The 55,565-nt window shown below is 62.6% G+C and carries 54 protein-coding genes and 1 tRNA gene (1 of these 55 running past the window's edge); 20 read left to right on the top strand and 35 right to left on the bottom strand.

Features of this window, described 5'->3' with window-relative positions; all coding sequences use genetic code 11:
* A protein-coding gene (locus ACQ5BM_RS10190) for a DUF47 domain-containing protein (RefSeq protein WP_429810635.1) crosses the window boundary here: on the bottom strand, nucleotides 1–82 show its start. The gene continues 563 nt to the left of window position 1, outside the view; the window shows 82 of its 645 coding nt (coding positions 1–82); the start codon lies at nucleotides 80–82; the stop codon falls past the left edge of the window.
* A 204-nt stretch (nucleotides 83–286) separates the two neighbouring features.
* Between ACQ5BM_RS10190 and recF the strand changes: the two genes are divergently transcribed.
* From recF to ACQ5BM_RS10175, 3 genes are all read left to right on the top strand, one after another.
* A complete protein-coding gene (gene recF, locus ACQ5BM_RS10185) occupies nucleotides 287–1,411 on the top strand; it encodes a DNA replication/repair protein RecF (RefSeq protein ID WP_429810634.1) in 1,125 nt (374 codons plus the stop codon).
* Between the two features lie 136 nt (nucleotides 1,412–1,547).
* Nucleotides 1,548–2,309: a molybdopterin-synthase adenylyltransferase MoeB gene (locus ACQ5BM_RS10180; protein ID WP_429810633.1), complete on the top strand. Its 762-nt coding sequence runs from the start codon at nucleotides 1,548–1,550 to the stop codon at nucleotides 2,307–2,309.
* Nucleotides 2,310–2,316: 7 nt separating this feature from the next.
* On the top strand, nucleotides 2,317–2,787 hold the full coding sequence (locus tag ACQ5BM_RS10175; RefSeq protein WP_429810631.1) for a GNAT family N-acetyltransferase: 471 nt from the start codon (nucleotides 2,317–2,319) through the stop codon (nucleotides 2,785–2,787).
* A 51-nt stretch (nucleotides 2,788–2,838) separates the two neighbouring features.
* Here ACQ5BM_RS10175 and ACQ5BM_RS10170 read toward each other — a convergent pair whose 3' ends face one another.
* Nucleotides 2,839–3,843 carry a 2-hydroxyacid dehydrogenase gene (locus ACQ5BM_RS10170; RefSeq protein WP_077962855.1) on the bottom strand — a complete coding sequence of 335 codons (1,005 nt, stop codon included), beginning with the start codon at nucleotides 3,841–3,843 and terminating at the stop codon, nucleotides 2,839–2,841.
* Nucleotides 3,844–4,025: 182 nt separating this feature from the next.
* Here ACQ5BM_RS10170 and ACQ5BM_RS10165 point away from each other — a divergent pair, with 182 nt between their 5' ends.
* Nucleotides 4,026–4,577: an SH3 domain-containing protein gene (locus tag ACQ5BM_RS10165; protein ID WP_429810629.1), complete on the top strand. Its 552-nt coding sequence runs from the start codon at nucleotides 4,026–4,028 to the stop codon at nucleotides 4,575–4,577.
* 39 nt (nucleotides 4,578–4,616) lie between these two features.
* On the opposite strand, the gene ACQ5BM_RS10160 is transcribed toward ACQ5BM_RS10165, so the two are convergent.
* Entirely contained in the window at nucleotides 4,617–5,609 is a 993-nt protein-coding gene (locus tag ACQ5BM_RS10160; RefSeq protein ID WP_429810627.1) for an adenosine kinase, read from the bottom strand.
* Between the two features lie 86 nt (nucleotides 5,610–5,695).
* Nucleotides 5,696–6,124, bottom strand: coding sequence for a VOC family protein (locus tag ACQ5BM_RS10155; protein ID WP_429810625.1), 429 nt, complete (start codon nucleotides 6,122–6,124; stop codon nucleotides 5,696–5,698).
* Between the two features lie 66 nt (nucleotides 6,125–6,190).
* Here ACQ5BM_RS10155 and ACQ5BM_RS10150 point away from each other — a divergent pair, with 66 nt between their 5' ends.
* Entirely contained in the window at nucleotides 6,191–6,784 is a 594-nt protein-coding gene (locus ACQ5BM_RS10150) for a TetR/AcrR family transcriptional regulator (protein ID WP_429810623.1), read from the top strand.
* Nucleotides 6,785–6,809: 25 nt separating this feature from the next.
* On the opposite strand, the gene nth is transcribed toward ACQ5BM_RS10150, so the two are convergent.
* Nucleotides 6,810–7,586, bottom strand: coding sequence for an endonuclease III (nth, locus tag ACQ5BM_RS10145; RefSeq protein WP_429810621.1), 777 nt, complete (start codon nucleotides 7,584–7,586; stop codon nucleotides 6,810–6,812).
* A gap of 22 nt (nucleotides 7,587–7,608) precedes the next feature.
* Here nth and ACQ5BM_RS10140 point away from each other — a divergent pair, with 22 nt between their 5' ends.
* Nucleotides 7,609–8,106: a DUF2244 domain-containing protein gene (locus ACQ5BM_RS10140; RefSeq protein ID WP_429810619.1), complete on the top strand. Its 498-nt coding sequence runs from the start codon at nucleotides 7,609–7,611 to the stop codon at nucleotides 8,104–8,106.
* 105 nt (nucleotides 8,107–8,211) lie between these two features.
* Nucleotides 8,212–9,099, top strand: a complete 888-nt coding sequence (locus tag ACQ5BM_RS10135) for a methylated-DNA--[protein]-cysteine S-methyltransferase (protein ID WP_429810617.1) — start codon at nucleotides 8,212–8,214, stop codon at nucleotides 9,097–9,099.
* 110 nt (nucleotides 9,100–9,209) lie between these two features.
* On the opposite strand, the gene ACQ5BM_RS10130 is transcribed toward ACQ5BM_RS10135, so the two are convergent.
* From ACQ5BM_RS10130 to mepA, 6 genes are all read right to left on the bottom strand, one after another.
* The gene (locus ACQ5BM_RS10130) at nucleotides 9,210–9,845 is read right to left on the bottom strand and encodes a 2,3-bisphosphoglycerate-dependent phosphoglycerate mutase (protein ID WP_429810615.1); all 636 of its coding nucleotides are present in this window, start codon (nucleotides 9,843–9,845) and stop codon (nucleotides 9,210–9,212) included.
* A 34-nt stretch (nucleotides 9,846–9,879) separates the two neighbouring features.
* A complete protein-coding gene (gene dapB / locus ACQ5BM_RS10125) occupies nucleotides 9,880–10,698 on the bottom strand; it encodes a 4-hydroxy-tetrahydrodipicolinate reductase (RefSeq protein ID WP_429810613.1) in 819 nt (272 codons plus the stop codon).
* Nucleotides 10,699–10,722: 24 nt separating this feature from the next.
* On the bottom strand, nucleotides 10,723–12,540 hold the full coding sequence (locus ACQ5BM_RS10120; protein WP_429810611.1) for an ABC transporter ATP-binding protein: 1,818 nt from the start codon (nucleotides 12,538–12,540) through the stop codon (nucleotides 10,723–10,725).
* Nucleotides 12,541–12,652: 112 nt separating this feature from the next.
* Nucleotides 12,653–13,672: a glucokinase gene (locus ACQ5BM_RS10115; RefSeq protein WP_429810609.1), complete on the bottom strand. Its 1,020-nt coding sequence runs from the start codon at nucleotides 13,670–13,672 to the stop codon at nucleotides 12,653–12,655.
* 121 nt (nucleotides 13,673–13,793) lie between these two features.
* A complete protein-coding gene (locus ACQ5BM_RS10110; RefSeq protein WP_429810607.1) occupies nucleotides 13,794–14,177 on the bottom strand; it encodes a methylglyoxal synthase in 384 nt (127 codons plus the stop codon).
* Between the two features lie 104 nt (nucleotides 14,178–14,281).
* Nucleotides 14,282–15,337 (bottom strand): penicillin-insensitive murein endopeptidase, encoded by a 1,056-nt coding sequence (mepA, locus tag ACQ5BM_RS10105; RefSeq protein ID WP_429810605.1) that lies wholly within the window; start codon nucleotides 15,335–15,337, stop codon nucleotides 14,282–14,284.
* 233 nt (nucleotides 15,338–15,570) lie between these two features.
* On the opposite strand from mepA, the gene ACQ5BM_RS10100 reads away from it, so the two are divergent.
* The 5 genes from ACQ5BM_RS10100 (at nucleotide 15,571) to ACQ5BM_RS10080 (ending at nucleotide 22,442) form a co-directional block, all read left to right on the top strand.
* Complete coding sequence (locus ACQ5BM_RS10100) at nucleotides 15,571–17,424, top strand: extracellular solute-binding protein (RefSeq protein ID WP_429810603.1); 1,854 nt, start codon at nucleotides 15,571–15,573, stop codon at nucleotides 17,422–17,424.
* Between the two features lie 183 nt (nucleotides 17,425–17,607).
* A complete protein-coding gene (locus tag ACQ5BM_RS10095) occupies nucleotides 17,608–18,690 on the top strand; it encodes a microcin C ABC transporter permease YejB (RefSeq protein WP_429810601.1) in 1,083 nt (360 codons plus the stop codon).
* Entirely contained in the window at nucleotides 18,690–19,835 is a 1,146-nt protein-coding gene (locus ACQ5BM_RS10090) for an ABC transporter permease (RefSeq protein ID WP_429810599.1), read from the top strand. The genes ACQ5BM_RS10095 and ACQ5BM_RS10090 overlap by 1 nt, the downstream gene beginning before the upstream one ends.
* Nucleotides 19,836–19,843: 8 nt before the next feature.
* Nucleotides 19,844–21,472 carry an ABC transporter ATP-binding protein gene (locus ACQ5BM_RS10085; protein ID WP_429810597.1) on the top strand — a complete coding sequence of 543 codons (1,629 nt, stop codon included), beginning with the start codon at nucleotides 19,844–19,846 and terminating at the stop codon, nucleotides 21,470–21,472.
* Between the two features lie 10 nt (nucleotides 21,473–21,482).
* Nucleotides 21,483–22,442 carry a 2-hydroxyacid dehydrogenase gene (locus ACQ5BM_RS10080; RefSeq protein WP_429810595.1) on the top strand — a complete coding sequence of 320 codons (960 nt, stop codon included), beginning with the start codon at nucleotides 21,483–21,485 and terminating at the stop codon, nucleotides 22,440–22,442.
* Nucleotides 22,443–22,595: 153 nt separating this feature from the next.
* On the opposite strand, the gene ACQ5BM_RS10075 is transcribed toward ACQ5BM_RS10080, so the two are convergent.
* From ACQ5BM_RS10075 to ACQ5BM_RS10065, 3 genes are all read right to left on the bottom strand, one after another.
* Nucleotides 22,596–23,450, bottom strand: coding sequence for an NlpC/P60 family protein (locus tag ACQ5BM_RS10075; RefSeq protein ID WP_429810593.1), 855 nt, complete (start codon nucleotides 23,448–23,450; stop codon nucleotides 22,596–22,598).
* 6 nt (nucleotides 23,451–23,456) lie between these two features.
* On the bottom strand, nucleotides 23,457–23,807 hold the full coding sequence (locus ACQ5BM_RS10070) for a MarR family transcriptional regulator (RefSeq protein ID WP_429810591.1): 351 nt from the start codon (nucleotides 23,805–23,807) through the stop codon (nucleotides 23,457–23,459).
* 88 nt (nucleotides 23,808–23,895) lie between these two features.
* Nucleotides 23,896–25,287: a leucyl aminopeptidase family protein gene (locus tag ACQ5BM_RS10065; RefSeq protein ID WP_429810589.1), complete on the bottom strand. Its 1,392-nt coding sequence runs from the start codon at nucleotides 25,285–25,287 to the stop codon at nucleotides 23,896–23,898.
* Nucleotides 25,288–25,418: 131 nt separating this feature from the next.
* Here ACQ5BM_RS10065 and ACQ5BM_RS10060 point away from each other — a divergent pair, with 131 nt between their 5' ends.
* Nucleotides 25,419–26,243 carry a tetratricopeptide repeat protein gene (locus ACQ5BM_RS10060; RefSeq protein WP_429810587.1) on the top strand — a complete coding sequence of 275 codons (825 nt, stop codon included), beginning with the start codon at nucleotides 25,419–25,421 and terminating at the stop codon, nucleotides 26,241–26,243.
* Nucleotides 26,244–26,352: 109 nt separating this feature from the next.
* Here the strand turns inward: ACQ5BM_RS10060 and ACQ5BM_RS10055 are convergent, their stop codons facing one another.
* The 10 genes from ACQ5BM_RS10055 to ACQ5BM_RS10010 all read right to left on the bottom strand — a co-directional run bounded on the left by ACQ5BM_RS10055 (nucleotide 26,353) and on the right by ACQ5BM_RS10010 (nucleotide 36,393).
* Nucleotides 26,353–27,285, bottom strand: a complete 933-nt coding sequence (locus ACQ5BM_RS10055) for a ribose-phosphate pyrophosphokinase (RefSeq protein ID WP_429810585.1) — start codon at nucleotides 27,283–27,285, stop codon at nucleotides 26,353–26,355.
* Nucleotides 27,286–27,487: 202 nt separating this feature from the next.
* Nucleotides 27,488–28,471, bottom strand: coding sequence for a type II secretion system F family protein (locus ACQ5BM_RS10050; RefSeq protein ID WP_429810583.1), 984 nt, complete (start codon nucleotides 28,469–28,471; stop codon nucleotides 27,488–27,490).
* 9 nt (nucleotides 28,472–28,480) lie between these two features.
* Entirely contained in the window at nucleotides 28,481–29,491 is a 1,011-nt protein-coding gene (locus ACQ5BM_RS10045; RefSeq protein ID WP_429810581.1) for a type II secretion system F family protein, read from the bottom strand.
* 8 nt (nucleotides 29,492–29,499) lie between these two features.
* A complete protein-coding gene (locus ACQ5BM_RS10040; RefSeq protein WP_429810579.1) occupies nucleotides 29,500–30,969 on the bottom strand; it encodes a CpaF family protein in 1,470 nt (489 codons plus the stop codon).
* Between the two features lie 21 nt (nucleotides 30,970–30,990).
* A complete protein-coding gene (locus tag ACQ5BM_RS10035) occupies nucleotides 30,991–32,280 on the bottom strand; it encodes an AAA family ATPase (protein WP_429810577.1) in 1,290 nt (429 codons plus the stop codon).
* 18 nt (nucleotides 32,281–32,298) lie between these two features.
* Nucleotides 32,299–32,994 carry a CpaD family pilus assembly protein gene (locus tag ACQ5BM_RS10030; RefSeq protein ID WP_429810575.1) on the bottom strand — a complete coding sequence of 232 codons (696 nt, stop codon included), beginning with the start codon at nucleotides 32,992–32,994 and terminating at the stop codon, nucleotides 32,299–32,301.
* A 56-nt stretch (nucleotides 32,995–33,050) separates the two neighbouring features.
* Nucleotides 33,051–34,586: a type II and III secretion system protein family protein gene (locus ACQ5BM_RS10025; protein ID WP_429810573.1), complete on the bottom strand. Its 1,536-nt coding sequence runs from the start codon at nucleotides 34,584–34,586 to the stop codon at nucleotides 33,051–33,053.
* Nucleotides 34,587–34,608: 22 nt separating this feature from the next.
* A complete protein-coding gene (gene cpaB, locus ACQ5BM_RS10020; protein ID WP_429810571.1) occupies nucleotides 34,609–35,418 on the bottom strand; it encodes a Flp pilus assembly protein CpaB in 810 nt (269 codons plus the stop codon).
* A 122-nt stretch (nucleotides 35,419–35,540) separates the two neighbouring features.
* Nucleotides 35,541–36,053 carry an A24 family peptidase gene (locus ACQ5BM_RS10015; protein WP_429810569.1) on the bottom strand — a complete coding sequence of 171 codons (513 nt, stop codon included), beginning with the start codon at nucleotides 36,051–36,053 and terminating at the stop codon, nucleotides 35,541–35,543.
* Between the two features lie 157 nt (nucleotides 36,054–36,210).
* A complete protein-coding gene (locus tag ACQ5BM_RS10010; protein ID WP_065371977.1) occupies nucleotides 36,211–36,393 on the bottom strand; it encodes a Flp family type IVb pilin in 183 nt (60 codons plus the stop codon).
* 257 nt (nucleotides 36,394–36,650) lie between these two features.
* Between ACQ5BM_RS10010 and ACQ5BM_RS10005 the strand changes: the two genes are divergently transcribed.
* From ACQ5BM_RS10005 to ACQ5BM_RS09975, 7 genes are all read left to right on the top strand, one after another.
* Nucleotides 36,651–37,064, top strand: a complete 414-nt coding sequence (locus ACQ5BM_RS10005; RefSeq protein ID WP_173515071.1) for a pilus assembly protein N-terminal domain-containing protein — start codon at nucleotides 36,651–36,653, stop codon at nucleotides 37,062–37,064.
* 115 nt (nucleotides 37,065–37,179) lie between these two features.
* A complete protein-coding gene (locus ACQ5BM_RS10000) occupies nucleotides 37,180–37,803 on the top strand; it encodes a TadE/TadG family type IV pilus assembly protein (RefSeq protein WP_429810567.1) in 624 nt (207 codons plus the stop codon).
* 8 nt (nucleotides 37,804–37,811) lie between these two features.
* Nucleotides 37,812–38,402 carry a TadE/TadG family type IV pilus assembly protein gene (locus tag ACQ5BM_RS09995; RefSeq protein WP_429810565.1) on the top strand — a complete coding sequence of 197 codons (591 nt, stop codon included), beginning with the start codon at nucleotides 37,812–37,814 and terminating at the stop codon, nucleotides 38,400–38,402.
* Nucleotides 38,403–38,543: 141 nt separating this feature from the next.
* Complete coding sequence (locus ACQ5BM_RS09990; RefSeq protein WP_429810563.1) at nucleotides 38,544–39,764, top strand: phosphopentomutase; 1,221 nt, start codon at nucleotides 38,544–38,546, stop codon at nucleotides 39,762–39,764.
* Entirely contained in the window at nucleotides 39,761–40,729 is a 969-nt protein-coding gene (locus ACQ5BM_RS09985; protein WP_429810561.1) for an adenosine deaminase, read from the top strand. Before ACQ5BM_RS09990 ends, ACQ5BM_RS09985 begins: the two co-directional genes overlap by 4 nt.
* Before the next feature lie 213 nt (nucleotides 40,730–40,942).
* Nucleotides 40,943–41,572: a uracil phosphoribosyltransferase gene (gene upp / locus ACQ5BM_RS09980; protein WP_429810559.1), complete on the top strand. Its 630-nt coding sequence runs from the start codon at nucleotides 40,943–40,945 to the stop codon at nucleotides 41,570–41,572.
* 175 nt (nucleotides 41,573–41,747) lie between these two features.
* Nucleotides 41,748–42,269 (top strand): TIGR02281 family clan AA aspartic protease, encoded by a 522-nt coding sequence (locus ACQ5BM_RS09975; RefSeq protein ID WP_429810557.1) that lies wholly within the window; start codon nucleotides 41,748–41,750, stop codon nucleotides 42,267–42,269.
* Here ACQ5BM_RS09975 and deoA read toward each other — a convergent pair.
* From deoA to ACQ5BM_RS09920, 11 genes are all read right to left on the bottom strand, one after another.
* Nucleotides 42,262–43,578, bottom strand: a complete 1,317-nt coding sequence (gene deoA, locus ACQ5BM_RS09970) for a thymidine phosphorylase (RefSeq protein ID WP_429810555.1) — start codon at nucleotides 43,576–43,578, stop codon at nucleotides 42,262–42,264. The two genes, ACQ5BM_RS09975 and deoA, sit on opposite strands and share 8 nt — an antisense overlap.
* Complete coding sequence (locus ACQ5BM_RS09965; protein ID WP_429810553.1) at nucleotides 43,575–44,381, bottom strand: purine-nucleoside phosphorylase; 807 nt, start codon at nucleotides 44,379–44,381, stop codon at nucleotides 43,575–43,577. The genes deoA and ACQ5BM_RS09965 overlap by 4 nt, the downstream gene beginning before the upstream one ends.
* Entirely contained in the window at nucleotides 44,378–44,770 is a 393-nt protein-coding gene (locus tag ACQ5BM_RS09960) for a cytidine deaminase (protein ID WP_429810551.1), read from the bottom strand. Before ACQ5BM_RS09960 ends, ACQ5BM_RS09965 begins: the two co-directional genes overlap by 4 nt.
* Before the next feature lie 4 nt (nucleotides 44,771–44,774).
* Nucleotides 44,775–45,746, bottom strand: coding sequence for an ABC transporter permease (locus tag ACQ5BM_RS09955; RefSeq protein ID WP_057247715.1), 972 nt, complete (start codon nucleotides 45,744–45,746; stop codon nucleotides 44,775–44,777).
* A 4-nt stretch (nucleotides 45,747–45,750) separates the two neighbouring features.
* A complete protein-coding gene (locus ACQ5BM_RS09950) occupies nucleotides 45,751–46,884 on the bottom strand; it encodes an ABC transporter permease (protein WP_429810549.1) in 1,134 nt (377 codons plus the stop codon).
* Nucleotides 46,881–48,416 (bottom strand): ABC transporter ATP-binding protein, encoded by a 1,536-nt coding sequence (locus tag ACQ5BM_RS09945; protein ID WP_429810547.1) that lies wholly within the window; start codon nucleotides 48,414–48,416, stop codon nucleotides 46,881–46,883. The genes ACQ5BM_RS09950 and ACQ5BM_RS09945 overlap by 4 nt, the downstream gene beginning before the upstream one ends.
* 301 nt (nucleotides 48,417–48,717) lie before the next feature.
* Nucleotides 48,718–51,018: a heavy metal translocating P-type ATPase gene (locus ACQ5BM_RS09940; RefSeq protein ID WP_429810545.1), complete on the bottom strand. Its 2,301-nt coding sequence runs from the start codon at nucleotides 51,016–51,018 to the stop codon at nucleotides 48,718–48,720.
* Between the two features lie 94 nt (nucleotides 51,019–51,112).
* Nucleotides 51,113–52,519, bottom strand: coding sequence for a coniferyl aldehyde dehydrogenase (locus ACQ5BM_RS09935; RefSeq protein ID WP_429811145.1), 1,407 nt, complete (start codon nucleotides 52,517–52,519; stop codon nucleotides 51,113–51,115).
* A 2-nt stretch (nucleotides 52,520–52,521) separates the two neighbouring features.
* Nucleotides 52,522–53,223 (bottom strand): lysoplasmalogenase, encoded by a 702-nt coding sequence (locus ACQ5BM_RS09930; protein ID WP_429810543.1) that lies wholly within the window; start codon nucleotides 53,221–53,223, stop codon nucleotides 52,522–52,524.
* A 288-nt stretch (nucleotides 53,224–53,511) separates the two neighbouring features.
* Complete coding sequence (locus tag ACQ5BM_RS09925) at nucleotides 53,512–54,837, bottom strand: MFS transporter (RefSeq protein WP_429810541.1); 1,326 nt, start codon at nucleotides 54,835–54,837, stop codon at nucleotides 53,512–53,514.
* Nucleotides 54,838–55,161: 324 nt separating this feature from the next.
* A tRNA-Met gene (locus tag ACQ5BM_RS09920) sits at nucleotides 55,162–55,238 on the bottom strand.
* Nucleotides 55,239–55,565: the final 327 nt, after the last annotated feature.

The raw sequence follows: 55,565 nt of genomic DNA, 5'->3' as shown, positions 1-55,565 counted from the left end.
CGACGACGGTGAGCGAGTGTTTTGCGAAAAGCTCGAAAAAGCGATCCTCGCGGGGAAGTAGTTTGCGGAACCAAGCCAGCATCACAAATATGTCCATTCGTGGATTGTCATGAAACTGTCATATTGGACCGGAGCGCCCAAGAAAAGCACCTGATCCAAGGGGTTTGTCGCCTTTCCCCCGCCGAAATCGGCCAAGTTGCACCGATATGGACAGGTATGCCGTTTCACCTTGCCTTGGCGCCTGCTTTCGTCCTAGCTGGCGCCCAACCTCGAATCCGGACTGCCGATGCCACACAAGGTCTTTCTCAACCGCCTGAAGCTCACGGAGTTCCGCAACTATGCGGCCCTCTCGCTGGAGCTCGACCAGCGCCACGTGGTGCTGACGGGAGAGAACGGCGCCGGCAAGACCAACCTGATGGAGGCAGTCTCGTTCCTCTCTCCCGGTCGGGGCTTACGGCGTGCGGCCTATGCCGATGTCACACGTGTCGGCGCCGGTGACGGCTTCTCTGTCTTTGCCGCTGTCGAGGGCATGGACGGGCCGGTCGAAATCGGTACCGGCACCGCCGGCGTGACCGAGGGGCAGTCCCGACGACTGCGGCTCAACGGAACGGCAGCGGCGAGCGTCGACGAGCTGACCGATCACCTGCGCGTCCTCTGGCTGACCCCGTCGATGGACGGCCTCTTCACCGGGCCCTCTTCCGATCGGCGGCGCTTTCTCGATCGGCTGGTGCTTTCGCTTGATCCGGAACATGGCCGCCGCGCCAGCGAGTTCGACCGTGCGATGCGCAGCCGCAACCGCCTGCTGACCGAGTTTCGCCCGGACCCGGCCTGGCTGACCGCGATCGAACGCGAGATGGCTGGCCTCGGCGTTTCCATGGCGCTGGCGCGGCAGGAAATGCTCGGCCTGCTCACCGCGCTCGTCGAACGGAACGTGGACGGCGATGTTTTTCCGTCGGCGCGGCTGGCGCTATCCGGATTTCTCGACGACGAAGGTCATCGCCCGGCCTATGATCTCGAAGAGCAATATCTGACGATGCTGCGGGATGGACGGCCGCGCGACGCAGCGGCAGGCCGCACGCTCGACGGGCCGCATCGGAGCGACCTGCTCGTTCGCCACCGCGAGAAGGATATGGAGGCGGCACGCTGCTCGACCGGTGAGCAGAAGGCGCTGCTCGTCGGCCTGGTGCTGGCGCATGCACGTCTCGTCGGCGACATGACCGGCCACGCGCCGATACTTCTGCTCGACGAGATCGCAGCGCATCTCGACATCAACCGGCGCGCGGCCCTGTTCGACCTCGTCGACGGCCTCGGCGGCCAGGCCTTCATGACCGGCACGGACCAGGCGATGTTCGAGGCACTTGGCGATCGCGGCCGCTTCCTGACCGTTTCGCACGGCAGCGTTACGGGATAAGCAGGAGCCGGATGAGGAAAGTGTTTGCGGTTTTTCGCACGGAACCCGCTCTCCCTCATGGGCGTCGATCACGTTTATGATTTGGCCGAGCCGACCCAAGATCTAGAGATCGGCCGCCGCCGAGGAGGATGTTGCCATGACCGGTGAGAACAAGCTCGACCAATCGGAGATCTCGCGCTACGCCCGCCATATCGTGCTTCCGGAAATCGGCGGCGCCGGCCAGCAGAAGCTGAAGGCGGCGAACGTGTTGGTCATCGGCGCCGGTGGTCTCGGCGCGCCGGTGCTGCACTACCTCGCGGCCGCCGGCATCGGTCGCATCGGTATCGTCGACGACGACACCGTTTCGCTCTCCAACCTGCAGCGACAGGTCATCCATCGCACCGAGGACATCGGCCGCGCCAAGGTCGAGCGGGCGGCGGAAGCAATTGTCTCGCTCAATCCGCATGTCGTCGTCGAAGGCCACCAGATCAGGCTTAACCCCGACAATGCCGAGGCGCTGTTCCGGCAATATCACCTGGTGATCGACGGCTCGGACAATTTCGACACGCGCTACCTCGCAGCCGATACGGCGGCCAAGGTGGGCATTCCGCTGGTGACCGGCGCCGTCGGTCGCTTCGACGGATCGCTGACGGTGCTGATGCCGTACAAGGCCGGCGCGGACGGCCGGCCGAACCCCTCCTATCGCGATCTCTTTCCCGAAGCGCCGCCGGCGGGCGTCGTGCCCTCCTGCGCCGAAGCGGGCATCGTCGGCGCCTTGACCGGCGTCATCGGCACGCTCCAGGCGATGGAAGCGATCAAGGTGATTGCCGGTTTCGGCGAGCCGCTCGTCGGGCGGCTGTTGATGTATGACGCGCTGACGGCGCAGTTCAACACCATCCGCTATCGTCGCAGAGCATAGGCCGACCATGGTACAGATCTTTCGCATCGACGAAACATTCGACCGGCACGAGGCGTTGCTGGCGCTTATCCTCGGTGCCTTCTCCTACATGGACGGGCAGATCGACCCGCCCTCGTCGGCGCATGCATTGAACATCGAATCGCTCCGGCAAAAGATCGCTGACGAGATCGCCTTCGGCGTCAGCGACGGCGAAAGGCTCGTCGGCTGCATCTTCTGCAAACCCGAGGCCGATTGTCTCTATATCGGCAAGCTCGCCGTTGCTCCGCAGACACAAGGAAAGGGCATCGGCCGACTGCTGCTCGCGGAAGCGGAAATGACGGCGCGATCCCTCGGCCTTCCCGCACTGCGGCTGCTGACCCGCATTGAACTCGTCGACAACCACCGCGCCTTTGCCGCCTGGGGATTCGTCCAGAGCGGCACGATGTGCCATCCCGGCTTTACCCGGCCGACGGCAATCGAGATGCGCAAGACGCTCTAGCTTTCAATCCGGACGGACAGCGGCATGTCGGAGCCGCGCGCTGTTTCGCGATCAATCGCGGCCCGGAAGCACGCGGTCCGGCGGGCGGTGACCGTCGAAGAAGGTGCGGATGTTGATCACCACCTTGTCGCCCATGTCGATCCGGCCCTCCAGCGTCGCCGAGCTCATGTGCGGCAGCAGCACGACCTTGCCTTCGCCGGCGAGCTTGATCAGCTTCGGATTGACGGCCGGCTCGTTCTCGAAGACGTCGAGACCGGCGCCGGCGATCTTGCCTTCGCGCAGGCACTTGATCAGCGCCGTCTCGTCGATGATGCCGCCACGGGCGGTGTTGACGATGTAGCTGTCAGGTCGCATCAGCGCCAGGCGGCGGGCCGAGAGCAAATGATAGGTCGCCGGCGTCGACGGGCAGTTGACCGAAACGATATCGACGCGGGCAAGCATCTGGTCGAGGCTGTCCCAGTAGGTCGCCTCCAGCATCTCTTCGGTCTCCGCCTTTACCCGGTGGCGGTTGTGGTAGTGGATCGAGAGGCCGAAGGCCTTGGCACGGCGGGCAACGGCGGTGCCGATCCGGCCCATGCCGACGATGCCGATGCGCTTTCCCGCAATGCGCCGGCCAAGCATCCAGGTCGGCGACCAGCCGGCCCATTCGCCCTTGCGGTCGGTCAGGATCTGCGCACCTTCGGCGAGCCGTCGCGGAACCGCGAGAATCAGAGCCATCGCCATGTCGGCCGTGTCTTCGGTCAGCACGTTCGGCGTGTTGGTGACGGTGATGCCCTTGCGCGCGGCGGCATCGACATCGATGTTGTCGACGCCGTTCGAGAAGCTGGCGATCAGCTTCAGTTGCGGGCCGGCCTGCTCGATCAGCGCCGCATCGATGCGATCGGTCACCGTCGGCACCAGCACGTCGGCGCGCTTCACCGCCGCGACAAGCTCCGGCTGGCTGCGCGGCGTGTCGTCGATGTTCAACTCCGCGTCGAAGAGTTCGCGCATGCGCGTCTCGACGATATCCGGCAATTTGCGGGTGATGTAGACCGTGGGCTTCTTCTTGCTTGTCATTGCTGCGACGGGCCTTGTTGACGGGTCTTTAACCAAGTTGGGCGATACTTTCTCCCTGTAGCCGCATTTTCTACCAGACCCCACCGGGAAGACAAACAAAACTCGCGTCGTCGTCCCCGCGATTTCAGCCCGCGGACTGGGCCTCGAATAAACTGCGCCTGCATGAGCTATTGCCACGGATAATGAGCTTCGTCATGCGTCATGTCATTTCCAGATTCTCGTTCTCGTTGATCGCCGCCTGCCTTGGCGCCGGGATCATGACGTCGGCGGCTTACGCTCAAGCCGCCAAGGGCGCCAGCGGACTGCCGCTGCCGCGATTCGTCAGCCTCAAGTCCAAGAGCGTCAATCTCAGGATCGGCCCGAGCGTCGATTACGCGGTCGCGTTCCGCTACATGAAGCCCGGCGTGCCGGTGGAGATCATCCAGGAATACGATAACTGGCGCCGTATCCGCGATGCCGACGGCACCGAAGGCTGGGTGAACCAGGCGCTGCTTTCCGGCGACCGCACGGCGGTGGCAGCGCCCTGGATGCGCGGCAAGGGCGAAGGCGTCTTCGTCAACATGCGCCGCGACCCGCAGGGAACGGCCCCGATCACCGCCCGCATGGAACCTGGCGTCATCGTGCGTGTCGGCGAGTGCAATGGCGACTGGTGCCATGTCGAGACGCAGGGCGTCGAAGGCTGGATCGCCCAGAGCGAGCTCTGGGGTGCCTATCCGGGCGAGGCCTTCAAGTAAGGCCGCACCCGCTTTTCGCAAGATTCAAATCAGGGCGAATCAGTCGAGAGCGGCCTGCTTGGCGGCGGTTGCCAGCGACACCATCGGCCGTGGTCCGATCTGACCGATGACGATGCCAGCGGCGAGGTTGCCAAGCTTGCTGCAATCTTCGAGCGAGCGTCCGGTCGTGTAGCCGTACAGGAAGCCCGCAGCATAGAGATCGCCGGCGCCGGTGGTATCGACGACTTGGGCGATCGGCTTTGCGCCGACGCGGACCCGCTCTTCTCCACGCACGACCACGGACCCTTCCTCGCTGAGCGTCACGGCGGCGAGCTTGCAATCGTTCGAGAGTTTTTCCAGCGCCAGATCGAAATCCTCGGTCTCGTAGAGCGCCAGCGCTTCCTGCTTGTTGGCGAAGACGATATCGACCGTGCCGGAACGCATGAGCTCGAGGAACTCGTCGCGGTAGCGGTGGACGCAAAAGCTGTCCGAGAGCGTGATCGCGGTTTCGCGGCCGTTTTCGTGGGCGATCCGGGCGGTTTCGCGGATCGCGTCCTTGGCCCGCGGCGGGTCCCATAGATAGCCTTCGAAATAGGTCACCTTGGACTGGGCGACGACGTCAGCCTCAACGTCCTCGGGGCCAAGCTCGACGCAGGCGCCGAGGTAGGTGTTCATCGAACGCTCGCCGTCCTCGGTGACGAAGATCATCGAGCGCGCGGTCGGCGGCACGCTTTCGAGCGGCTTCGTCTCGAAGTAAACGCCCTGGGCGCGGATGTCGTGCGCGAAGATCTCGCCGAGCTGGTCGCTCGCGGTCTTGCCGAAATAGGCGGCACGGCCGCCGAGGCTGGCGACACCGGCTGCCGTATTGCCGGCGCTGCCGCCGGACGCTTCGACCGCCGGGCCCATGCGCGAGTACAACAACTCGGCGCGTTCGGCATCGATGAGGTTCATGGCGCCCTTTATGATGCCGTTTTCATTGAGAAAGGCGTCGTCGCAGCGCGCGATGATATCCACGATGGCATTGCCGATCGTCAGCACGTCGTATTTTGTCATGAACCTCGTCCGGTCTCCGTGATGGCCGGTGTTCGTTAATACCGGTTTTCCGGCCATTTGGAAGACAAAAGACGCGTGCCGGCTCCTCACGCCGTAGGAAGCGCGCTTTCATCATATGCGGCGGCGAAATCGGCGCTCGGCGGAATGGGCTTGATGACATCGATCAGCACGCCGTTCGGGTCGGCGGTGATGAAATGACGCTGGCCGAAGTCCTCGTCGCGCAACGTCTTGAGGATCGGCAAGCCGGCGGCAAGCGCCTCAGCATAGATGCGGTCCGGATCCTCGACCTCGAAATTCAAGAGAAGACCGCGGGTCGGAGCGCGCGCCTCCTCCGGGATTGTCTCGTGACGGTAGTCGAGCACGGCCAGCGCCACGTGGTCGTCTTCGACCGACTGCAGATGCACATACCAGTCGCTGGTGAAGAGCGCCTGGAAGCGAAAATGCTCGATGTAGAAGGCGGCGGTTCCGGCAACATCTGATGTCATGATGACCGGATAGTAGCTCGTCGATTTCATGGCTTTCCCTCGCTCGCGCAATATCATACAATCTGTATGTATCCAATTAACATACAGGCTGAATGTATGCAACAGGAGAACTCCCGCCGCTCCAACCGTGAGCGATCCGACACGACGCGCGCCGCGATCCTTGATGCCGCCCGTGGCCTCTTCGTCACCAGGGGTTATGCCGATACCTCCACGCCCGACATCGTCGCCGCCGCCGGATTGACCCGCGGCGCGCTCTATCACCACTTCGAAGACAAGAAGGCGCTGTTCCGCGCCGTGGCGGAGCGCGAAGCAGGCGCCGTGGCGGCATCGATCGAGCAGGCGACGGCCGATGGCCTGACGCCGCGCGAGGCGCTGAAGGTCGGTGCCCGCGCCTATTTCGACGCAATGCGCGAGCCGGGCCGGATCCGCCTGCTGCTGCTCGACGGCCCGGCGGTGCTCGGCAGGCAGGACATGGTGGCGATCGACGCGGCCAATGCGCAGAGAACCCTGGCGGAAGGCCTTGCCGAAGCGATGGCGCCGGCAGCTCCCAAACGCGAGAAACTATCCGCCATGGCATCGCTGCTCTCGGCGGCATTCGATCGCGCAGCCCTCGACATCGCCGACGGCGCGTCGCGCGAGATCTATGCGGAGACGATCGGCACGCTGATCGATCGGATGGTGTCGGCCTGACGCCAATCCCGCCGAGGTCGTAGTCTCAGCTTGCGGCGGAGATGGTCTGCGGCGGCAGTTCGACGAGCGGCGCCGGGATATCGCAGGTCTTTTCCGGCGACTTGCAGAGATCGGCGATGACGCAGCGTTCGCATTCGGGCTTGCGCGCCTTGCAGCAATAGCGCCCGTGCAGGATCAGCCAGTGGTGCGCGTGGTAGAGATACTCGTCCGGGATGATCTTGATCAGCTTGTCTTCCACCTCGTCCGGCGTCTTGCCCGGCGCCAGACAGAGCCGGTTGGCGATGCGGAAGATGTGGGTGTCGACGGCAATCGTCGACTGGCCGAAAGCCATGGAGAGCACCACATTGGCGGTCTTGCGGCCGACGCCGGGCAAGGTCACCAGCTCTTCGCGCGTGCGGGGCACCTCTCCGCCGAAATCGCGGATCAGCTTTTCGCTGAGCGCGATGACGTTCTTCGCCTTGTTGCGGTAGAGACCGATGGTCTTGATGTAGTCCCGGAGCTTCTCCTCCCCGAGCGCCAGCATCTTCTCCGGCGTATCGGCGACGGCGAAGAGCGCCCGCGTCGCCTTGTTGACGCCGGCATCGGTCGCCTGCGCCGAAAGCGCCACGGCGACGACCAGCGTGAACGGATTGACGTGCTCCAGCTCTCCCTTCGGCTCCGGCCGCTGGATCGAGAAGCGGCGGAAGATCTCCTTGAGCTCGTCCCGGCTATAGAGGCTCTTCACGCGCGGAGTCGCGCGGCGAGCGGTCGCCGACTTCGGTTTTGCGGCGCCAACGGGCAATTTCAGCTTCACGTTTTTCATGATGCATCTATAGTCAAAGGTCATGACCAATGGCAACGTCACCACCCCGCCCGAAGATGCGCCGGTCTTCACCGCCGAGCTCACGCCCTATCGCTCGCTCGGGCGCCGCGGCTTCAAGATCTTCTTTCTGATCGCCGGGCTTTTGAGCCTCGTGCACGCCTTCGTCTTCTTCGTCATCGGCGCCTGGCCGGTCGTGTTCTTCTTCGGCCTCGACTATCTGCTGCTCTTCGGCGCCTTCTGGCTGAACAATCGCTCGTCACTCAGCCGCGAGGAGGTCAGCGTTTCCAGGACCGATGTTTCCGTGCGTAAGTTCACCCCCTCCGGAAAGATCACCGAACACCGGTTCAATCCTTTCTGGGCGCGCTTCAACGTCGCCCGGCACCAGGAGATCGGCATCGTCTCGATGACGATCAGTGGCGGTGGCCGGCGGACCGATATCGGTTCGTTTCTCAATCGCGACGACCGCGAGACCTTCGCGGTCGCGCTTTCGGGCGCGCTTGCGACCGTTCGCCGCCGCTGACGCCCGCCGACCGACAAAAGGGATCCAAATCCGCGCATTCGCTCAAGTTTCGGGTGGTTGCCGGGACCGCCAAATGGTTACCTGTGGCACGACAGGAGAAGAGCCATGAACATTGCGACATCCGTACCTACAGACATCACGCCGAAAGGCACCGACTACGATACGGTCAGCCGCGTGATCGAAATGCTGACCGAGGACTATCGCGACCAGCCGTCGCTCGAAACCGTGGCGCAGCGCCTGAAACAATCGCCGACGCAGCTTCAGAAGGTCTTCACCCGCTGGGCGGGGCTTTCGCCGAAAGCCTTCATTCAGGCCGTGACGCTCGACCATGCCAAACGTCTGCTGCGCAAGGAAGACATGCCGCTGCTCGAAACCAGCATCGAGGTGGGGCTATCAGGACCGAGCCGCCTGCACGACCTGTTCGTGACCCACGAGGCGATGTCACCCGGCGAATGGAAGGCGCGCGGCGAAGGTCTGACGATCCGCTACGGCTACCACCCCTCCCCCTTCGGCACCGCGCTCGTGATGATCACCGAGCGGGGACTTGCCGGCCTTGCCTTCAACGATGCCGGCGGCGAACAGGCGAGCTTCGACGACATGGCGCAGCGCTGGCCGAACGCCAGCTACATCGAGGACAGCGCGGCGACCGCCTACTATGCTGCGCGCATCTTCGATCCGTCGCGCTGGCGCCCGGACGAGCCGCTGCGCATCTTCCTGATCGGCTCCGATTTCCAGATCCGGGTGTGGCAGGCGCTGTTGAGGATCCCGCTCGGCTGCGCCACCACCTATTCGAACATCGCCGGAAACATCGGCCAGCCGACGGCGTCGCGCGCGGTCGGTGCTGCCGTCGGCCGCAACCCGATCTCCTTCGTGGTCCCCTGCCATCGCGCGCTCGGCAAGAGCGGGGACCTCACCGGCTATCACTGGGGTCTGACGCGCAAGCGCGCGATCCTCGGATGGGAGGCCGGAAAGGCGGCGGAGGGCACGATCTGATAGGTCACACAGTTCCGGACGGACCGTTTCACACGTTTCCTGGAACTGCTTGGCAAAACAAAAAGGGCGCCCGCGCGGCGCCCCTTCTTCATTCTGCATTCCGGGAGCGCTCAGTGGGCGCCGGACATGTCGCCCAGCACTTCCTTGGAAGCGACGGTCGAGTCGGCATTGAGCTTGTAGACCATCGGCACGCCCGTCGCGAGGTTGAGCTTCAGGATCTGCTCCTTGGTCAGGCGGTCGAGCACCATGACCAGCGAGCGCAGCGAGTTGCCGTGGGCGGCAACCAGGACCTTCTGGCCGGACAGCACGCGCGGCAGAATCTCGGTCAGGTAATAGGGCCAGACGCGGGCGCCGGTGTCGCGCAGGCTTTCGCCGCCCGGAGGCGGAACGTCGTAGGAGCGGCGCCAGACATGCACCTGCTCCTCGCCCCACTTCTCACGTGCGTCGTCCTTGTTGAGGCCCGCGAGATCGCCGTAGTCGCGCTCATTCAGCGCCTGGTCGCGGATCGTTTCGAGCGAGGACTGGCCGACGGCGTCGAGCACGAACTGGCAGGTGCGCTGGGCGCGGACGAGGGCCGAGGTGAAGGCGATGTCGAATTTGATGCCGTAGTCGGCAAGCGCCTTGCCGCCGGCCTTGGCTTCCTCGACGCCGAGTTCCGTCAGGTCCGGATCGCGCCAGCCGGTGAACAGGTTCTTGAGGTTCCAGTCGCTCTGGCCATGCCGGACGAGGACGAGAGTACCGCTCATGTCGAATTCCCCTTGAGACTTGAGAGTGAAAAGGTCAGTTGAGCCCGAGAACATCGAGCATGGAGTAAAAGCCGGGCTTCTGGTCGCGGGCCCAAAGCGCGGCGGTGACGGCGCCACGCGCGAAGATGGAACGATCCGTAGCGCTGTGCGACAGCGTCACCTGCTCGCCTTCGCCGGCGAGAATGACCGAATGCTCGCCAACGACCGAGCCGCCCCGCAGCGTCGCAAAACCGATCGTGCCGGCCGGACGCGGGCCGGTATGGCCGTCACGCACGCGCACCGAATTGTCGGCAAGGCTGATGCCGCGGCCCCTTGCCGCCGCTTCGCCAAGAAGCAGCGCCGTGCCCGAGGGCGCATCCACCTTGTGCTTGTGATGCATTTCGAGGATTTCGATGTCCCAGTTGGCGGGGTCGAGGGCCCGCGCCGCCTTCTCCGTGAGCACGCCGAGCAGGTTCACGCCGAGGCTCATGTTGCCCGACTTGACGATGCGGGCGTGGCGCGCGGCGGCGCGAATCTTCGCCTCGTCGTCGGCCGAGCAGCCGGTGGTCCCAATGATATGAACGATACGGGCCTGGGCCGCGAGGCCGGCGAACTCGACTGTGCCCGCCGGCGCCGTGAAATCAAGCACGCCTTCGGCCTCGACGAAAGCCTCGAGCGGCTGGTCGGTGACCGGCACGCCGATCGGTCCGAGACCGGCCAGTTCGCCGGCGTCACGGCCGATGAAGGGGGAACCCGGGCGTTCGATGGCGGCGTGCAGGCTGACGCCACCCATCGCGTGAACCGTGCGAATCAGCGTCTGGCCCATGCGGCCAGCGGCACCCACCACCACGAGCTTCATATCGGTTTCGCCCATCGGTGATTTCCTTCTCGTCCGTTTTTAGATTTCGGCGCCGGCCGGCGCTTCGGGAGCCTTGGCCTCAGGCGACTGACCCTGGAGATTGTGCAGCCGAGCGTAGAGACCCTCCGGTCGCCGTGCAAGGTCGGCATGCGTCCCCTCCTCGACAACGGAACCATCCTTCATGACGATGATCTTGTCGGCATTGACGACGGTCGAGAGGCGATGCGCGATGACGATCACCGTGCGGCCGTTCATGGCGTGATCGAGTGCCTTCTGCACGGCGGCTTCCGATTCGGTATCGAGCGCCGAGGTGGCCTCGTCGAGCAGCAGGATCGGGGCGTTGCGCACGAGCGCGCGGGCGATCGACAGGCGCTGACGCTGACCACCGGAAAGCGTCATGCCGTTCTCGCCGACGGGAGTGTCGTAACCCTGCGGCTGCGCCAAAATGAAATCATGCGCATAGGCAAGCCGTGCGGCTTCCTCGATCTCCGCGTCGGTCGCGTCGATGCGGCCGTAGCGGATGTTGTCGCGGATCGATCCTTCGAAGAGATAGGGTTGCTGCGAGACATAGGCGATGCCCTGGCGCAGCGACTGCTTGGTGACGTCGGCGATGTCCTGTCCATCGATCAGGATCTGGCCGGAAGCCGGATCATAGAACCGCGGGATGAGGCTGATGACCGTCGATTTGCCGGCGCCGGAGGGACCGACGAGCGCCGTCGTCTTGCCGCCTTCGGCGACGAAGCTGACGCCTTTCAGAACCTCGTCGCCATTGGCGTATTGGAAGCGGACATCGCGTAGCTCCACGGCGGCGCCGGTGAAGGCCAGCTCCTTGGCATCGGGCTTGTCGCGCTGGTGCGGCACGGTGTCGAGGATTTCATAGACCATGCGGGCATTGACGGCGGCCCGTTCCAGCGAGACCTGCAGCCGCGCCAGCCGGCGGGCCGGATCGTAAGCCATCAGCAGGGCCACCACGAAGGCGAAGAAGGCGCCGGGCGGCACGTCGGCATAGATCGAGCGGAAGGCGGAATAGGCGAGAACGGCGGAAATCGCGAGGCCGGCGAAGGTCTCGGTCATCGGTGCCGTGCGCTCGCTTAAGCGCGCGATGCGGTTCGCCCGGTTCTCGGCCCGATCGATGATGGCCTCGACCTTGCCGCGCAGTTCGCCTTCCATGGTGAAGGCCTTGACGATGGTGATGCCCTGGATCGTTTCCTGCATCGCGCCGAGAACGCGGCTGTTGACTTCGATCGATTCGCGCGTCGCCGAACGCAGGCGCCTGGAAACGTAGCGCAGGCCGAGCAGTAATGGCGGCGCTGCCACGAAGACGATGATCGACAGCAGCCAGTCCTTGGCGAACATGACGCCGACGAGACCGATCAGGGTCAGAAGATCGCGGGCGATCGACGTGACCGTGAGATTGAGAACGTCGCGAATACCGCTGACGTTCTGGCTGATCTGGGCCGCAAGCTGTGCCGATCGTGTCTCGTTGAAATAGCCGACGCTCAGCGCCATCAGATGGGCGTAGAGCCGGCGCTGGTAACGCGCAACGATGTTGTTGCCGATCTTCGACAGGGCAACGGCCTGGCCGTAGGTGGCGAAGCCGCGCAACACGAAGGCCGCAAGGATCGCGCCGCAGACGAGCAGGACGATGTCCGCTCGCTTGTTGGCGAAGGCCTCGTTGATCACGGTTTCCATGATCGAAGCCGTGAATCCGGTTGTTGCGGCAACGACAGCCAGACAGGCGATAGCAAAGACATAGCCGCGAATGTGTTCGCGACCGTTTTCCGCAATGACCCGTTTCAGAATTCCGCTGATCGTATCGGAATCGACCGCGTGCTGTTTTCTATTGCTGGCGCTCAAAAAGCCCGTCTTCCCTGGACCCAGTGTGGCGAGCCAGTTTCCGGCCCGACCTTTCCCGGGGCTCTATAGTGCTTTGGTGTCGTTTTGGCGAGTCTTTGCGCGCGCCGACTGCTTAGCTTCTCCAGCGGCGTCCCTCCGTTGCAACACCGAAATCCCACGGTGTGCGAGCAAAGGCGGCAAGGCCCGAGAGGGCTGCCATGGGATGAATGACGGCAAAAGTCGGGATCGCCTTCATCAGCGCCGAGTGTGGGGCCTTGTCTTCAAAGGCGGCACGGAACGGTGATTTCATGAGCGCCGGCAGGATCTTCTGCGAAATGCCGCCGGCCAGAAACACGCCGCCGCGGGCCATGAAAATCAGCGCCATGTCGCCGGCAACGCGGCCGAGATAGGTGCAGAACAACGAAATCGTCTCGATGGCCGCCCTGTCGCTCTCGGCAAGCGCCTGCGTCGTCACTTCCGCCGGTTCGGCGAGCACCGGATCGACACCATCGGCGGCACAGACGGCGCGATAGAGATTCATGATGCCGCGGCCGCAAAGGATCTGCTCGCCGGCCATGCGCCCTTCGATCGGCTCGAGGAAGGGCCAGATCTGAAAGTCACGTTCGCTGCGCGGGCCGATGTCGACATGGCCGCCTTCGCCCGGTACCGGGATCCAGGTGTGCTGGGCAAAGACCAGTCCGCCGACGCCGAGGCCCGTGCCCGGGCCGAGAACGACGCGCGACGTCAGCGGGCGGACGCTGCCGCCGCCGATCTGTACGAGATCCTCGTCCGCCGGCGCGGCGACCGCGAGCGCCTGTGCCTCGAAATCGTTGATGATCAGCACGTCCTCGAGGCCAAGGCTCGAAAGCATGTCCTTCGGCCTGATCACCCAGCCGGCATTGGTGAGCGGAATTTCGTCGCCCCGGATGGGACCGGCCACGGCCAAAATAGCCGAACGCGGCTGGACCGAGGTCTTGTCGAGGATGCTCTTCTGCATCGCCTCCTCGATCGTTTCGAAATCACCGGTCTTGATCGGCGGCAATTGTTTCGGCTCGGCAAAGGCATCGACGAGCAAGGCAAAGCGGGCATTGGTGCCACCGATATCGCCGATCAGGATCGGAAAGGGGAAGATATTTTCACTGGTGCCGGGCATCGCAAGATCCATCCTGATCGGTGGTGGCAGGTATATAGCGTTGTCTATCAGTTAGGGCGGGACAAGGGAAAGTGTGCGATTTTCCGCCCGCATCCGCCCAACTCATGAGAAGCGATCATGTTTATGGCCTTGGGTTGAAGTCGAGCAACTGTTCGGCCGTCGCCCGGTTTAGTGCCATCGGAATGTCGTAGACGATCGCAAGGCGCATCAGCGCCTTGACGTCCACGTCATGCGGCATCGCTGTCAGGGGATCGACGAAGAAGATCAGTAATTGCACCTCGCCGGTGGCAATCATCGCGCCGATCTGCTGGTCACCGCCGAGCGGACCGCTTTTCAGTCGCGTGATATCGAGCCCCGGACAGACATCGAGGACACGGCCGCCTGTCGTGCCTGTCGCAACGATGCGCCATTGGGACAAAACCGCCTCATGCGCCTTGGCGAAAGCAGCTAGATCGTCCTTCTTCTGATCGTGAGCGATCAGGGCAATGCATTTCCGATCCGCCATGTCGGGCCTCGCATCAATCTTTAAATCGATTTGATCGCCCTATACATGAACGTTGCGGCAATGGAAAGGTTGAAGCCTTCCCACTCCGCTTGTGCGTCCATGATCTATTGCAAGGTCGGACGGGCCAGCGGCACCGGAACATCGGCGGGCGGCACGTCGCCTGCGGCAGCCCCGATCACATGCTCGATACCCTCAACAGCCGGGGCCGGCGCAGCCGCGCGATAGGCCGTGCCAAAGGTGGCGGCCTCTTCCGAGGCCGGCGCAGGACCGTTCAGCACCAGCGCACAGGCCTTCGGCAGGTCGGCAAGCGTCGTCACCTTCGGCTTCACGGGTTTTTCGCCCGGCTTCTTCGCAGGCTTCGCCCAGGGCTCGTCGGTAAACCACCAGGCCAGCGACTTGTCGCAGCCATCGCCAGCCGGCACCGCCGCCTGATCCTTGCAGCTCGTTGCGCCCGCCGGGCATTTGATGCGGATGTGGAAGTGATAGTCGTGACCATAGATCGGCCGGACCTTGCCGAGCGCCGAACGGTCGCCGGTCCAGGTGTCGCAGAGCTTCTTCTTGATCGCCGGGTTGACGAAGACGCGCTCCACCTGCGGATAGCTCGCGGCCAGCATGATGAGCTGCGCGTGTTTCGGCGTCCAGATGGAACGGTCGATGGTCAGGAACTTGTTCTTCTGCAGCATCGAGGTGGCGGAGATATCCTCGCGCTCGCGATAGGTAAGCGTGCGCTGCGGCATCGGCGTCAGCCAGATATCGGCATCGAGGCCGATCTGGTGGGAGGCATGTCCCGACAGCATCGGGCCGCCGCGCGGCTGCGAGATATCACCGAGCAAAAGGCCCGGCCAGCCGATCTTTTCGGCAGCGTCACGCGAAAACTGCTCGATCAGCGAGATCATCTGCGGGTGCCCCCAGCGGCGGTTGCGCGACAGCCGCATCGCCTGCCAGGTGGGCCCGTCGGTCGGGATCGCGACCCCTCCGGCAAGGCAACCCTTCGCGTAGAAACCATAGGGGTTGGCAGCCATTTCGGTCGGCAGGGCCTTGGCGCCGAACAGCGCCTTGGCCGGCGTTTCGTCCGCAACCGCATTGTCGGCAATCAGTAGGCTTGTGCCCAGCAGCAGCGCCAGAAGCGCCGAACCGCAGCGTCGAAATGGAGCAATCATCAAAATTCGTCCCGTTTGTCCCGCGGACATCCACGCCGACGCGCAGCCTGCGATGTCCTGCGAACCCCTATCCTAGAGCCCGGTCTTTGCCTGAGCCTTGCGACTCATGCGGTCGTGAATCACCGGGATGTGACTCAAAAATTTCGCCTGATTTGCGGCAGTGCCTGTCAATTGCCGGGATTTCGCCTATGCTCTCAAAAAAGAAGATTGAAATATAAAGGGGTACCGGCTGGATGCCAAACTTCTGCAGGACCATGAAACCTGGCCTCGCAACGTCACTTCTGGCTGCGGCGCTTCTTCTCCTTCCTCCTGCAGCCAATGCCGAACACCCCGACTGGCATCATGGGCTGTCGCTCGTCGGCGAGCTCAAATACAAGCCCAACTTCCCGCATTACGACTATGTCAATCCGAACGCACCGAAGGGCGGCGACGTCAGGCTCTCGAACACCGGCACCTTCGACACCTTCAATCCGATCCTCGACAGGGGAGAGGCCGCCGTCGGTTTGGCGCTGGTCTTCGACACCTTGATGAAGTCGGCAGACGACGAAATCTCGACGGCCTATGGCCTGCTTGCCGAGGGCGTCTCCTTCCCCGCCGACATCTCGTCCGCCACCTTCCGCCTGCGGCAGGAAGCGAAATGGGCGGACGGAAAGCCGGTGACGCCGGAAGACGTCATCTTCAGCTTCGACAAGACCAAGGAGCTCAATCCGCTCTACTCGAACTATTACAAGCACGTGAAGTCGGCCGAAAAGACCGGAGAACGCGACGTCACCTTCCATTTCGACCAGAAGAACAACCACGAACTGCCGAATATTCTCGGGCAATTCCTGATCTTGCCGAAGCACTGGTGGGAGGGGCAAGGGCCGGACGGCAAGCCGCGCGACATCAACAAGACGACGCTGGAACCGGTGATGGGCTCCGGCCCCTACAAGATCGCATCCTTTTCGGCCGGAGCGACGATCCGCTACGAGCTCAGGGACGACTATTGGGGCAAGTCGCTCAACGTCAATGTCGGACACAACAATTTCGGCTCGATCAGCTATACGTTCTTCGGCGACCGCGATGTCGAGTTCGAGTCGTTTCGTTCGGGCAACAGCGACTATTGGCAGGAAAACCAGGCGAGCCGCTGGGCCACGGGCTATGATTTCCCGGCGGTAAAGGACGGCCGCATCAAGCGCGAGAGCCTGCCCAATCCGCTGAGAGCCACCGGCATCATGCAGGCCCTGGTGCCCAACATGCGCCGGGCGCCCTTCAACGACGAACGGGTGCGCCAGGCGCTGAACTATGCCTTCGACTTCGAAGAGATGAACCGCACGGTCTTCTACAACCAGTATACGCGGGTCGACAGCTACTTCTGGAACACGGAGCTCGCCTCTTCGGGCCTGCCGGAAGGGGACGAGCTCTCCATCCTCAACGAGGTGAAGGACAAGGTGCCGCCGGAAGTCTTCACGACGCCCTACAAGAACCCCGTGGGAGGCACGCCGCAGGCCGGGCGCGACAACCTGCGCCAGGCGATCGCCCTGCTCAAGGAAGCCGGCTACGAGCTGAAGGGCAACCGGATGGTCGAGGCGAAATCGGGAAGGCCGTTCTCGTTCGAGATCCTCTTGAGCAGCGCCACGCTCGAGCGCGTCGCACTGCCCTATGCGCAGAACCTCAAGAAGATCGGCATCGACGCGCGCGTGCGCACCGTCGATCCGTCGCAATACACCAACCGCACGCGCGCCTTCGACTACGACATGACCTGGATCGTGTGGGGCGAGACCCTCAGCCCCGGAAACGAGCAGCTCGACCAATGGGGATCGAGGGCCGCCAAGGAACCCGGCTCGCGAAATTATGCCGGGATCGCCGATCCCGGTGTCGATGCGCTGATCGAGAAGGTGATCTTCGCCAAGGACCGCAAGGCGCTGGTGGCGGCAACCAAGGCGCTCGACCGCGTCCTGCTTGCGCACCATTTCGTGGTGCCGCTCTACTACAAGAAGGACATGACGATCGCCTACTGGGACAAGTTCGAGCGGCCCGCAGAACTGCCGACCTATGGGATCGGCTTCCCTGATATCTGGTGGTCGAAAACCGCCGCTGCCAAATGAAGTCCTTGCACTCCAGCGGCGTCTCGATTCCAAATGCAAAAAAACGAATCACTGAAACAAGCACCAGCCCCGGTCCGGGCCTGACAGCCGCAAGGAGACGCAAGGATTGAGACACCATAGACGGCATGCCGACGCTTCGCGGGTCCGGGCCACCGCCCACACGTCGATCGAAAGGCTGGCCTGATGGGTGCCTATATCCTGCGCCGCCTGCTGCTGATGATCCCGACGCTGTTCGGGATCATGGCGATCTCCTTCATCGTCGTTCAATTCGCGCCGGGCGGCCCGGTCGAGCAGGTGATCTCTGAACTTACCAATGCCAGCGGCTCGGATCGGCTGAGCGGCAATGGCGGCGACCTGCTGCAGCGCGGCGGCGAGGAAAGCGGCCGCTATCGCGGCGCTCAAGGGCTCGATCCGGAATTCATCGCCAAGCTCGAAAAGCAGTTCGGCTTCGACAAGCCGCCGCTCGAGCGCTTCGCCACGATGATGTGGAACTACATCCGCTTCGATTTCGGCGAGAGCTTCTTCCGCAACACCTCGGTCATCGATCTCATCAAGGAGAAGATGCCGGTCTCGATCTCGCTCGGCCTCTGGATTCTTCTGTTTTCCTACGCGATCTCCATTCCGCTCGGCATCAAGAAGGCGGTCACCGACGGCTCCACCTTCGATGTCTGGACCTCCGGCGTCATCATCATCGGCTATGCCGTGCCGAGCTTCCTGTTCGGCATCCTGCTGATCGTCGTGTTCGCCGGCGGGTCGTTCTTCGACTGGTTCCCGCTGCGCGGCATCGTCTCGGACAATTTCTGGCAATTGCCCTGGTGGCAGAAGCCGCTCGACTATATCTGGCACATGACACTGCCGCTGATCACGCTGCTGCTTTCGGCGTTTGCGACCACGACGCTGCTCACCAAGAATTCCTTCATCGACGAGATCAAGAAGCAATATGTGACGACGGCGCGCGCCAAGGGGCTCAACGATCGCCAGGTGCTCTACGGCCACGTGTTCCGCAACGCCATGCTGATCATCATCGCCGGCTTTCCCGGTGCCTTCATCTCGGCCTTTTTCACCGGCTCGCTGCTGATCGAATACATCTTCTCGCTCGATGGTCTCGGCCGTCTCGGCTATGATTCGGTCGTCAAGCGCGACTATCCGATCGTCTTCGCGACGCTCTTCATCTTCTCGCTGATGGGCCTGCTCGTCAGCCTGCTCTCGGACCTCATCTACACCTGGGTCGATCCGCGCATCGACTTCGAGCGGAGGGATGTCTGATGGCAAGCGTGACGACCTCTCCGACTGCCCCCGCGGCCGTGCCGCCGCGCGGCTGGCTGTCCCCGGTCAACCAGCGGCGTTGGCAGAATTTCAAGGCGAACCGGCGCGGCTACTGGTCGCTCTGGATCTTTCTCGTGCTCTTCGGGCTCAGCCTCTGCGCCGAGCTCATCGCCAATGACAGGCCGATCGTTGCCTCCTACAAGGGCGAACTGCTGTTTCCCGTGATCGTCAACTACCCCGAAGAGAAGTTCGGCGGCTTCCTGGCGGAAACCGACTACCGCTCCGATTTCATTCGCGACGAGATCGAGGCCAACGGCTGGATGATCTGGCCGCCGATCCGCTATTCCTACCAGACGGTCAATTCCAACATCCCGCATTCGGCGCCGACGGCGCCCTTCTGGCTGATGAGCAAGGAGGAGCGCTGCTCCGCCTATCCGGAAGGTGTGAACGACCGCAACTGCATCGTCGGCAATCTCAATTGGCTCGGCACCGACGACCAGGCGCGCGACGTCATGGCGCGGATGATCTATGGCTTCCGCATCTCGGTGCTTTTCGGCCTGACGCTGACCATCGCTTCGGCCGTGATCGGCGTCACGGCGGGCGCCGTCCAGGGCTATTTCGGTGGCTGGACGGATCTCCTGATGCAACGGTTCATCGAGATCTGGTCCTCGATGCCGGTGCTCTACATCCTGCTGATCATCGCCGCGATCCTGCCGCCCGGCTTCTTCATTCTGCTCGGCATCATGCTCTTGTTTTCCTGGGTCGGCTTCGTCGGCGTCGTGCGCGCCGAGTTCCTCCGGGCACGCAATTTCGAATATGTGAACGCGGCCCGCGCCCTCGGCGTCGGCAACGGCACGATCATGTATCGCCACCTGCTGCCGAACGCGATGGTCGCAACGCTGACCTTCCTGCCCTTCATTCTCTCCGGCTCGATCACGACGCTGACCTCGCTCGACTTCCTCGGCTTCGGCATGCCGCCGGGCTCGCCTTCGCTCGGCGAGATGATCGCCCAGGGCAAATCCAACCTGCAGGCGCCCTGGTTGGGACTGACGGCCTTCTGCGTCATGTCGGTGATGCTGTCGCTGCTGATCTTCGTCGGCGAGGCAACGCGCGACGCCTTCGACCCGAGAAAGACATTCCGGTGAGCGCGACGATGACAGATCCCCTTCTTTCCGTCCGCGACCTCTCGGTCGCCTTCCATCAGGGCGGCAACACATCGCTTGCAGTCGACCACATTTCCTTCGACATCCAGCGCGGCGAGACCGTTGCGCTCGTCGGCGAATCCGGTTCCGGCAAGTCGGTCTCGGCCAATTCGATCCTGAAGCTGCTGCCCTACCCTTCGGCCAGCCATCCGAGCGGCGAGATCCTCTTCAACGGCAAGGACCTCCTGAAGGCCAATGACGCGGAGCTGCGCAACGTGCGCGGCAACGACATCACCATGATCTTCCAGGAACCGATGACCTCGCTCAATCCGCTGCATTCGATCGAGCGGCAGATCGGCGAGATCCTCGAACTGCACCAGGGGCTCGAAGGGGCCGCTGCGCGCACCCGCATTCTCGAACTCCTGAACCAGGTCGGCATCCGCGAGCCGGAGAAACGCCTCAGCGCCTATCCGCATGAGCTCTCCGGCGGCCAGCGCCAGCGCGTCATGATCGCAATGGCGCTCGCCAACCGGCCGGAACTGCTGATCGCCGACGAACCGACGACGGCGCTCGACGTGACGGTACAGGCGCAGATCCTTGAGCTTCTGAAGAAGCTCAAGGACGAACACGGCATGTCGATGCTGTTCATCACCCACGACCTCGGCATCGTGCGCAAGATCGCCGACCGGGTCTGCGTAATGACCAAGGGCAAGATTGTCGAGACCGGGCCGACCGCCGAGATTTTCGCCAACCCGCAACACCCCTATACGCGCCATCTGCTGGCGTCGGAACCGAAGGGCAACCCGCCGCCCTCCGATGCGTCGAAGCCGATCGTGATGGAAGCCTCCGACATGAAGGTCTGGTTCCCAATCAAGGCCGGCTTCCTGCGCAAGGTGGTCGACCATGTGAAGGCGGTCGACGGTATCGACCTGAAGCTCCGCGCCGGTCAGACGCTGGGCGTCGTCGGGGAATCCGGCTCCGGCAAGACGACCCTCGGGCTGGCGCTGACGCGGCTGATCTCGTCCAAGGGGCGCATCGCCTTCGTCGGCAAGGACATCGACCGTTACAGCTTCAACGAGATGCGGCCGCTGCGAAACCGGATGCAGATCGTCTTCCAGGACCCCTATGGCTCGCTCAGCCCGCGCATGTCGGTGGCCGACATCATTGCCGAGGGCCTGAAGATCCACGAGCGGTCCCTCTCCGAAAACGAGCGCGATGCGCGCGTCGCCGCCGCACTCGAAGAGGTCGGGCTCGATCCTTCGACCCGATGGCGCTACCCGCACGAATTTTCCGGCGGACAACGCCAGCGCATCGCCATCGCCCGTGCCATGGTGCTCAAGCCGCAATTCGTCATGCTCGACGAACCGACCTCGGCCCTCGACATGAGCGTGCAGGCGCAGGTGGTCGATCTGCTGCGCGACCTGCAGAGCAAACACGACCTTGCCTATCTGTTCATCAGCCACGACCTGAAAGTCGTGCGGGCACTGGCGAACGAGATGATCGTGATGCGCATGGGCAAGGTGGTGGAACAGGGGCCGGCCGAACGCATCTTCAAGGCGCCGACCGAGGACTATACCAAGGCGCTGATGGCGGCCGCATTCAACATCGAAGCCGTCAATCTCACCGCGATCCGTCAGTAGAGTGCCCGCAATGTCTGCAAAAAGCCCCGTCATCGTCGATCTGAAGTTCATTCCGGAAGAGGTCGAGGAGGCCCTTCGCGGCGCCTTTCCCGATCGCGAGGTGATCAATCGCGCCGACGTCGTGCACCACAATCGCGAACTTTCGGGTATCGACTATGCAGTGGTGTGGAAATCGGCACCGGATCTCTTCAAACGGGCGCCAGACCTCAAGGTGGTCTTCTCCGGTGGCGCCGGCGTCGATCACGTGCTGACGCTTCCCGGTCTTCCCGAGGTGCCGCTCGTACGTTTCGTCGATCAGACACTGACGACGCGCATGAGCGAATGGGTGGTCATGCAGTGCCTCATGCATCTGCGCCAGCACCGCGCCTACGAGGCGCTGGCGGCGAAGCGCGAGTGGCGGGATCTGACCCAGCCGGAAGCCGCCGACGTCACGGTCGGCATCATGGGCATGGGCGTCCTCGGCCAGGACGCCGCCCGCAAGCTCTCCCTCATGGGCTTCAAGGTGGTGGGGTGGTCGCGAACCAAGAGGTCTGTCGCGGGCATCGAGACCTATGGCGGCAGCGAACTCGACAGCTTCCTGGCGCGCACGGATTTCCTCGTCGGCCTGCTGCCGCTGACCCCGGATACGCGGGGTATCTTCAATCTGCGCCTGTTTGCCAAACTCAGCCGCAACGGCCCGTTCGGTGCGCCTGTCTTCATCAATGCCGGCCGCGGCGGCAGCCAGGTCGAAGCCGATATCCTTGAGGCACTCGACAGTGGCGTGCTCGGCGGCGCCTCGCTCGATGTCTTCGAAGAGGAACCGCTTGTCCGCGACAGCCGCTTCTGGACCATGCCGAACGTCTATGTGACGCCGCATGTGGCGGCATCCTCCGACGTCAAGGCGCTGTTCCGCCATGTCGAGCACCAGATCGCCCGCTTCGAGAGCGGGCAGCCGCTCGAACATGTGGTCGACAAAGTAGCCGGCTATTGATTGAGCTGAGGCGCGGCGCGCAGCTTACAGCGCCGCGCGTCCTTTCGGACACGCAACCGTCGCTATAGCACTTTGCATGGGTGTTTTATCCCTGGATCGGCGACGACGAAGCAAGCAGCAGGCTCCTCTTTCATCCCCCCGCATGACGGGCGATCAGGGACGACGATAGCCCGTCGGCTGGTCATAGAGCCAACCAATACGTTCGATCGAGGCTTCCAACCCCTCGCGCGCAACGGTCATGGTGTGGCCGTTGGCATGGATCAGGGTTTCGTCGTCCTCCATAAGCGCGACGTGCCCTTTCCAGAAGACGAGGTCGCCGCGCTTGAGCTCCTCGCGCGCAATCGGCGTTCCCAGGCCCGTTGCCTGCATGTCCGAATCGCGCGGCGCGAGCCTGCCGACCATCATCATCGACAATTGCACAAGGCCGGAGCAATCGATGCCGAAGCCGGAGCGACCGCCCCAGAGATACGGCGTTTCGACGAAACGGGCAGCGACCGAGACATAGTCTCCCGGCACGACACTGCCGACCTCGATGCAGTGATTGGCGATGACCGCCTGGCCGCCATCGAGCAGGAAGTAGCGCGTTCCCCGGGTTTCGCGCTCATCGACAACCGTCAACCGGCTACCCATCGACAGCGGATAAACCGTCGGAAGGCGCAGATCATGGCCGGTATAAACGAAAGTGCGCGGCACTGAGACGATATGTGTCGGGCTTTTGACCACCGGCGCGAGGCAATATTCCGGCAGGTAGCCGACATAGCCGTCGAAATCGGCCTTCACCCAGCACCAGCTCGCATTGGTGTCGAGCACCCGAACCGATTCGCCAAGCAGCAGTTCTGTGTCGGTGCCGCAGGTGAGTTCGGGCTTCGCCCGCAGGGGCGCCACCGGAACCGAGACGCGGGCAACGCTTCCCTCGACATAGCGTTCGGCTTGCACGACACCGCGAAGACGGCTCTCTGCGAGGTCGGGTCGATAGGCATTCAAGCGGCGATCGGGGAGTGTCGACATATCTACTCACTTGGGCTGTTTGCGGCCCTGATCAATGATCAGGTCACCGAATTTTTCAAGATAGATGGCACCCTCGACTGTCCTTTTGATGACAACGTTGCGGCGATCACGGTCATCGCGGACGCGATCGACAAGACCAAGCGTCCCCATCGTATCGAGCGCCCGGGTGATAACCGGCTTGGTGACGCCCAGCGTCGCCGCCAGACCGCGCACGGTGTGGGGCGGCGGCACAAGGTAGATGTGCAAGAGGATCGCCAACTGCCGCAAGGTCAGGTCGCGGCTGTCGACCCGGACCTGGGCGAGCGACACCGCATGCCAAAGCCCGAGGGCCTGGGAAGGCGTAAGCTCGATCGGCAATGGCGGCTCCTGCGCATGGGACTGATCCGCCACGATAGCGGCGGATCGTTACGCAAGCGTTTCTTTTTACGGACCGAATAGGGCCAGTCTATTTCGCCATCTTCTGGATGTGATGATAGAGCGCCCGGATGGCCTGTGCCTCGCCGCCGACCGGCGAATGCGGCCGCTCGGACTGCGCCCATCCGAAGATATCGAAATGCACCCAGCTCTTGGCATTGGTGACGAAACGCCTGAGGAAGAGCGCCGCGGTGATCGAACCGGCCATGCCGCCCGCCGGCGCATTGGTGAGATCTGCGATCCGCGCCGAGACATCCTTGTCGTAGCCGTTGTAGAGCGGCATGCGCCACATCGGATCGTCGACCTCGAGGCTCGCTTCGGAGAGATCGTGGGCGAGATCGGCATCGTCGGTGAAGAAGGGCGGCAGGTCCGGGCCGAGCGCGACGCGGGCGGCGCCGGTCAGCGTTGCCATGTCTACGAGCAGGTCGGTTTTATCCTCGTCGGCATAGGCGAGCGCATCGGCCAAGATCAGCCGGCCCTCGGCATCGGTGTTGTCGATCTGCACGGTCAGCCCCTTGCGGCTGCGGTAGATGTCACCCGGGCGGAAGGCATTGGCGGAGATCGAGTTTTCGACCACCGGAACGATGACGCGCAGATCGACCTTGAGCTTGGCGTCCATGATCATCAGCGCGAGGCCAAGAACGTTGGCGGCACCGCCCATGTCCTTCTTCATCAGGAGCATGGAGGCCGATGGCTTGATGTCGAGGCCGCCGGTATCGAAGCAGACGCCCTTGCCGACCAGCGTAACCTTCTTGTGACCCTTCTTGCCCCAGCGCAACTCGAGAAGGCGCGGCGCCTCGGCGCTGGCGCGACCGACGGTATGGACCAGCGGGAAGTTCTGTGTCAGCAGCGCTTCGCCTGATATGACGGAGACATCAGCCTTGTAATGGGCGGCCAGCGCCCGGAATGCCGCCTCGAGCGCTTCCGGTCCCATGTCGTTGGTCGGCGTGTTGATGAGGTCGCGCGCCAGGAATACGCCGGCGAGCTGCCGCTTAATGTCGGTCGCGTCGGCGTCGGCGGGGATGAGCAGCGTCGGCGGCTCGCCCTTGGCGGATTTGTAGCGCTCAAAGCGATAGGAGCCAAGGCCGTAGCCGAGCGCCAGGCGGTTGGCGGTCAGCGGCGCGGTTTCGATGTGCCAATTGCCGGCCGGCAGCGCACGCGCGAGCTTGCCGGCCAGAAACGGCGCCTCCGACGGGTTGCTGCCGAGACCGAAGAGCGCGCCGCCGAGATGGCCGTCGGACGACGGGATCAACAGCACCGCGCCGGATTCGGCGGTAAAGCCAGCCTTGCGCGCCCAGTCCAAAGCGATCGGATCGATCGTCCCCGTCTCGATGTGCGCCGGCGTGACCGCGAAGATCGGCAGGGTCTTGCCGGCGCTGGTGTTGAACGGCGACGGCCGCTCGATGAACTGATAGGGAGCCATGAAAGTCCTCGGCTGACAGAGATGGAATCGCGCCATTAACGCTCTGTTAGGGTTAACAGATTATTGCTGGAATGAAAGTTGCGCCGGTGTTGTCTGAAGTTCAGGTGCGCGAATGCATGCTGGGGACACTCATGGCCAAACGCACGACTTCACGCTTGAAAGCCGCTCATCTCTTCCAGGGCGCGGCGATTGCGCTGGTGGCGCTCACGCTCGCGGGCTGCGCCAACCAGCCGAAGAAGGAACTGACGACAGGCTCGATTTCGCGCACGTCGAAGCCGGTGCAGTCGATGACCGCGACGGAACTTTCGGCGGCGGCCGAAAGCATCGGCCAGGCCTATGAAAAGAACCCGAGGGATCGCGAAGCCGGGCTCAACTACGCCAACCTTCTGCGCATGACCGGCCGCAACGAGCAGGCCCTCGCCGTCATGCAGCAGGTCGCGATCAATAATCCATCGGACCGGGAAGTGCTCGGCGCCTATGGCAAGGCGCAGGCCGCGGCCGGCCAGCTCGACCAGGCGCTGGCGACGATCAGCCGGGCCCAGACTCCGGACCGTCCGGACTGGAAGCTGAAATCGGCCGAGGGCGCAATCCTCGACCAGCTCGGACGCCCGCAGGAGGCGCGCGCGCGCTATCGCGAAGCGCTCGACCTCAGGCCGAATGAGCCGTCCGTGCTGTCCAACCTTGGCATGTCCTATCTTCTGACCAAGGATCTTCGCACCGCGGAAACCTATCTCAAGTCGGCAGCAGGCCAGCCCGGCGCCGATAGCAGCGTGCGGCAGAACCTGGCGCTGGCGGTCGGGCTTCAGGGCCGTTTTCAGGAGGCCGAGACCATCGCCCGGCAAGAGCTTTCCAGCGAACAGGCGGAAGCGAACGTCGCCTATCTGCGCTCGATGCTTTCCCAGCAGGGGGCGTGGAAACAGCTCGCCAAGGTCGACGAGGCGAAGGCTGCCAACTAAAAGCGTGCCGCCGGTCCGCACCGACAACATGGATGGGATCATCGGCTTTGTGCCCTCATCTTCGCCGACACCGGCCGTCGCAGCAGTTGGTATCGCGCCGTGAGTCGAACTAGTTGAAAAGGCTTGAAACGCTTTGATCCCTGGCCGTGCGGGCCAAGGCTTCGCCTATCAGTGGCGCGATGATGAGGCGTCTGATGTTGGCGGTCTGGCGTTGAGCTTCGGTTTCCTGAATGGAGTCGGTCACGACCAGTTCCTTGAGGAGGCTGGCACCGATGCGTTCGCAAGCGCCCCCGGAAAGAACGCCATGGGTGATATAGGCCGAAACGTCCTTAGCACCAGCTTTCAGCAAAGCTTCAGCCGCGTTAATCAACGTCCCGCCACTATCGACGATATCGTCGATCAGAAGACAGCTTTTCCCGGACACATCGCCGATGATGTTCATCACTTCCGACACGCCTGCGCGGGGTCGCCGTTTGTCGACGATTGCAAGATCGGTGCCAATGCGCTTGGCAATGGCGCGAGCGCGCGCCACGCCACCGACATCGGGCGAAATGACCATTAAATTCGTGATGTCGTAGCGCTCCTCGATGTCGCGGGTCATCACGGGCGCTGAATAGAGATTATCAGTCGGAATGTCGAAAAAGCCCTGAATCTGATCTGTGTGGAGATCAACCGTTATGACACGATGGACACCTGCACCAGCGATCATGTTGGCCACCAGTTTCGCCGAGATCGGTGTGCGGCCGGTGGCGCGGCGATCCTGGCGGGCATAGCCGAAGTAAGGGATTACGGCGGTGATCCGGCGTGCTGATGAGCGGCGCAGCGTATCGGTCAGGATAAGCAACTCCATGAGATTGCCGTCGGCCGGGGCGCTTGTCGACTGGAGAATGTATACGTCCTCGCCGCGTACATTCTCATGAAGTTGAACGTGGATTTCCTGGTCGGCGAAGCGCTTGACCGTACAGTCTGCCAGGGGAAGATCCAGGTGGTTGGCGATGGCTTCGGCAAGGGCGCGGTTGGAGTTACCGGTCACCAGCTTCATGAGCGCGATCCTGTTTCAAGGAGCCTTTGGGAGCAGCCGTTCGAGTTTGCCGTACCTTTAGAGAGTGGCGCGTAAATCACAACTAAGCGCTTCGCATTATTTGCGAGATGATCGCCTGGGTTGATGCGCCCCTGGCCGGAGCACCGCGCTTTTGTTCCTCGTCTTTCCGCCTCCTGCGATCCTCGCCTGAAAGCGGGCCGTTTTAGAATTTGTCGGCGACCTGGATACCGGCAGGTCCGAGAATGACGGCGACCAGGACCGGCAAGAAGAAGAGGATCATCGGTACCGTCAGCTTCGGCGGCAGCGCCGCTGCTTTCTTTTCAGCAGCCGTCATACGCTGATCACGGCTTTCCTGCGCAAGAACGCGCAGGGCCTGGGCGATCGGCGTACCGTAACGGTCCGCCTGGATGAGGGCCTGGACCACCGACTTGACCTCCTCGAGGCCGGTGCGAAGGCCGAGGTTTTCGAGCGCCGCACGACGGTCAGGCAGGAAGGAAAGTTCTGCGGTCGTGAGCACCATTTCTTCTGCCAAGGGCTGCGACTGGGCCGCGATCTCGTCTGCGACACGACGCATGGCCAGTTCCATCGACACGCCCGATTCCACGCAGATCAGGAGAAGGTCCAGCGCGTCCGGCCAGGCGCGACGAATGGAAGCCTGGCGTTTAGAGACGGCGTTGGCGACGACAATGTTCGGTGCATAGAAGCCCAGATAGGCGAAACCGATCGCGAAGAAGAGACGCACCATCAGCGGCTTCTCGACGAAATTTCCGAGCACGAAAATGTAGACGAGGGCGATGAGCAGAAACAGGAAAGGCAGGCAGAAGCGCGCGAACAGAAAAGTATTGAGGGCATTCTGCGAGCGGAAGCCGGCCATTTTCAAACGGTTGACCGTGTTGTCATCCACCAGCGCTGTGCGCAGATTGAGCCTTTCGACGATCTGGCGAATGGAGGCGTTGTTCTGGCCACGCAGGCTCGCCCTGCCGCTCTGTGCTTCGGCAAGCCGCGCCCGTTCGCGTGCGCGGATTTGCTCCCGCTCGCTCGCAACCGACTTCATCCGCTTTCCGAGATCGCCCCGTTCGAAGAACGGCACGATCAGCGAGTAAAATGTCGCGAGCACGGCAAGTGAAACCAGAACCGCCATGACAACGTTCGGATCGGTCAGCGTCTTGATCAGGTCCATGCTCATCGATGCGCCTCAGATATCGAAATTGATCATGTTACGCATCACCAAGATGCCGATGCTCATCCAGACGAGGCCAGCGCCGATGATGAGGTGGCCGCGCGGGTCGGTGAACAGCACCATCATGTATGCGGGCGAGGTCACGTAGACCAGGAATGAGACGATGAATGGTAGGGCACCAATGATGCAGGCCGACGCCTTGGCCTCCATCGACAGCGCGCCGACCTTCGCCTTCATCTTCCTGCGGTCGCGCAGGACCCTCGACAGGTTGCCGAGGGCTTCCGAAAGGTTGCCGCCCGCCTGCGCCTGGATGGCGATCACGATCGCGAAGAAGTTCACCTCGGGAAGCGGAATGCTGTTGATCATGCGGGCACAGGCCTCGGCAACGCTCAAGCCGACCTGCTGGGATTCGACCACACGGCGAAACTCCGTCTTGACCGGCTCCTGCCCATCGGCGGCGATGAGGCGGAGCGCGTCATTGAGCGGAAGGCCGGATTTGATCGAGCGGACCATGATCTCGAGCGCGTTGGGAAACTCCTCCAGGAACTTCTTGCAGCGTCGCTTGACGAGGAAGCCGACAAACCACCGAGGCAGGCCAAGGCCGGCGATCAAGGCGATCCCGAGGCCGATGGCGGGTCCGGTCCCCATGATCAGGGCGACGAGAAAGGCGAAGACGCCGAAAAGCGCGCTGAACAGATAGAAGCGTCCCAAGGACATTGAGAGGTTCGCCTGGGTCAGTCGCACCTTCATCGAAGGCGAAGACTTGGCCGAGCGCTCCTGCTGTTTCTTCTCCAGTTCCTTCAGGGAATCCTGGACGGATTTGCGCCGCTTCGACAGTTCGCTGACACGGTCTCGCGCTGCCTTGACCTTCGCGCGGTCCGTTTCCGCCGCGCTGACCTTGCGCACGCGGCTTTCCGCCTTCTTTTCGCTTTCGATACGCGAGAACAGAAGGCCATAGGCAAGCGCCGCCGCCGATATCGCGACAAGAGCGGCCAGTGCCAGAACGGTGATGTCTATACCGAACATCGCGGCTCCTAGTTCTTGTCCATCGCGTCAAGGGTGGCGGCAAGGCGCTTGTCCTCGTTGAAGTAGCGGGCGCGTTCCCAGAAATGCGGCCGGCCGATGCCGGTCGACGTGTGGCGGCCAATGATGCGTCCGTTGGCATCCTCGCCTTCGATCTCGTAGCGCATCAGGTCCTGCGTGATGATGACGTCGCCTTCCATGCCCACCACTTCGGTTATGTGGGTAATGCGGCGGGAGCCGTCGCGCAAACGCGACGCCTGAATGATCACGTCCACCGATCCGGCAATGATCTCGCGCACGGTCTTGGCCGGCAGACTGTAACCACCCAGGGCGATCATCGATTCCATACGGCTCAAGCATTCACGTGGCGTGTTGGCGTGAATCGTTCCCATCGAGCCGTCATGGCCGGTATTCATCGCCTGAAGCAGATCGAAGACCTCGGGGCCACGCACTTCGCCGACGATGATGCGTTCCGGCCGCATGCGCAGGCAGTTCTTGATGAGATCGCGCATAGTGATCTCGCCTTCGCCTTCGATGTTCGGCGGGCGTGTTTCTAGGCGCACGACATGCGGCTGTTGCAGTTGCAATTCCGCCGTATCCTCGCAGGTGATCACCCGCTCGTCGGCGTCGATGTAGCGCGTGAGGCAGTTGAGAAGTGTCGTCTTGCCCGAGCCCGTACCGCCAGAGATGACAATGTTGCAGCGGACGCGACCGATGATCTGCAGCAGGGTGGCGCCTTCCGGCGTCACCGACCCGAAGCGGACGAGCTGCTCCAGTGTCAGCTTGTCCTTCTTGAACTTTCGGATCGTCAGCGCCGTGCCGTCGATCGCAAGCGGCGGGGCGATGACGTTGACGCGCGATCCGTCCGGCAGGCGGGCGTCGCAGATGGGGCTCGATTCATCGACGCGGCGGCCGACCTGGCCGACGATACGCTGGCAGATCGACAGGAGCTGGGCATTGTCGCGGAAGCGGATTTCCGATTCCTGTACCTTGCCGCCGACTTCGATGAAGGTCTGCCCCGCACCGTTGACCATGATGTCGGCTATGTCGTCGCGGGCAAGCAGTGGTTCGAGCGGACCATATCCCAGCACGTCGTTGCAGATATCGTCGAGCAGCTCTTCCTGCTCGGAGATCGACATCGCGAAGTTCTTGATCGTGATGATGTCGTTGACGATGTCGCGAATTTCCTCGCGCGCACTTTCGGTATCCAACTTGGCGAGTTGCGACAGATCGATTGTGTCGATCAGCGCGGAAAATACCTGCGACTTCGTATCGTAATAATCTTCCGTTCGCGCGGTGCGACGACGGGTCGGCGACGCGGCGGCAGGCTGGATCTTCGGGATCGCGGAAGTCGACTCACCGAGCACCGGGACGGCGGGCCGTTCGGTCGCCGCCGGTTGCGCAACAGCCACGGGCGCAGGAACGGCGGGACCCGGGGTACCGCTTTTGCCGAAGCCTTCGTTTCCGCGTTTGCCAAACATTTGCTTGATCCTACGTCCTGTCTATTTCCTACCGAGCGCGGCAAGCACCTTGCCAAGTCCGCCGCGCCGGGCCTTTTTCATCGTTACCCGGCCGGTCAAGAGATGTGCGAGCTGTGAGAACGTTTCGGCCGCCGGCGCCTTCTTGTCGATTTCCGCGATCATCCTTCCGCTGTTCGAAGCGTTGCCGAAGAGCGCCGCGTCAAAGGGAATGATGGCCACTGCTTCGGTTTCCAGCGATTCGCAGAACTCGCTCGCCGTGATCTCCGGACGCTTCGGCATCCCGACCTGGTTCAGAACCAGGTGGGGCGGCTTGTCGTTTGGACGCAGCTTCTTCATTGCATCGAGCAGGTTCTTGGTATTGCGCAGGCTGGCGAGATCGGGGGTCGCCGTAATCACCACTTCGTCGGCTTCCGCGAGCACGGCGCGGGTCCAGTCCGTCCACAGATGCGGAACATCAAGAACCGAAACGGGCGCGCTGCGCTGCAGGATCTCCAGGATCGGGTGGAAGGCACCGGTCTCGAAGTCATAGGCGCGATCGAGCATGGAGGGGGCAGCCAGCAGCGACAGATGGTCGGAGCATTTGGTCAGCAGCCGGTCAAGGAACACCTCGTCCAGGCGCTCCGGCGCAAACACCGCTTCGGCAATGCCCTGCGGCGGATCCTGGTCGAAATCGATGTTGGCCGTGCCATAGGGAAGGTCGAGATCGGCGAGAATGGTCTCGGTCGAGAAGAGGCTGGAGATGCCCCAGGCGCAATTGTGCGCGATCACCGACGAGCCGCAGCCGCCCTTTGCACCGATGAAGGCGATGCTCCGGCCGAGCGGCTCGGCATCCGGGTCGACGAAGATCGCTGAAACGGCGGCGAGAATATCCGGCATGGACACCGGTGCGACCATGTATTCGGAAATGCCGTTGCGGATGAGTTCGCGATAGAGCCCGATATCGTTGTGCTTACCGACGAGGATCACCTTGGTGCTCGGGTCGCAGACCTCCGCAAGCGGCGCGAGTTCCGCCAAAAGCGACCGCGGTTCGGTCGATGTCTCGAGGATGATGAGATTGGGAGTGGATACGGTCGCGAACATGTTTGCGGCCGCATCGATGCTGCCGCTGTTGATGCGCAAGCTGACCTTCGTCATGCGCCGGTCCTGCCCGCAACGCTCCATCAGCCGCTGCATCGCATTGGTTTCGCAGAAGGCGTGGATCGAAATCCGCGGCAGCGGACGGACCTGTTCCAGATCGCCCGTACGCACCTGGTCGAAGAAGGGATCATCCCCCTCGCCACCGGTATCGATCTTATAGTCGATCGTGCTCATTTCTTTATCCCGCCGCTATCAGTTGAAGATGACGACCGGGCCGTCGCTCTTGTCGGTTCCACGCCAGTCCTTGATGATCTGACCGCGCTGTTCCGCATCGATCGGCGACGTCTGGCGCGGACCGAGCAAGTCTGTCGGGTTGGCGATCTGGGCGGCCAGGTTCGATTGCGAGGCGCAACCGAAATTGTAATAGTTCTTGTTTTCCATCGTGTTGAGGTTCAGATCCTCCGGCCAGGTGCCGCAAGGCGCCGTCTGGGCGGTAATCGCGACATAGCTCAAGCGGATCGGTGCCGCGTCGCCATAGGGTCCGGCGTCATAGCTCGTCTCGAGGAGGCGCTTGGCCGGGACGCCCGCGGCAACCAGAACGCTGCGGATCTCCCTACGCATCGCTTGCGCAGCATGGCTGTTGGCCGCGCCGCGCGGCATCATGATCTGCACGACGCCGCTTGCCGAATTGTGATAGTCGGAAGCAAAACCGGCAATGACATCGCGCGTTCCCTGGGTCAGGCGACGGTCGCCCGATGCAATCGGGATATCGATGGCGCGTTCGCCTTCGGCGAGCACGATCGGATGCCGCGTGCGATAGTCGTCCGGAATCGAGCCGGTGGCGAGATTGTCCTTCGTCCCGCAGCTCGCAAGGAAAATGCCGGCAATGGCCAGCATGGCCACGCGGCCCATGCATCGCATGACGGCGCTGGATGTGCTCAGGGGCATGGCATTCGGCCTTTCAGAAGTCTTGTGGGAACCGGTTCGAAGCGTCATGACCCGACCTATTTGTAGATGAAGCCGACGTTGCCGTGGTAGCGCCCCGCCGGGGCCGCGGCCTCGGGCCGCCCGTAGATGCGGTTCACGCGGCCAAGGAAGTAGCTGTCGAGATCATTGGCCGGATTGAAATTGTCGTCAGGCCGGGAGATCGCGCTCCTGGCGACCGGACGGACCAGATAGGGCGTCGCGATGATGACAAGCTCGGTCTCGTTGCGCACGAAATCCTTGCTGCGGAACAGCGTTCCAAGGATCGGAATCTTCGCTGCCCCCGGCAGGCCCGACATCGCCTGGCGAATATTGTCCTGAACCAGGCCGGCAATCACGATCGAACCGCCGGAAGGCAGTTCGACGCTGGTCGAAGCCTCGCGCCTGCGGATTCCGAGGAAGGTATTGCCGGCAATGCTCGTCTTGCCGTTGCCGGTGACAACAGACCCCTCGTAGGTCGGCTCAGAGACGTTCGTCTCGATCTGAAGGCTGATGCGTCCGGGCCCAAGAACGACAGGCTTGAAGTTCAAACGGATTCCATATTCGACATCGTTGACTTCGCGCGTAACCTTGTCTTCGCCGGTATCCTTGTCAGTCGAGACTTCCTGAGTTCCGGGCAGGCGGAACTCACCGCCAACATAGAACTTTGCTTCTTGGCCGGAAATCGCCGTCAGACTTGGCTCGGCCAGCGTTCGCATCACGCCTGCTTGCTCCATCGCATTGATGTAGCTGGCGATCGTCGTTCCGCCGATGGTCCCCCTGATCAACGCATTGGCGCCGACGCCAATTGCGTCGCCGAGGTTGGACGGGTTGCGGAAACCGATGCCGCTCTCGCCATCGCCGATGCGACCGTTGAAACCGAGCTGTTTCAACACTTGACGGCTGACTTCGGCAACGGTGACCTTGAGGTTGACCTGATCGTCGCCATCGATCGTCAGGAGGTTGACGATCTGGGAAACCTGCCGGTCTTCGGCGAAGATATCGGCATCGCCATTGTTGCCCTGGGCGGTGATGTTGCGCGTGGTCGCCTCACCGCCCTGGAGGAAGGCCTTGGCGAGATCGACGGCACGGGTGGAATCGAGAGGTGTTCGCACCGTGCCGGTGAGCACGATGTTGTCCGAGATGATCTCGACATTGATATCGGCGTCCGGAATGAAGCGACGCAAATTCGACTGCAGGTTGGCGACATCGCGTTCGACTTCGATGTCGAGGCTGACAATCTCCTCGCCATTGGGGCCGAAGACAAAGATGTTGGTCTGGCCAACGGACTTGCCGAAGAGGTAAAGACGCCGCGACGTACGGGTCACGGCATCGGCCAGCGAAGGATCTGCCACGAGAATATCGTGCGCGTCGGCGGGGAGGTCGACGACAACTGCCTTGTTCAGGCCGAGACTGACCTTCTTCTTGACGCCGGGACCACTTTCAACGATCCGTACGACCGAGGAAGCGGCGGCGAGAGCCACCGACGGCATCGGCAGATACATGCCGGAAAACGCCAGGCAGAACGATAAACCGGCTGCGACAGACGCCCGAAATTTGTTTCCGCTCGGTTTCACCTTATGCCCCGTTCTAACCTGGTTACTGCTGCGTCTGGCCGGCGACGCTGTCGCTCTTGACGATGGACCCGGACTTGATGACTTGGATGCTCGGCTGACCATCACCGCTCAACAGGTAGTCCGCGGCGTCGGTGTCGGATTCCTGTGCGTCGGCGACGCTTCTGAGTGCCAATGAAATGCGCTCGGCCATTTGCTGCGCGACCGTCATGACCTTCGATTGGTCGGGCGTCAGCTCCAGGGTAGCCGTGGTACCGACGACGGCTTTCGTGCCGTCCTCCTTCTCCTCGACCTGCTGGTCGATTGCCAGGACACGCACATTGCTGAGCACGGTTTCGGTCAGGTAGAGTTCGCCGTCGCCCTTGCGGACCATGATGACGTCGACACGGTCATTCGGCAGGATGAAGCCGCCGGCACCCGTGGCGACGGTGATTTCCGTCGCGACGGCGCGTTTGCCCGCCGGCAGCAGCGACGACATGATGCGGCTGGAGGAGTCTGCGACCTTCTCGTGGCGGACCGGCTCGCCGTTGAAGATCGGCAAGCGGACGACGGCCCCCGTGAGGTCGTCGATTGCCGACGGTTGATTTTCGTCGGTGATCAGGCCGTCAACCACACCGTCCTTCGGCCAGGCCATCCACTGGATGGAATCGCCGCCAAGGCGCGATCCGACGGGCAGGCTCTTGCTGGCAACCAGAACGTTGACGGTCGGCGCCCTCTCGATCAGGGGTTCGGCGGCCATCGGCGCAGGTGCGCGCGTCAGTTTCATCGCCAATAGACCAGCCGTCGCGGCCGACAGAACGGCCACCGCCAGTATGATGATGCGAACCGGTTTCATGATCGTTTCCGAGCCCCAAAGAAATGCCAGGGTCAGATTGATCAGGAATTGGTGTAATTATAGTTAACGGACCACTTATAGCCATGGTTAACGAAGCGTAACAGGCCCGGTCGCAGGCCCGCTCAGTGCACATGCGGGAATGCCAACGACATCAGCGGCGATAGAGGATAGGCGACAAATCCGCCGCAGGCGATGGCGACCGCGTAGGGGACCTTCTTCGCGGTCAGCAACAGGCGCGGCACCGGAATGCCGGCCGCCAGGATCCTCGCCTCCTGGGTCCGAAGCAGCAGGACCGCGATGGTCAGCGCCCCGCCGAAGAGGGAAACATAAATGAGGAACGAGACCAGCGATGCGTTAAGGCCAAACCAGGCCGCGCAGGCAGTCAGCAGCTTGGCATCGCCTCCGCCCATGACGTTGAGTGCGAAAAGGACAAAGCAGACGGCAAAGACAATGGCGGCGGCGAGGAGATGAAGTCCTATCTGCTGCAGCTCGAAGCCCGAGACGGCAGCGGTCGCGACGAAGGCACAAAGGAGAATGGCGGACACCCGGTTCGGGATTGTCATCGTCAACAGATCGGAGACGGCTGCAAAAGCCAGACACAGCGGAAACACAAGCAGGATCGCCATATTTTCCATCACACGCCCCTCGCAAAATACAAACTGGTGTCACTCACAAATGTCTAAACCATCTGTTTCGCGCCGCATGCACGGTGAGATGCCCGATCAACGCAAAGAGGGCCACCCATCCGAGCGACCCTCATTATCGTAAGCAATATGGAGCGCTCGCCTGCGCTTACATGTTCGTGACGGCGGTCGACATGCGGGTGCCGAGGCCGTTGAACAGCAGGTCGAGCTGGTTGCCAAGGGTCGTTGCACCAGCAATCAGGGCAACGGAAATGAGAGCGGCGATCAAGCCGTATTCAATGGCGGTCGCGCCGGACTCGTCCTTCATCAGACGGGCAAAAATCTTCTTCATGATGATTCTCCTACTTCACATTTGTTGTTCAGCACTTCCGCCAACTGTTGCCGTTGATCGGATGGCCTCAAACTAGTCCTGGCCCATTGCCATCGGCTTAAGGAAGGCGGTTACCTGAAGGTTAACGAAGCGTCCCTGATTTTTGGGTAAACGAACAGAAAACGACGCAGCATCCGCAAAGCCTCGAAAAGGCGGACTTAACGGTTCATTCACCAAGATGGGTGAGTGTAGGGTGAGCACCATCCCAAGGACCCGCCATGACCCTGCCTTTCGCGACCAGCCGAGCTGCCATCTTAGCATTCGCGATCGCCGCGCTTGCCCCAGCGGTTGCCGTCGCGACCGAAGGCGACATGATGCGCGTCTACATGGATCACGCGCGCGTGCTCAAGCTCGATCGCCCGGTCAGCAAGGTCATCATCGGCAATGCCGAAGTGGCGGACGCCACGGTTGCCGACGCCCGAACCATCGTCATCACCGGCCGCAATTTTGGCACCACCAATCTGGTCATCCTCGACCAGGACGGAAACGCCATTGTCGATGAGCGGATTCTGGTGTCGATCGACGAAGGAAACACCGTGCGTATCTACAAGCAGACGTCGCGCACCGTGCTCTCCTGTACGCCAAATTGTGAACGACACGCCGAACGTAAAACCACAGGTAGCACCAACTGAATTTTATGGGTTTTGACCTGCGATTCGTTAAAATGCACATGATCCGCAGGAACGAAATATCAACGGTTGCTCCATAATCTGCCGCCCGTCTGGCGTAACATGATGGGACGGCACAATGAGCATCGAGCAGGCAATCGAACGTCCGCGCGGGCCTGATTTCAGGCGAAAAGGCATTCTGCGCCGCTTCGTCCGCAACCGCAAAGGCGCGACGAGTATCGAGTTCGCCATCCTCGCCTTGCCCTTCTTTCTCGTGATTTTCGCCTCGCTCGAAACCTTTGCCGCCTTCTACGGCGACCAGCTCCTGGCGAACGCAACGGAGACGATGGCGCGCAAGGTCCGCACCGGCCAGATCACCTTCGAGCGGGGCAAGGTCACGGATATGACGCAGGCGCAGTTCCGCCAGGCCTTCTGCGATGAAATCGCGATCCTGATGAAATGCTCCGCCACCGAAGCAACCCAGCCCTCCCAGTTCTACCTGGACGTCCGGGCGGTTTCAGACCTCACCAAATTTCCCGTGAACATCCCGCGCAAGGCGGGCTCGACAGATATTGATACGGCCGACTTCAAGTTTGCCCCCGGCGGCCCGGGCACCTTCAACGTGGTGCGTGCCTACTACCGATGGAGCGTGATCACCGACCTCGTCAGGCCGTTCGTCACCAACTTGCGGCCCGCCGGCGCGAGCATGCCGAAGGATTATCTCATGGTGGCAACGGCCACGTTCCGAAACGAGAGCGAGTGAGGTTCGCCATGAAGCAGATTGCGGGGCAAACGATCCGGCGCCTCCAGGCGGTTTACGGCATGTTTCACGCGCTGCGGCGGGATAAGCGCGGCGTGGGGGCCGTCGAATTCGCGATTGTCGCGCCGTTGCTGATCATGACCTATCTGGGCGCGTTCGAGCTTTCGGTCGGCTTTACGGTCGCCGGCAAGACTGCACGCGCCGCAAGCGCCGTCGCCGACGTCGTGGCACAACAGTCGGAAGTCAACAAAGCCTTCCTCACCAACGTGTCGAATGTCGCAAAGAGCATTCTCGAGCCCTACGGGAACGCAAACTACACGCTGAAGATCACCGGCATCGAGGTCTCGGGTACCAACGAGGGAACCGTCATTTGGTCGCGCGATCAGGCCGGCGGGGTTCCCTACGCCGCGAATTCGAAAGTCTCCCTGCCCGGCCAATTCACGGCCAACAAGTCGTTTGTCATTCGGACGGAGCTCACCGTTCCGCATGAGTTGATGCTCTACGCTCCGAGCCTTCAGGCCACGTCCAAAACGATAGACCTCTCCAAGACGGCCTACTTCCACTCACGCCTGCCTCAGTCGATAAAATGCACTGATTGCTGATTGGGCACTGATCCGGCGCAATTGCATTGCGTCGTGTGCAGCGTTATCCCTTCGGGATTGCGCGGCGGGCCTTTAGGTATCGTCGCGCCTTTCCAGAAGCTATCGGAGCGCGATGCCAGCGCTTCCGCTGTCAGGTGCATCATGGCGCGTGCGTTTCTCTTCGTTCTCGATTCCTTCGGCATAGGCGGCGCGCCGGATGCCGAAGCCTATGGTGACCTCGGCGCCAACACGCTTGGACATATCGCTGAGTTCTGTGCTACCGGCGCTGCCGACCGGGCGGGTCTGCGAGAAGGCCCGCTCAGCCTGCCGAACATGTCCGCCCTTGGCCTTGTACATGCGGCAAAGCTTGCCAATGGTACCATTCCTCAGGGCATGCCCGTGCCCAACCGCGTCTACGGCGCTTTTGGTGCCGCGAGCGAGGTTTCACGCGGCAAGGACACGCCTTCCGGGCACTGGGAAATCGCCGGCACGCCGGTCATGTTCGACTGGGGTTACTTTTCGCCCGAGGGCGATGCCTTTCCTGCGGAACTCGTCGAAGCCATTTGCCGCGAAGGCAATATTCCCGGCATCCTCGGCAATTGCCATGCGTCCGGCACCGACATCATCGCCCGCCTCGGCGAAGAGCATATGCGCAGCGGCAAGCCGATCTGCTACACGTCTTCGGACTCGGTCTTCCAGATCGCGGCGCATGAGCAGAGCTTCGGGCTCGACCGTCTGCTCGAGCTTTGCCAGACCGTCCGGCGTCTGCTCGACGACTACAATATCGGCCGGGTGATTGCGCGCCCCTTCGTCGGCACGAGCCCGCAGACCTTTACCCGCACCGGCAACCGACGCGACTATTCGGTGCTGCCGCCGGAGCCCACGGTCCTCGACCGGTTGACGGAAGCCGGACGCACGGTTCACGCGATCGGCAAGATCGGCGACATCTTCGCGCATCAGGGCGTGACCAAGCTGACAAAGGCCGACGGCAACATGGCGCTCTTCGACGCGAGCCTTGCGGCCATCGACGAGGCCGAGGACGGCAGCCTGGTGTTCACCAATTTCGTCGACTTCGACATGCTCTACGGCCATCGCCGCGACGTCGCCGGCTATGCAGCCGCGCTCGAGGCGTTCGATGCGCGCCTGCCGGATCTCGACCGCCGCTTGCAACCGACCGATATCGTCATCCTGACCGCCGATCACGGCTGCGACCCGACCTGGCGCGGCACCGACCACACGCGCGAGCGGGTGCCGGTGCTGATGTTCGGACCGTCGCTGCGCAGCCGCTCGCTCGGCGTTGCCAACACCTTCGCGCATATCGGCGAGAGCGTCGCCAAACATCTCGGCATCGCGCCGGGCCACCATGGGAGAAGCCTCATTTGACCGCACATCTGAAGAAGGCGGAACTGCATTGCCACATCGAAGGCGCAACACCGCCCGAACTCGCGCTCGCCCAGGCTGAAAAATACGGCATCGATACCAGCGCGATCATCCGCGACAAGGCCTATGTCTGGGAAGACTTCACCAGCTTCGTGAAGTGCTACGACGCCATCGCCTCGCTGTTTCGGACCGAGGAAGACTATGTGCTGCTTGCCGAAGCCTATCTGACCGAGCTTGCCGAAGCGGGCACGATCTATAGCGAGATCATCGTTTCGCCCGACCACGGCAACACGATCGGCCTGGGCGCCCATGCTTATCTCGAAGGCCTCGCTGCCGGCATGGAAGCCGCCCGGCAGAAGACCGGGATCGAATCGCGCATGCTGATAACAGGCATTCGCCACCTCGGCCCCGAATCGGTCATCAGGACAGCCGAATTCGCGGCCAGGCGCGAACATGCGCTCGTCACCGGCTTCAACCTGGCCGGAGAAGAACGCATGCACAAGGTTGGCGATTTCGCCCGAGCCTTCGATATCGTGCGTGACGCCGGTCTGGGGCTAACGATCCATGCCGGCGAGCTCTCCGGCGCCTTCAGCGTTCGCGACGCGCTCGACCACGTGCGCCCATCGCGCATCAGCCACGGTGTCCGGGCTATCGAAGACATGGAGCTCGTGCGGCGCCTTGCCGACGCCGGCGTGGTGCTCGAGGTCTGTCCCGGCTCCAACATCTCGCTGCAGGTCTTCCCGGACTTCGCTTCGCATCCGCTGCGGGCGCTTCACGAAGCCGGCGTGCGCGTGACGCTCAACTCGGACGATCCGCCATTTTTCCATACGTCGCTTGCGCAGGAATACGACATCGCCTCTGCGGTCATGGGCTTCTCCGATGAGGAGATCAACGGCATGACCCGCGCGGCAATCGAAGGTGCCTTCGTCGACGAGCCGACACGCCAGCGGCTGCTCGCGCGGATCTAGAGGGCCGTGCGTTCAAACGGACGCACAAGCTCGCTTTAGAATTTTGATTTTCTGCGTGTCTCCTTGGGTTGATTTGAGGAGACATGCCGTACGGGCGCGCACCGGGAGGAAATCGTCGACTGGGGATGACGTTTTCCGGCCGGCCAATACCCTTGCGGCGACGACGCTTTCCATGGAAAAAGGACGGATACAAAAAATCCGGAAAGGTGAGCCATGAACGGCGTTACAGTGATCGATCATCCGCTTGTGCAACACAAGCTGACCATCATGCGCAAGAAGGAGACCTCGACCGCGGGTTTCCGCCGGCTTCTCCGGGAGATTTCAACGCTGCTCTGCTACGAGGTCACGCGCGACCTCGAGTTGACGATGGAGCGCATCGAAACGCCGCTGCAGGTAATGGACTCGCCGGTCCTCGAGGGCAAGAAACTTGTCTTCGCCTCGATCCTGCGCGCCGGCAACGGGCTCTTGGAAGGCATGCTCGAACTCGTGCCTTCGGCCCGCGTCTCCCACATCGGCGTCTACCGCGACCACGAGACCCTGGAAGCGGTGGAGTATTTCTTCAAGGCGCCGGAAAGCCTGTCCGAACGCCTCATCATCGTTGTCGACCCGATGCTTGCCACCGGCAATTCCTCGATCGCGGCTATCGACAAATTGAAGGAGCGCGGCGCCAAGAACATCCGCTTCCTGTGCCTGCTCGCGGCTCCCGAAGGCATCCACAACTTCCAGGGAGCGCATCCCGATGTGCCGATCTTTACGGCGTCGATCGACAGCCATTTGAACGAACTCGGCTACATCATGCCGGGTCTCGGCGATGCGGGCGACCGCATGTACGGCACCAAGTGATTTCCTGATCCTTAACCAGGATTGCAATTGCACGCGAAAGCCGCCGGTCTCCGGCGGCTTTTTTATGTCGCCTTAGGCGTCATCCAGTCTACTGCCCTGTAGCGCGCGCGGGCGCGTCAAAGGTTGCCGCAGCATCTTGCGATTGCTGCATCTGCTGCCACGGGGAGTAATGTCCATGCTCGTTCGCCTGCTCACATTGGCCGGTGTGGCCGCACTTGCAGCAATGGTGGTACCACACCTCGCGACGACCGCCCTGACACAAGGCAGTGACAGGACGGCTGCCGAAGAACCGGCCCCGCCGGCGACCACGGCAAAGCACGCGGCGGGGCGAAGCGTGGTGCTCGATGCCGATGGCACCGGCCATTTCTTCGGCACATTCCGTATCAATGGCCGGAGCGAGCGCGGGCTGGTCGACACCGGCGCCAGTGCGATCGCCATCAACCTTTCGACCGCGCGCCGCCTCGGCATTTCGCCAGGCACGCTCTCCTTCACCGCCCGCGTCAACACCGCCAATGGCGTCGTCGAAGCGGCCCCGGCGGTGCTGAGCCGGATCGAAATCGGCGGCATATCCGTACGCGACGTCCAGGCGCTGGTGCTGCCGGACAAGGCACTTTCCGGCACGCTTATCGGCATGACGTTCCTGAGCCGGCTGTCATCCTTCCGCGTCGAGGACGGCGCCTTGCATCTCGTCAGGTAATCTTCGCCAGGATCGGCGAATGTTTCACCGGCTCGATATCGTCGATCGTGTAGAGTTCGTGCAGGCGACGACGGGCCGCCTCTGCCGCATGCTGGTCTGCCGCATGCACGAATGCGATCAGCTCGCCCTTCTCGATCCGCGTTCCGAGCGGCTTCAGCGCGTCGAAGCCGACCCGATGATCTATCCTGTCATCCGGATGCGACCGCCCGCCGCCAAGCGCGATGACGGCCACGCCCAGTTCGCGCGTCTCGCAGGCCGCAAGGTAACCGGACCGCTTCGCTTCGACCGGCAAGATGACCGGCGCCCGCCCCAGATAGTCCACCGGGCGCTCGACAAAGTCCGCCGGCCCGCCAAGGGCGTGCACCATTTTCCCGAAGCGTTCGAGCGCCGCTCCGCTGCCAAGCACTTTGCGTGCCAGCGCCTCGCCCTGCTCCGGATTGCCGGCGAGGCCGCCTGCCACCAGCATTTCGGCGGCGAAAGCCAGGACGACCGTTTCGAGCCGCGTCCCGGTCTTCTCGCCACGCAGGAAGGCCAGGCAATTGTCGATCTCGAGCGCATTTCCGGCGGCATCGGCCAGCGGCTCGTTCATGTCGGTCAGGAGCGCAGACGTGCGGACACCGGCGCCATTGGCAACGTCCACCAGCGAGCGCGCCAGAACTTCGGCCTCTTGCGCATCGCTCATGAAGGAGCCGTTGCCGAGTTTGACGTCGAGCACCAGCGACTGGAGGCCGGCAGCGAGCTTCTTGGAAAGGATCGAGGCCGTGATCAGCGGCACGGAGTCGACGGTCGCAGTGACGTCGCGGATCGCATAGAGGCGTTTGTCGGCCGGAGCGAGGTTCGCCGTTTGGCCGATGATCGCACAGCCGATCTCGTCGACCGTCTTGCGGAACACTGCCGCCGACGGCTGGATGTTGTAGCCGGGTATCGATTCGAGCTTGTCGAGCGTGCCGCCGGTGTGTCCCAGGCCGCGTCCCGAGATCATCGGCACGGCAAGATCACAGGCCGCGACGATGGGCGCCAGCATCAGCGAAACATTGTCGCCGACACCACCGGTCGAATGCTTGTCCGCGATCGGGCGGCCAATCGCACTCCAGTCGAGCGTTTCGCCGGAGTCGCGCATCGCGAGCGTCAAGGCCACGGTCTCTTCGCGGCCCATGCCGGAGAACCAGACAGCCATGGCGAAGGCTGCCACCTGCCCTTCGGAGATCGAGCCATCGGAAAGGCCGCGGACAAAGTCGGCAATCTCGGCCGGAGCGAGGCGTTCACCGTTACGCTTGCGCCTGATGGTTTCCTGCGGAAGCATCGTCACCCGCGCACCGTATCGGCGGCAATCATGTCAGCGAGGATCGCGGCAAGCCGCTTGCCGCCGACCGGCGCCATGTCCTTGGTCTCGTGGTGGCTGATCTCGCCGCCGGTCATGCCGGCGCCGAAATTGGTGATCACCGAGGCGGCGACGACCCGAAGGCCGAAGAAGCGGGCGAGAATGACTTCCGGAACGGTGGACATGCCGACGGCATCGGCACCAAGGATGCGTGCCATGCGGATCTCGGCCGGCGTCTCGAAGCTCGGTCCCGAGAACCACATATAGACGCCGCCGATCAGCGGGATGCCGAGGCGCTCGGCGCTCTTCTGCATTCTGGCGGCAAGCTCGGCATCATAGGCATTGGTCATGCCGACGAAGCGATCGTCGCTCTCGACGCCGATCAGCGGATTGAAGCCCGAATAGTTGATGTGATCGGAAATGCGCATCACCGAGCCCGGCGGCAGATCTTCGCGCAGCGACCCGGCGGAATTGGTGAGAACCAGGCATTCGATGCCGAGTTCCTTCAGTGTCTCCAGCGGCTGGCGCATCGCATTGGCGTCGCCCTGCTCGTAATAGTGAACCCGGCCGGAAAGCATGATGACCGGCACGCCCGACAGCGTTCCGGCGACGAGTTCGCCGGCATGGCCGGAGACGCTGCTGACCGGGAAGCCGGGGATCTCGGCATAGGAGAGCCGCAACGTTTCCTCCACGGCATCGACCAGGGAGCCGAGCCCGGACCCGAGCACGATGCCATAGCGCGGAGAAAAGCCCGCGAGCCGGGCTTTCAGCAATTCAGCGGCCGCGGTCATCCGAGAATCTCGGTCTCGAAGCTGTGCGGCAGCAGGTCCGACAGCGCCAGGGTCTTTTTCACCCCGGTCTCGTCGCACAGGAAGATGCGCGTGCTGGCGCCGGAGAATTCCGCGAGCCGCTGGCGGCAGCCGCCGCAGGGCGGGCAGAGCGCCAGTTTCTCGGCAATGACGGCCACTTCCAGGATCTTGCGCTGGCCGGCCATGACCATATGGCTGATGGCAGTGGTCTCAGCGCACCATCCCTCGGGAAACGACAGGTTCTCGATGTTGGCGCCGGTATAGATCTTGCCGTCCTCGGCGCGGATCGCCGCGCCGACAGGAAACTTCGAATAGGGCGCATGCGCCTTGGCCATCGCGTCGCGGGCGGCCTCGAACAGTTCGTTTTCCATGGTTCTAGCGCTCCTTGACATAGGGGACGCCGCCAGCCTTCGGCGGGATTGCCTTGCCGATAAACCCGGCCAGCAGGATCACGGTGAGGATATAGGGCAGCGCCTGCATCAGTTGCACCGGCACCTGGCCGATCAACGGCAGCGGATTACCCTGGAGACGGATCGCCAGCGCATCGAGGAAGCCGAAGAGCAGGCAGGCCAGCATGATGTTGAACGGCCGCCATTTGGCGAAGATGAGTGCTGCAAGCGCGATGTAACCCTTGCCGGCGGTCATGCCCTTGACGAAGCCAGCGGTCATCGCCAGCGACAGATAGGCGCCGGCAAAGCCGCAAAGAATGCCGCAGCAGATGACGGCGCGATAACGCAGCCAGAGAACCGAGATGCCGGCCGTATCGACCGCGCCCGGGTTTTCGCCGACTGCACGCAAGCGGAGGCCGAAGCGGGTGCGGTAGAGGATCCACCAGCTGATCGGCACCATGGCGAAGGCGACATAGGTCAGAAGGAAATGCCCGGAAAGCAGGTCCGAATAGATCGGGCCCAGGATCGGGATCTCCCTGACGCTGTCGGCATAGGGGAAGGTGATCGTCTGAAAGCGGGACCCTTCGCCAAGCGCCGGGGTGCGGCCGCCCTGGCGGAACCAGGCTTCACCGAGGATGACGGTCGAACCGGCCACGATGAAGTTGATCGCGACACCGGAGACGATCTGGTTGCCGCGCTGGGTGATCGAGGCGTAGCCATGCACCAGCGACAGAGCAATCGAGATCAGAATGGCCGCCAGCAAGCCCATCCAGACGGACTGGGTGACGGCGGCGACAGCGCCGGCCGCAAAGGCCGCGCCGAGCATCTTGCCTTCGAGGCCGATGTCGAAGACGCCGGCACGTTCGGTGAAGAGTCCGGCAAGCGCTGCAAAGATCAGCGGAACGGAAACGCGGATGGTGGACTCAAGGAGCACCACGATGACGTGGAAGAAATCCATGGCTTCAAGCTCCCTTGGTCTGTGCCACGACGGCCGTACGGCGGCTCTGCATCGCGAACAGCCGGGTGATCGCCGGCCGGAACATGTTTTCGAGTGCGCCGGCAAAGAGAATGACCAGGCCCTGGATGATGACGATCATGTCACGGGAAATCGACGGCATTTCGAAAGAAATCTCGGCTCCACCCTGATAGAGCATGCCGAAGAGGATGGCGGCCGGGATGATGCCTGCCGGATGCGAGCGCCCCATCAACGCCACGGCGATGCCGACGAAGCCTGCCCCTTGCACGAAATCGAGCTGCATGCGCGCCTGTTCGCCCATGATCGGGTTCAGCGCCATCATGCCCGCGAGGCCGCCCGAGATCATCATCGTGATCACGGTGATGCGGCTTTCGCTCATGCCGGCGTAACGCGCTGCCGAGGGGCTGTGGCCCATGGTGCGCATTTCATAGCCGAGCTTGGTGCGCCAGATCAGGAGCCAGACGCAGAAGGCCGCGACCAGCGCCAGCAGGAACGAGACGTTGAACGGCGCCGTACCGACATCCAGCCCGAAGATTGCGAGCAGCCAGTCCAGCTTCGGCAATTGCCCGCCCTCGGCGAAGGTCCGCGTCTGCGGCGCCATCGAACCGAGCGGCTTCAGGACACGCGTCAGCAGATAGACCATCAGGCTCGAGGCGATGAAGTTGAACATAATGGTGGTGATGACGATATGGCTGCCGCGCTTGGCCTGCAGCCAACCGGGAAGGAATGCCCAGGCCGCGCCGAAGAAAGCCGAACCGAGGATCGCCAGCGGGAAGACGACGTACCAGGGCATCGTCTGGTCAAGCCAGAGGCAGGCGAGTGCGACACCGATGCCGCCGACATAGGCCTGGCCCTCGCCGCCGATGTTGAAGAGGCCGGCATGGAAGGCAACAGCGACCGCAAGGCCGGTGAAGATGAAGGTCGTCGCATAATAGAGCGTAAAGCCGAGATATTCGCCGCGGCCGAAGGCGCCGTTGATCAGGTGATAGGCGGCTTCCAGCGGATTTTCGCCGACGAGCAGCACGACGAGGCCGGCAACGAGGAAGGCGACCGCGAGATTGATCAGCGGGATGAGGCCATATTCGACCCAGCCCGGGAGCTTTGCATAAGGGGTGCTCATTCTGCGGCCTCCTTGCGGCCTTCAACACCGGCCATCAGCAGGCCAAGTTCGCCCTCGGTGGCATCCGGATCGCGCTCGCCAACGACGCGGCCGGCGAACATGACCAGGATACGGTCCGAAAGCGCGCGGATTTCATCGAGTTCGACAGAGACCAACAGGACAGCCTTGCCCTGGTCGCGCATCTCGATGATCCGCCTATGGATGAATTCGATGGCTCCGACGTCGACGCCGCGGGTTGGTTGGCCGATGATCAGCACATCGGGCCCGCGCTCCATTTCGCGCGCCAGCACGATCTTCTGCTGGTTGCCACCGGAGAAATTCGCGGTCTTCAGCCGCGGATTCGGCGGGCGTATATCGTATTCGGCAATGCGCTTCTCGGCATCCTTGCGGATCGCATCGATGTTCAGGAAGACGCCGTTGAGGTAGCGCTTGTCATGATGGTAGCCGAGGATGGCGTTTTCGCACTCCTCGAACTTCAGGACGAGGCCGACATGGTGGCGGTCTTCCGGCACGTGGGCGAGACCACGATCGCGCAATTCCGCGGGATCAGCCCGGCCGGCGACGTCGATCGGCTTGCCATTCAGGTGCACGGAGCCGGAAACGGCACGGCGGATACCGGAGATCGCTTCCAGTAATTCCGACTGGCCGTTGCCGGCGACGCCGGCGATGCCGACAATCTCGCCAGCCCGGAGGTTGAACGAAACGTTGTCGACCATGGTGACGCCGCGGCCATCCTTGACGGTCAGCCCCTCGACTGCGAGCTTGACCTCGCCGGGCTTCGCCTCGCCCTTCTCGACGCGCAGCAATACACGCCGCCCGACCATGAGCTCGGCGAGTTCTTCCACCGAGGTCTCGGCCGTGGTTCGCGTCGCCACCATCTCGCCGCGGCGCATGACCGACACCTCGTCGGTGATCGCCATGATCTCGCGCAGCTTGTGGGTGATGAGGATGATGGTCTTTCCCTGGCTCTTCAACTGTTCGAGAACGCGGAAAAGGTGGTCTGCCTCGGCCGGCGTCAGCACACCGGTCGGCTCGTCGAGGATCAGGATATCGGCACGGCGATAGAGCGCCTTCAGGATTTCGACACGCTGCTGCAAACCAACCGGCAATTCTTCGATGAGCGCATCCGGATTGACCTCGAGCGCGTATTCGCGCTCCAGCCGCTTCAGTTCAACGCGCGCCTTGGCGATGCCCTTGTTGAGGATCTGGCTGTCCTCGGCGCCGAGCATGACGTTTTCCAGCACCGTGAAGTTCTCGACCAGCATGAAGTGCTGGTGGACCATGCCGATACCGGCGGCAATCGCCGCATTCGGATCACGGATGGCGACGGGCTTGCCGTCGACGAGGATTTCACCGCTATCGGCCTGGTAGAAGCCGTAGAGGATCGACATCAGGGTCGATTTTCCCGCACCGTTTTCGCCAATGATGCCGTGGATCGTCCCTTTGCGGACCTTTAGATTGATGTTCTTGTTGGCGTGGACCGGGCCGAAACTCTTGTCGATTCCACGCAGTTCGATGGCAATATTGTCCATATTGGCCTTGCGATCCCCAAACTGGCCCGCTTCGGCATTCTTCCCAGAAACCGTGCCGGCGATTTTTTTACCATTTGGTCTAAGTTTATCATCGATTTTTCGGGGCGAAAGCCCTCAATCGTGATCTCCTTATACTCTCATCAGATCGCTGGTCAGAGTCCAGCATGAATATACACAGGCACTTGGACGCGAAAAACCGGCGACAATGGGAGCCGCCGGTCCTTCTTTTGATACTTCCATGTCGTTATCGCAAAACCGCCGCACACTTTTGCGCGACATGCTTTTGAGAACTTTTAGGCGTTCAAGCGGCCCGCACGGGCCGAAGCAGCCGCAGCGCATTCATGGTGACGAGCACCGTGGCGCCGGTGTCGGCCAGGATGGCGGGCCAGAGACCGGTGACGCCAATGATCGTCGTCACCAGGAAGACGGCCTTCAGGCCCAGCGCGATCGTGATGTTCTCCACGATGTTGCGCATCGTCGAGCGGGAAAGCCGGATCATCGCCGCCACGTCGCCGACCCGACCATGCAGCACCGCTGCATCCGCCGTTTCCAGCGCGACGTCCGTGCCGCCCCCCATGGCAATGCCGATATCGGCGGCAGCCAGCGCCGGCGCGTCGTTGATGCCGTCGCCGATCTTGGCGACGTTGAAGCCTTCGGCTTTCAACTCGCGAACGATGCGTTGCTTGTCCTCCGGCAACAGTTCGGCCCGAACGTCCATGCCAAACTGGCGACCGATCGCCTCCGCCGTGCGCCGGTTGTCGCCGGTCAGCATGACGACGCGGAGGCCGGCATCGGTCAGAGCTTTCACGCCGGCGGCCGCATCCGGCCGCGGCTCGTCGCGCATGGCGATGGCGCCGGCAATCACGCCACCGGCGACGAGCACCGAAACCGTCTTGCCTTCATCGTTGAGGGCTGCGACGCGCGCCTTCTCTTCAGCGGTCATCGGCGCCCGCTCTGCGGCGGCCTTGGGCGAGCCGAAGAACAGCGCGATGCCGTCAACAGTCCCTTCAAGCCCCTTGCCGCCGACCGCATTCACGGTCGCGATGTTGGGGACAACAAGGCCGTCGGCCGTGCTTCGCTCCAGGATGGCGCGGGCGAGCGGATGGCTCGATCCCTGCTCCAGCGCAGCCGCCAGACGCAGAACGTCTTTCTCCAACCAGCCGAAGCCGATGATGTCCGTTACTTTCGGCTTACCCTCGGTGAGGGTCCCGGTCTTGTCGAAGGCGGCGGCGGTTATCTTGCCGACATTTTCCAGCACCGCGCCGCCCTTCATCAGCAACCCGCGCCGGGCGCCCGCCGATAGGCTGGCAGCGATTGCGGCCGGCGTCGAGATCACCAGCGCACAGGGGCAACCGATCAGCAAGATGGCGAGGCCCTTGTAGATCCACTCATCCCACGAGCCATCCCAGAGAATCGGCGGCAGCACGGCGACGAGCGCCGCGACCAAGACGACACCTGGCGTATAATAACGCGAGAAACGGTCAATGAAGCGCTCGGTCGGCGCCTTGCTTTCCTGCGCTTCCTCCACCAGGCGGACGATGCGTGCAATGGTGTTGTCGGCGGCGGCGGCCGTCACCCGGACGCGCAGCGCGCCGGAACCGTTGACGGTGCCCGCAACGACGGTGTCATTCACGTCCTTGCGCACCGGCGTGCTCTCGCCGGTCACGGGCGCCTCGTCGACGGCGCTTTCACCGGAAAGCACCACGCCATCGGCCGGAATGCGATCGCCGGGGCGCACGAGAATAACGGCGCCGACGGCGAGCGTCTCGGCAGGAACTTCGACAAGCCGGCCGTCGCGCTCGACGAGGGCAGATTTCGGAACGAGCGCCGTCAGCGACTGGATGCTGGCGCGCGCCTTTCCCGCCGCCACGCCCTCCAGAAGCTCACCGATCAGGAACAGCAGCACGACCATGGCGGCTTCCTCGGTCGCGCCGATGAAAACCGCGCCGATGGCAGCGATCGTCATCAGCATCTCGATCGAGAACGGCGTGCCCATGGTGGCAGCCGCAAGGGCGCGGCGCGTGATCGGCAGCAGGCCGACGAGCATGGCCAGCGTGAAAATCCAGGGTTCGGTGACCGGGGCCAACTTGCCGACAGCATAGGCGGCGATCAGCGCCAGGCCGCTGGCGATCGTCAGCTTACCCTTGCCTGATTTCCACCAGGGACCAGTGGTTGGGCCATGGTCGTGGCCATGAAGCCCCATGGCCGTCACCGCCGCGTTTTCACCCTTCGGCCCGGCGTGACCCTCATGATGATCGTGTTGGTGGTGGTGATGATGCTCATGATCACCGTGGTCATGATGGTGACCGTGATCGCCGTGGTCATGGTCATGGCCGGAGCACGCATGCGCCGCTTTCCGTTCCAGCGTCTGGCCGGCGTTGATCGGGTGCAAGCGATAACCGAGCTTTCCGACCTTGCTCACGATCGACGTTGCAAGATCGTACTCGTCGGCGAATTTTACCGACATCGTGCCCGCCGACACGGAAACCGAGACCTCCTCGACGCCCGACAGCCTGCGCACCGCCGTGTCGATCTTGGTCGCGCAGGACGCGCAATCCATGCCTTCGACGCGATAACGGGCTTCCCGAATAGTGCTCGCCATAACCTGCTCCTTGCAAATCCTGAAGCAAGGTTACGACCTCTAGCGACTAGAGCTACAAGTCGAAATTGCAGCGTGGTGCAGATTTTTTGAGCTGCTATCGCGACAGGAAACGGATGACCCAGTCGGCGATGCCCCGATAGGGCGGCTTCACCAGGTCGCTCGGCGCCGGATCATATTTTCTCAAGATCGGCATCGCCTTGGAGAAGGTCAGGAATCCGTCGCGGCCATGGTAGTGGCCCATGCCACTGGCACCGACGCCGCCGAAGGGCAGGTCGTTGCAGCCGAACTGGTAGAGCGTGTCGTTGACACAGACGCCGCCTGCAACGACACGCGAGAGAATGGCTTCGATTTCGGCCTCGCTGCGGCTGAAGCAATAGAGCGCCAGCGGGCGATCATGACCAAGCACATAGCCGATCGCGTCCTCGATCGAAGTGTAGCTGACCACCGGCAGGATCGGCCCAAAGATCTCCTCGCCCATGACAGGGCTGTCGCGATCCGGGTCAATGACGAGCGTCGGCGGAAGAAGGCGCGGCCGGGTCTGTTGCGTCCCATCGAGAAGCGGAACCACCGCATGGCCGCGCGCCGCAGCATCGGCAATCAGGCGCTGCAGGCGCTCGTACTGAGCGGCATTGATGATAGACGTATAATCTTCGAGCTTTCGTTTTGCAGGATAACGCGCGGCAACTTCCTGCCTCAGCAGACCCACAAAGGCATCGCGCCTGCTTTCATGAATGAGGACGTAGTCGGGCGCGATACAGGTCTGGCCGGCATTGAAGAACTTGCCGGTTACAACGCGCGCGGCGGCTTTCGCGAGGTCGGCGGTTTCTCCGATGATTGCCGGCGACTTGCCGCCGAGTTCCAGCGTTACCGGGGTCAGATTCTGCGCTGCCGCCGCCATCACCTTGCGCCCGACGGCGGTCGAGCCGGTGAAAAACAGATGATCGAACGGCAGGGCCGAGAAGGTGGCGGAGAGCTCAGGGCCGCCGATCGCGACCGCCACCCGCTCTTCCGGAAACACGTCGGCAAGCAGCGATCGCAGAAACTCGGCCGTGTGCGGCGTATGCTCCGAGGGCTTCAGGTAGACGTGATTGCCGGCGGCGATTGCGGCCACGAGAGGGGCAAGCGCCAGGTTGACCGGGTAGTTCCACGGCGAGATGATGCCGACGACACCGAGCGGCACGAAGCGCACTTCCGCCTTGGCCGGCCAGAGTTTCCATCCTGCCTTCCGCCTCTCCGGCCGAACCCAGTGCTTGAGCTTCGCCAGTGTGTGGTCGATCTCGGAAAGCACGACGCCGCCTTCGCCAAGCAATGTCTCATGCCGGGCGCGATGGCCGAAATCCGCGTCGATCGCATTGCACATCTCATCGATGCGGGTGCGCAGGTGGTTCCTGAGCCGGCTCAGATCCTCGCGGCGCTGCTCGATCGGCGGGCGCCCCTCCCGCCATGCGCGCCGCAAGCGGTCGAAGGTGGCGGCGAGATCCGAGGGGGTATCGGGTGCGATTGTCATCGGACTTCTGTCGAGCGAGCGAAGAACCACTGCGCAGCATAATAGGTGCCGAGCACCCAGAGGGCATTGAAGGGAATGTCCCAGCGGAAGCGGCCATAGGCGAGTACCGTGTCGCTGACCAGGAACAACAGGCCACCGATAGCGGCCTGGTGGGCGCCACGTTCCTGCGGCGTTGCCGAAAGCTGCCGGGCGCGGGAGACGGCCTGGGCAGCCATTGCGCCGAGCGCCAGGGCGTAGATGATGACTGGGACGCGCAGCTCCGATGGCAGCGACGTCCACAAACCGCCGACGACGAGAAGCGCGATCAAGGCGAAGAAGCCAAACACCCCAGGATGGGCGGCTAAGCTGGCATCGCGGCTGAGCGCAAAGATGTAGGCGCAATGAGTCAGCAGAAAGCAGACGAGGCCGGCGAGAAAATAATCGCCCGGCAACATGAGGAAGACGTCGCCGGCGGCAGCAAAGGCGAGACCGATCGCGATCGCCATGGCATAGGCGCTGGACGATCGGCGAGCGTTGCGCAAGACAGCGACGAGCAGCAACAGCGTTGCCGTCGGTTTCGTCAGGTAGTGCAGCCAGCGCCAGACGGAATCATCCGTGTCGGCGAGCAGGCTGCCGAGGATCGCCAAGGCGGCACACACGAAAAACAGCATATGGAAAGAGCGATTGCGCTCTACGCTTGAAGTCTCCCGGTAGTTCATCCTCATTCCCCCGCCGTCAGCTGCATCCGGCCTTGCCGCCGGTCGCTGATTTGTCATTGCAGCGATAGTTTCGATTTTTTCGGGATTGTCCAGTTGGGGGCGAAACGAGACGGCTCGCTGCTCGAGTCTTCTAATTTGGCGCTGGCTCGACCTGACGCCCGATCCCCATTGCAGCTTCAGCTATTGGCGGAGCACAAAGCCCGCGGACTTTTGTCGCGCGGGCTTTGTGGCTTGCTGCGAGGCAGCGACGTTCGGACCGGAGCCAGCAGCTCCGGACGCGTGCATTGCTTATCCGGCCTTGGGCTCGATCGGCTGCCATATGCTGACCTGGCGAGTCTCGGGCATCAGCATGAGCGCGAGCACGAAGCACACGGCAGGGACGATGATCGGATAGAGCAATGCGTAGCCGACGCTGCCGGTCGCCGCGAAGGCGGCCGACGTCACGAACGGCACCAATCCGCCGCCCCAGCCGTTGCCGATGTGATAGGGCACCGATACCGACGTGTAGCGTATCCTGCCGGGGAAGTATTCCGCCAGGAATGCGCCGACCGGCCCATAAACCATCCCGACATAGCAGACGAGGATGAAGATGATGAAGATCGCCGCCGGATAGTTGATGTTGTCGGGCTGCGTGACCGTTCCGAGCCACAAATAGAGCGGATAATAGGTCAGCGCGGCGAGCAACATGCCGCCCAGGATCACCGGCTTGCGACCGATGACATCGGACAGCCAGCCGAAGAAGATCAGGCTTGGCGCCGCGAGGAGCAAGGCCGCGCCGACGATGTAGGACGAGTTCAGCGCGTCGACCTTGGACACCTGCTGCAGGAAATACAGTGCCCAGAATTGGCCGCTGTACCAGACCACGCCCTGGCCGATCAAAACGATGGTCGCGATCCCCACGTATTTCACGTTGGAGCTCAGGAACGCTTCCCGCCAAGGATTTCGCGTCATCTGCCCCTTGGCCTTGATCTCCGCGAAGATCGGCGTCTCCTGGAGCTGCAGTCGGATGTAGATTGCGATGGCCACCAGCAGGAACGACACCAGGAACGGCACGCGCCAGGCCCAGGCGTCGAAGGTCTCATTGCCGAAGTAGGTACGGGTCGCGATGATCACGGCCAGCGACACGACGATCCCGAGGGTGGGGGAGGTCTGCAGCCAGCCGGTGTAGTAGCCACGGTGTTCGTCGGGCACATGCTCGGCGACATAGGTGATTGCGCCGCCATACTCGCCGCCAAGGCAAAGACCCTGGATCATCCGCAAGCCGAAGAGAAGGAAGGCTGCGGTGAGACCGATCGCCTCATAGGTCGGGATCAGGCCGATCGCGCCTGTGCCTAAACCCATGCCACTCAAGGTAATGAGGAAGGTATATTTGCGCCCAACGCGGTCACCCATCCAGCCAAACAAAAACGCCCCCAAGGGGCGAATCAGGAAACCGGCGGTGAAGAGGGCAATGGTGCTGAGCAATGCCGCGACTGGGTGCGATTCCTCGAAAAACTTGACCGACAGAACGGCGGCCAAGCTACCGAAAATATAGAAGTCGTACCATTCGATGATGTTTCCCACCGACGCAGCAACGATCACGCGGCGGAAATCGGTCGGAACTTGGATAGCCATGTCTTTTCCTTCCGTTTCAACACATGGCCTGTCCGTAAATATTTTAGCACGAAAATAGTATGAATGAAAAAACTTTGCGCGAGCGACAGAAGATCTCGAAAGCTAGGGTTTGCCCTGAAACCCGACTTTGCAGCACACGGAACCGTCGCCGCAAAGCCCGGCGCGCATCGACGACAGGCCCTGCTTCCGCTGTGCGCTGTGCGCGCGGACGTGAACGCGCTTGTTGGCGCCAGGCGGGCGTTGTCCTCTGGCGTTTCGGGGCATTTTGTTTGTTTTCGGCTGGTTTAGAAACGCAAAAGCCGCCCTTGCGGGCGGCCTGAATTTTGGTTGCGGGGGCAGGATTTGAACCTGCGGCCTTCAGGTTATGAGCCTGACGAGCTACCGGGCTGCTCCACCCCGCGTCCAGCGCAAATCCCTATGGGATTTGTCGCGGTAGCGTAAACCGCTTTGCGGTTTATGCTTTTGTCCGGTCCGGGTTTTGCGAAGCAAAATCCCGTTTGTTTTCTGATCGTATCGAATCAAAAAGGCCGCTTGTTGGCGGCCCTTGGTTTCGGCGGGGCCGAAGTTTGTGTCGAGAAGGAGATCTTTGTTTTGCCGCTGGCTTGTCCTTGTCGGCGTTGCCTCGAAGGGGAGCGGCGTTTCGGTTGTTTATCTTGCGTTTTGCAGACCTGGCAGCGACCTACTCTCCCGCGTCTTAAGACGAAGTACCATCGGCGCTGGGGCGTTTC

It is taken from the genome of Ensifer sp. B1-9, assembly GCF_050474445.1.
GTDB lineage: Bacteria > Pseudomonadota > Alphaproteobacteria > Rhizobiales > Rhizobiaceae > Ensifer.
The sequence above is the reverse complement of the archived record's forward strand: the minus strand, read 5'-3'. Positions and strand labels throughout refer to the sequence as shown.

What these genes read in the sequence shown, in the direction of transcription:
- recF (WP_429810634.1), top strand. Translation starts at nt 287, where the DNA reads ATGCCACACAAGGTCTTTCTCAACCGCCTGAAGCTCACGGAGTTCCGC.
- ACQ5BM_RS10180 (WP_429810633.1), top strand. Translation starts at nt 1,548, where the DNA reads ATGACCGGTGAGAACAAGCTCGACCAATCGGAGATCTCGCGCTACGCC.
- ACQ5BM_RS10175 (WP_429810631.1), top strand. Translation starts at nt 2,317, where the DNA reads ATGGTACAGATCTTTCGCATCGACGAAACATTCGACCGGCACGAGGCG.
- ACQ5BM_RS10170 (WP_077962855.1), bottom strand. Translation starts at nt 3,843, where the DNA reads ATGACAAGCAAGAAGAAGCCCACGGTCTACATCACCCGCAAATTGCCG.
- ACQ5BM_RS10165 (WP_429810629.1), top strand. Translation starts at nt 4,026, where the DNA reads ATGAGCTTCGTCATGCGTCATGTCATTTCCAGATTCTCGTTCTCGTTG.
- ACQ5BM_RS10160 (WP_429810627.1), bottom strand. Translation starts at nt 5,609, where the DNA reads ATGACAAAATACGACGTGCTGACGATCGGCAATGCCATCGTGGATATC.
- ACQ5BM_RS10155 (WP_429810625.1), bottom strand. Translation starts at nt 6,124, where the DNA reads ATGAAATCGACGAGCTACTATCCGGTCATCATGACATCAGATGTTGCC.
- ACQ5BM_RS10150 (WP_429810623.1), top strand. Translation starts at nt 6,191, where the DNA reads ATGCAACAGGAGAACTCCCGCCGCTCCAACCGTGAGCGATCCGACACG.
- nth (WP_429810621.1), bottom strand. Translation starts at nt 7,586, where the DNA reads ATGAAAAACGTGAAGCTGAAATTGCCCGTTGGCGCCGCAAAACCGAAG.
- ACQ5BM_RS10140 (WP_429810619.1), top strand. Translation starts at nt 7,609, where the DNA reads ATGACCAATGGCAACGTCACCACCCCGCCCGAAGATGCGCCGGTCTTC.
- ACQ5BM_RS10135 (WP_429810617.1), top strand. Translation starts at nt 8,212, where the DNA reads ATGAACATTGCGACATCCGTACCTACAGACATCACGCCGAAAGGCACC.
- ACQ5BM_RS10130 (WP_429810615.1), bottom strand. Translation starts at nt 9,845, where the DNA reads ATGAGCGGTACTCTCGTCCTCGTCCGGCATGGCCAGAGCGACTGGAAC.
- dapB (WP_429810613.1), bottom strand. Translation starts at nt 10,698, where the DNA reads ATGGGCGAAACCGATATGAAGCTCGTGGTGGTGGGTGCCGCTGGCCGC.
- ACQ5BM_RS10115 (WP_429810609.1), bottom strand. Translation starts at nt 13,672, where the DNA reads ATGCCCGGCACCAGTGAAAATATCTTCCCCTTTCCGATCCTGATCGGC.
- ACQ5BM_RS10110 (WP_429810607.1), bottom strand. Translation starts at nt 14,177, where the DNA reads ATGGCGGATCGGAAATGCATTGCCCTGATCGCTCACGATCAGAAGAAG.
- mepA (WP_429810605.1), bottom strand. Translation starts at nt 15,337, where the DNA reads ATGATTGCTCCATTTCGACGCTGCGGTTCGGCGCTTCTGGCGCTGCTG.
- ACQ5BM_RS10100 (WP_429810603.1), top strand. Translation starts at nt 15,571, where the DNA reads ATGCCAAACTTCTGCAGGACCATGAAACCTGGCCTCGCAACGTCACTT.
- ACQ5BM_RS10095 (WP_429810601.1), top strand. Translation starts at nt 17,608, where the DNA reads ATGGGTGCCTATATCCTGCGCCGCCTGCTGCTGATGATCCCGACGCTG.
- ACQ5BM_RS10090 (WP_429810599.1), top strand. Translation starts at nt 18,690, where the DNA reads ATGGCAAGCGTGACGACCTCTCCGACTGCCCCCGCGGCCGTGCCGCCG.
- ACQ5BM_RS10085 (WP_429810597.1), top strand. Translation starts at nt 19,844, where the DNA reads ATGACAGATCCCCTTCTTTCCGTCCGCGACCTCTCGGTCGCCTTCCAT.
- ACQ5BM_RS10080 (WP_429810595.1), top strand. Translation starts at nt 21,483, where the DNA reads ATGTCTGCAAAAAGCCCCGTCATCGTCGATCTGAAGTTCATTCCGGAA.
- ACQ5BM_RS10075 (WP_429810593.1), bottom strand. Translation starts at nt 23,450, where the DNA reads ATGTCGACACTCCCCGATCGCCGCTTGAATGCCTATCGACCCGACCTC.
- ACQ5BM_RS10065 (WP_429810589.1), bottom strand. Translation starts at nt 25,287, where the DNA reads ATGGCTCCCTATCAGTTCATCGAGCGGCCGTCGCCGTTCAACACCAGC.
- ACQ5BM_RS10060 (WP_429810587.1), top strand. Translation starts at nt 25,419, where the DNA reads ATGGCCAAACGCACGACTTCACGCTTGAAAGCCGCTCATCTCTTCCAG.
- ACQ5BM_RS10055 (WP_429810585.1), bottom strand. Translation starts at nt 27,285, where the DNA reads ATGAAGCTGGTGACCGGTAACTCCAACCGCGCCCTTGCCGAAGCCATC.
- ACQ5BM_RS10050 (WP_429810583.1), bottom strand. Translation starts at nt 28,471, where the DNA reads ATGAGCATGGACCTGATCAAGACGCTGACCGATCCGAACGTTGTCATG.
- ACQ5BM_RS10045 (WP_429810581.1), bottom strand. Translation starts at nt 29,491, where the DNA reads ATGTTCGGTATAGACATCACCGTTCTGGCACTGGCCGCTCTTGTCGCG.
- ACQ5BM_RS10040 (WP_429810579.1), bottom strand. Translation starts at nt 30,969, where the DNA reads ATGTTTGGCAAACGCGGAAACGAAGGCTTCGGCAAAAGCGGTACCCCG.
- ACQ5BM_RS10035 (WP_429810577.1), bottom strand. Translation starts at nt 32,280, where the DNA reads ATGAGCACGATCGACTATAAGATCGATACCGGTGGCGAGGGGGATGAT.
- ACQ5BM_RS10030 (WP_429810575.1), bottom strand. Translation starts at nt 32,994, where the DNA reads ATGCCCCTGAGCACATCCAGCGCCGTCATGCGATGCATGGGCCGCGTG.
- cpaB (WP_429810571.1), bottom strand. Translation starts at nt 35,418, where the DNA reads ATGAAACCGGTTCGCATCATCATACTGGCGGTGGCCGTTCTGTCGGCC.
- ACQ5BM_RS10015 (WP_429810569.1), bottom strand. Translation starts at nt 36,053, where the DNA reads ATGGAAAATATGGCGATCCTGCTTGTGTTTCCGCTGTGTCTGGCTTTT.
- ACQ5BM_RS10010 (WP_065371977.1), bottom strand. Translation starts at nt 36,393, where the DNA reads ATGAAGAAGATTTTTGCCCGTCTGATGAAGGACGAGTCCGGCGCGACC.
- ACQ5BM_RS10005 (WP_173515071.1), top strand. Translation starts at nt 36,651, where the DNA reads ATGACCCTGCCTTTCGCGACCAGCCGAGCTGCCATCTTAGCATTCGCG.
- ACQ5BM_RS10000 (WP_429810567.1), top strand. Translation starts at nt 37,180, where the DNA reads ATGAGCATCGAGCAGGCAATCGAACGTCCGCGCGGGCCTGATTTCAGG.
- ACQ5BM_RS09995 (WP_429810565.1), top strand. Translation starts at nt 37,812, where the DNA reads ATGAAGCAGATTGCGGGGCAAACGATCCGGCGCCTCCAGGCGGTTTAC.
- ACQ5BM_RS09990 (WP_429810563.1), top strand. Translation starts at nt 38,544, where the DNA reads ATGGCGCGTGCGTTTCTCTTCGTTCTCGATTCCTTCGGCATAGGCGGC.
- upp (WP_429810559.1), top strand. Translation starts at nt 40,943, where the DNA reads ATGAACGGCGTTACAGTGATCGATCATCCGCTTGTGCAACACAAGCTG.
- ACQ5BM_RS09975 (WP_429810557.1), top strand. Translation starts at nt 41,748, where the DNA reads ATGCTCGTTCGCCTGCTCACATTGGCCGGTGTGGCCGCACTTGCAGCA.
- ACQ5BM_RS09965 (WP_429810553.1), bottom strand. Translation starts at nt 44,381, where the DNA reads ATGACCGCGGCCGCTGAATTGCTGAAAGCCCGGCTCGCGGGCTTTTCT.
- ACQ5BM_RS09960 (WP_429810551.1), bottom strand. Translation starts at nt 44,770, where the DNA reads ATGGAAAACGAACTGTTCGAGGCCGCCCGCGACGCGATGGCCAAGGCG.
- ACQ5BM_RS09955 (WP_057247715.1), bottom strand. Translation starts at nt 45,746, where the DNA reads ATGGATTTCTTCCACGTCATCGTGGTGCTCCTTGAGTCCACCATCCGC.
- ACQ5BM_RS09950 (WP_429810549.1), bottom strand. Translation starts at nt 46,884, where the DNA reads ATGAGCACCCCTTATGCAAAGCTCCCGGGCTGGGTCGAATATGGCCTC.
- ACQ5BM_RS09945 (WP_429810547.1), bottom strand. Translation starts at nt 48,416, where the DNA reads ATGGACAATATTGCCATCGAACTGCGTGGAATCGACAAGAGTTTCGGC.
- ACQ5BM_RS09940 (WP_429810545.1), bottom strand. Translation starts at nt 51,018, where the DNA reads ATGGCGAGCACTATTCGGGAAGCCCGTTATCGCGTCGAAGGCATGGAT.
- ACQ5BM_RS09930 (WP_429810543.1), bottom strand. Translation starts at nt 53,223, where the DNA reads ATGAACTACCGGGAGACTTCAAGCGTAGAGCGCAATCGCTCTTTCCAT.
- ACQ5BM_RS09925 (WP_429810541.1), bottom strand. Translation starts at nt 54,837, where the DNA reads ATGGCTATCCAAGTTCCGACCGATTTCCGCCGCGTGATCGTTGCTGCG.